Here is a 57,671-nt window from a genome sequence, read left to right on the forward strand (position 1 = left end):
CTCGCCGTGGCCGCACTCGTCGCTGCCGTCGTCGCGGGCGTCGGCGCGCCGCTCGCGGTCCAGCTGCTCGCCTTCACCGCCACCGCGGCCGCGACGCTCCTGGTCGTACGGCCGGTCGCGCGCCGCCACCTGACCCAGCCCCCGCTGCTGCGCGACGGCAGCGAGGCCCTCGTCGGCCGCACGGGCATCGTCACGCAGGAGGTCACCGCGATGCACGGACTGGTCCGGCTGTCCGGTGAGGAGTGGTCGGCACGGGCGTACGACGCGAGCGCCGTGATCCCTCCAGGTGCGAGCGTCGACGTGATCGAGATCGACGGGGCGACCGCGATCGTCCACAGATGGGAGTCCTGATGGAGCTGGCGGTACCGATCATCGTGGCGGCGCTCGTCGTCGCCTTCGCCGTGCTGTCGACCGTGCGGGTCGTGCCGCAGGCCCGGCGCTACAACGTCGAGCGGTTCGGGCGTTACCGGACGACGCTGCAGCCCGGCCTCAACTTCATCGTCCCCGTCGCCGACAGGGTGAACAACAAGCTCGACGTGCGCGAGCAGGTCATGTCCTCGCGCCCGCAGCCCGTGATCACCGAGGACAACCTCGTGGTCAACATCGACACCGTCCTCTACTACCAGATCACCGACCCGCGGGCGGCGGCGTACGAGGTCGCGAACTACCTCCAGGCGATCGACCAGCTGACGGTGACCACGCTGCGCAACGTCATCGGGTCGATGGACCTCGAGCGCACGCTGACCTCCCGCGAGGAGATCAACACGCAGCTGCGCAACGTCCTCGACGACGCGACCGGCAAGTGGGGCATCCGCGTCAACCGCGTCGAGATCAAGGCGATCGACCCTCCCTCCACCATCAAGGAGGCGATGGAGAAGCAGATGCGTGCCGAGCGCGACAAGCGCGCCGTGATCCTGCACGCCGAGGGTGAGCGACAGGCGAAGATCCTCACCGCGGAGGGCACGCGGCAGCAGGAGATCCTCGTCGCCCAGGGCGACCGGCAGGCGGCGATCCTGCGCGCCGACGGCGAGGCGACGGCACTCGAGCGGGTCTTCCAGGCAGTGCACCGCAACGACGCCGACCCGAAGGTGCTCGCGTACAAGTACCTGGAGATGCTGCCGCAGCTCGCCGGCGGCGAGCACAGCACGTTCTGGGTGATCCCGGGCGAGCTCACCCAGGCGGTACGCGCGGTGACCGAGGCCTTCGGCGGTCCGTCTCACCCTGCTACCGCGACGACGGACGAGCACGCCGCGCCGGACGGTCTCCCGTCCGCGGGCACCGACTCGGCGGCGGCCGTCGAGCAGGCGGCCCAGCAGGCGCAGGACGCCGTGGCCCACGCGCGGGCCGAGGTCGCTGCGGCCGAGCGCATCAACGAGTAGTCCGGGTTTTCTCGTCCCACCACTTGCTCTCGGCGCGCAGCGGGAGTGTGATCGACCCAAGAGAAACGACGACGAGGTCGATCGGGGTGGGCGTCGATGGGCGCGAAAGGGACCGACGAAGGCCGCAGACGTGGCACGGGTGCACCACCACTCGCGGTGAGCGCCCCGGACAAGATCCGCAACATCGCCGTCGTCGGACCGTCGGGGTCGGGCAAGACGACGCTCGTCGAGACTCTGCTCGCTGCCTCCGGCACGATCTCGCGCGCAGGCTCGGTGGAGGCCGGTACCACCGTCGGCGACCACGACCCTGCCGCCGTGCGCCAGCACCGTACCGTCGGCCTGTCGGTCGCACCGCTCGTCCACGACGGCACGAAGGTCAACCTCCTCGACACCCCCGGCTACGCCGACTTCGTCGGGGAGCTCCGCGCGGGCCTGCGCGCCGCGGACTCCGCGCTCTTCGTGGTGTCCGCGACCGAGGAGGTCGACGTGGCGACCCGCGCGGTGTGGGAGGAGTGCGCGACGCTCGGCATCCCCCGCGCCCTCGTCGTCGCCCGCATCGACCACCAGCGAGCGAACGTCGCCGCCGCGGTGGCAGGGCTGCGCGACGCGCTCGGCGAGGGCGTGCACCCCGTGTACGAGCACGCCGGTGACGCGCTGATCGGACTCATCAGCCTCCGGCGCTCCGAGTACGCCGACGGAGAACGCAGGCTCGTCGACCCCGACGACACCGAGCTCGAACGCGTGCGCCCCGACCGGGACGCGCTCATCGAGGCCGTGATCGCCGAGAGCGAGGACGAGGCGCTCATGGACCGCTACCTCGCCGGCGAGCCGGTCGAGCCCGGCGTCCTCATCCGCGACCTCGAGACCGCCGTCACGCGGGGGACGCTCTACCCGGTCTTCCTCGTCTCCTCCCTCACCGGCGTCGGTGTCCTCGAGCTCCTGGACGCGCTCCCGGGCGCCTTTCCGTCGCCGAAGGAGCGCCCGCTCCCGCCGGCGACCGACCCGCGCGGTCGGGACCACGCCGTGCTCGCCGCCGATCCGGACGGGCCGCTCGCGGCCGAGGTCGTCCACACCGAGGTCGACGCGTACGTCGGCCGCGTCTCGTTGCTGCGCATGTTCTCCGGGACGCTACGACCGGACGACACCGTGCACGTGTCCGGTCACGGCATGGCCGACCGCGGGCACGAGGACCACGACGTCGACGAACGCGTGGCGCACGTGTACGCGCCGCTCGGCGCCGCGCTGACCGAGATGCCGTACGCGGTCGCCGGTGACATCTGCGCGGTCACGAAGGTGGGCTCGGCCGAGACCGGCGACACGCTCTCCTCCCCCGACGACCCGTTGCTCATCCATCCGTGGCCGATGCCCGAGCCGATGCTGCCGCTCGCGGTGGTGGCCAAGACCCGACGCGACGAGGACACGTTGTCGCGCAATCTTGCACGGCTGGCCGCGGCGGACCCGACGCTGCGCCTCGAGCGCAACGCCGAGACCGGTCAGCTCGTGCTGTGGTGCATGGGCGAGTCTCACGCCGACGTCGTGCTCTCGCGGCTGCGCGAAGGCGGGGCCGACGTCGAGACCGAGCCCGTACGGGTGGCGCTGCGCGAGACGTTCGCCGGACCTGCGAAGGGGCTGGGCCGGCACGTCAAGCAGTCGGGTGGGCACGGCCAGTACGCCGTCTGCGAGATCGAGGTCGAGCCGCTCCCGCGCGGGACCGGGTTCGAGTTCGTCGACAAGGTCGTCGGGGGTGCGGTTCCTCGCCAGTTCATCCCGAGCGTCGAGAAGGGCGTGCGTACCCAGCTGTCCCGCGGTCTCGCCGAGGGGTGCCCCGTGGTGGACGTGCGCGTGACGCTCACCGGCGGGAAGGCGCACAGCGTCGACTCCTCCGACGCCGCGTTCCAGACGGCGGGCGCGATGGCGCTCAACGATGCCGCCTCGCACACGCAGGTGATCCTGCTCGAGCCGGTCGACCAGGTCGCCGTCGACGTCCCCGACGAGCACCTCGGTGCCATCCTCGAGGACCTGTCCTCACGACGCGGCCGGGTCCAGGCGACCGAGGTGGGGGCGGAGCCGGGGCACAGCGTCGTCCTCGCGACCGTCCCGGCGACGGAGCTCGTGAGCTACTCGGCGGACCTCCGGTCGCTGACGTCGGGAGCGGCCTCGTTCACCCGCAGGTTCGCGCAGTACGAGGTGCTGCCGAACGGCGCTCGGGCGGGATCGCGCCTAACCTGACGGTTCCCGAGGTCTCCAGGAGGAACCGTGGCGAAGAACGCGAAACCCAGCAAGGTCGAGGTCCAGGTCCGCAAGCGGGTCGGTGACCTGGAGAAGGCGCTCGACGACGCCACCGGCCGGCTCAAGAAGGCACGCAAGGATGCCGACCGGGCGCGCACCGATGCGGAGAAGGCGATCCGCAAGGCGACGAAGTCCGCCCAGCGTCAGATCGCCGAGAGCGCGGAGGCAGCGCGCGCCGAGATCGACCGCCTGCGCGGCTCGCTGCGTGACGGCGGCGGAGGCGATTCGAGCACGACCACCGCGGCGGCGAAGAAGACGGCAACGAGGAAGACGACCGCACGCAAGTCGCCGGCCAGGAAGACGACGGGCAGCCGGGCGACCGCCACGAAGACGACGGGCAGCCGGGCGACCGCCACGAAGACGACGGCCGCGAGCGGCGGCTCGTACGCCTCCATGACGGTCGCCGAGCTGCGCAAGGCGGCCCAGACGAAGGGCGTGAAGGGCTACTCCCGCATGTCCAAGTCCGAGCTGGTCTCGCGACTGGGCGGGTAGACCTCGAGCTCGGCCAGCTGAAGGCGGTGGAAACCGGCTCCCGCCTCGTCCGGCGACGGGCGTCCGAGGGTGTGGGTATGCAGCCGTACGTACCGGCCGTTGCCCTCGACGTCGTAGCCGAGCGGGCGGCTGCCGTCGGTGGCCTGCCCGACGAGCGAGCGGACCGTACGCCACGTCGTGCCGTCGTCGGAGACCTGGAGGTCGAAGTCCAGCGGGAAGTTCGCGCCGCTCGTGCCTCGTCCGTCGCCGGGGACCTCCGTGCGCGGGTAGACCCACACGGACCCGAGGTCGCGCGCCGCGCCGAGGTCGACGACCACCCACTCCTCTGACGCGGGCACCGTGCTCCACGGGTCGCTCGTGTAGCCCTTCGACGACGGCGTGCTCTCGCGCACCCCGTCGGTCAGCGCGGCCGCAGACCAGCCGCAGCAGCTGAGCGTACGGCGCGCCGTGACCGGCTTGCCCGCCGCCAGATTGCCCGCCTGGGCGGGGACCTGCGGCGCGCGGTCCAGCACGACCTGGTCGACCTGGAAGCGACCGGCCCAGCCTCCGGCGTTGCTCCCCCGGAAGGCGATCTCGATGCCAGTGAGGGTGGTCGCCGACCACGAGCGCAGGTCCACCTCGACCTTGTTCCAGCGGTCCGGGGTGATCTGCACGGTCGACTCGTACGGGTCGGCTCCCTCGCCGGTCAGCCGCACCCGGACCTCGGACGTCGTCCCTCCCCCGCCGTAGGCGTTCACGTAGGCCAGCAGGCTCGTCGCGTCGCCGACGGCGATCGGCGACGACGGCGACACCTCGACCGCACGCCACGCGTTCGCGGGCCGCCCCGCGACGGGGCTCGCCTCGAGGGCGCCTGTCCCGAGGCGCGGTCCGCCAGGGCCGTTCGCGAACGAGCGGACCGACTCGACGGTCGCGGTGCCCTCCCCCGCCGTCCAGCCGTCGAGCCCGTCCTCGAAGTTGAAGAGGAGGCCCATCCCTGCCGGGAGGCATGCCTCGCCCGACGGGTCGGCGGAGCATCCCGGCCCTCGCAGGAACGCCTCACCCCGCACCCGCCCGACGAACGCGTCGTCGGCGTACACGTCGAGCACGACGCGACCCGTCGCGCTCGCACCGTCGGAGGCGGTGAGCGCGAGCTGAGCGGTCGCACTCCCGTCAGCAGGCACCGTGACGACCCTGTCGTCGGAGAGCGTCCAGCCCTCCGGCACCGTGACCGGCCGCAGCTCGACACTGCTCGCACGGGTCGGGCTCAGGTTGCGCAGCGGCAGGCTCAGCGTCGCTGCCTCTCGCTGGCTCACGACGCGCGGCGCCACCGTCAGGGCGCCGACCTCGACCGGCGCCTCCACCACGGCCTCGACGGTGAACGGGTGGTCGACATCGATCTGCTTGACCGTGTACGACGCCGTCCCGGGCAGCACGACGGGACCCAGCTCCTGCTGCTTAGCGACCGTCACCTCGACCCGCGCCGTGGCGCTCGATCCGGCACCGATGCGGGCCGGCAGCGGGGACGCGGTGGTCACGGTCCACCCGGCGGGCGGCTCGAAGGAGAGACCGTCGGTGCTCAAGGCCGTGCGTCCGGCGTTCTCGACACGGACCTCGACCGTGGTCTTCTCCCCCGGCAGCAGCCGACCGGCAGGGGTCGCCGTGACCGTGACGCCGTTCGCACGCGACACCTCGGGAGCGAGGAGGCGCGCCACGCGGTCGACCAGCGGCCGGAGCTCGGCGTACCCTTCCTCGCTGAGGGCGCCACGCCGGTTTTCCTGCGCGACGGCGGCCGCAAACAGGTTCGTGAGGCGCAGCGCCACCGCGGTCGCCTCGTCGGCGGCGGTGGTCTGGCCCTTCATCCGCAGCGCAGACGCGACCCGCACCGACGCGTCGGCCGCCGTCGCCGCCGCGCGCAGGCGTGCGCGTCCAGCAGCCGACAGCTCGCCTTCTCGGGCGAGCCGGTCGACCTCCTCGCGGACCGCCTGGAGCCCGTCCTCGGCGCGGCGCAGCGCACCGGCCGTCCGATCGACGCTCAGCTCGTAGGCGCCCGAACCGATCGTGACCACGGCGTCCTTGCCGGACGCCTTCACCGCGCGGACCCCGGGACGGTCGGCGGCGTACCCGCGCTCGCGCCCGGTCCCCTCGACCACGTCCTCGACGCCCGCACCCGGGACGCGGACCTCGGCGGTCGCGCCGACGGGCACGGTGACGCGCTGCACCAGCGCACCGTCGCGGTGGAACCAGTGGGTCGACGCCTCGCCCCGGGGAGTGCGGATCGTCGCGCGCGCCTCGTCGAGCGCGTCGTGCAGCTCGGGGTCCACCCGGAGCGTCTCGTACCCAGTCGAGTCCGCGGTCTGACCGATGCCCGCCACCCGGTCGTACAGCCAGGCGTCGATCGAGGTGAACATCGGGTGGTTCAGCGAGGAAGCGCCTCGCCAGTCCTCCCAGATCGTTCCCGGACCGTTGGCGAGCATGTAGCCCCAGCCGGGGTACTCCTCGTTGCGGACGACGTCGAGCACGAGGTCGGACCGGCCGTACGCGGCGAGGGCCTCCGGGATGTACTTGATACCCGGGAGGCCACCGGTGAAGTGGCCGTCCTTCGCCTCGACCTGCGACACGAGCGTGGCGAGCACGTCCTTCTCGCGGCCGTCGGGGACTACCCCGAGCAGGAGCGGGAAGGCGTTCGAGAACTGGCTCGGGCCGTACGTCGCGTCGACCTCGTCGAAGTAGCGGGCGTTGACGGCGTCGCGCACCTGTGCCGCCCGCGCACGGAAGCGCGCGGCGTCCTCGTCGTGGCCGGTCTGCGTCGCCATCGTCGTCATCTCACGCAGCACCCAGAAGTAGAAGACGCTGCGGAAGAGCGTTCCCTCGGTGCTCTCGACCCCGAGCCAGTCCTGCCCCCACTGCTGGGTCGGACGAGTGACCAGGCCGCCGGACGTCGTCGTCTCCACGTACGCGATCCAGCGCGCCATCGAGTCGTAGTGCCTGGCGACGACGCTCCCGTCGCCGTACATCCGCTGCAGGTAGCCGGGGATCAGCACCGTGGCCGCTGCCCAGGCCGGGTCCGACCGGTTCTGCCACCCCGCCGTCGGCTCGACCGGCACGATGTCGGGCACCTGGCCGTCCGCTCGCTGCGCGTCCGCCATGTCGGTCACGAACTTCTCGTAGAACGCCTGCATGTCGAGGTTGTTCACCAGCGCCTCGGCGGCGATGTGCGCGTCGGCCATCCAGCCACGCTTCTCGCGGGTCGGTGTGTCCTCGGGAACGCCGTGCAGACCGTTGACCTGGGTCTGGACGTTGGCCTCGTGGAGCCGGTCGAGCAGGTCGTCGGAGCTGTCGAACGTCCCGGTCCGCGCCACGTCGTTGTGGACCTCCTGGGCGACGAGCGTCGTCGCGGACGGCGCCTCGGCGAGTCCGGTGACCTCGACCCATCGGAAGCCGGCGTAGACGAACCGCGGCTCCCAGTCGACGTCGCCGTCACGTGCAGCGGTGTAGCGGTTGGTCTGCGCGGCGCCGATCACGGCGTTGTCGACACGACCGTTGGTGAGGCGCTCACCGTGCTTCACCGACACCGTGGCACCGGCAGGCAACGAGGCGCGCAGCCGCGTCCAGCCGGACATGTTGGTGCCGAAGTCGAAGACGTGCACGCCGTCCGCGGGGCTCGTGACCTTGACCGCCTCGTGGCTGCGCGTCACCCGCATCGGCTCGTGCGGTGCGGAGGTGAGCGTCCCGAGGCCACCCGAGGCGACCATCGCCGGGGTCCACGCCGACGCGTCGTACTCCGGGGTGTCCCAGCCCGCGACCTCCCGGCGGGCGTCGTAGGTCTCGCCGTTGAACCGGTTCGCACGGACGACCGGGCCCGCATGGGAGACCCAGGTCCCGTCGGTGCGCAGCGTGGTCGTCTCGCCGTCAGCCGTGGTGAGACGCAGGAGCGCGAGCACGTCGGAGTCCTCCCCGATCTGGAGTCCGAGCACATTGCGGCCGTCGTCGACGAGATCGGTCACGTCGTACGTCCGGTAGTGCGCCCGGACACGCGTGTCGGTCGGCTCCGCCTGGAGGCGGTCGTCGCCGACGCGCTCACCGTTCAGCGTCGCCTCGTAGATGCCGCGGGCGAGCCCGAAGTTCTGCTCGCAGCAGATGCCCTGACCGTCGGGTCCCCGCTCGAAGTTCCCGCGGCCGGCGACGTACAGACGGGCGCGGGTGACGGCGCCGCGTACGTCGGTCGTCCCGCGCAGGTAGCTCCCGCCAGCGGCCTTCGACGCTGGGGAGATCCAACGGGTGTCCCCCCAGTCGCCGGCGTCGAGGAGACCCGTCTCGAAGCGCGCGGGTGCGCTCCAGGCGGCCACGCGGTCACGCCCGTCCCAGACCCGTACGCGCCAGTGGTAGGTCGTCTCGCTCGCCAGGTCGGGCCCGCCGTACGCGATCGCGAAGCTCCTGCGCGAGGCCACACGTCCGGTGTCCCAGACGTCGGCCTCCCCCGCCGCGAGCCGTGCGGCGGAGCTCGCGATCTCGACCTCGTAGGCGGACTGCGTCTGGTCGCGCGCGTCGGACTCGAGGATCCACGAGAGCCTCGGCTGTGCGGCGTCGACGCCGAGCGGAGAGGTGTGGTTCTCGACCTCCAGACCGCCGACGGTCACCGGCGACCTGGTGTCGTTCGTGGCCGGCACCGCGGTGGAAGGGGCAGGGAGCCCGACGCCGGTGAGGGCGAGGACGAATGCGCCGGCGACGACGACCGCCTGCCTGGCTCTCGAGGGGAAAGCAGATCTGGTCGCGCTCACGGCGGCTCCCGGTTCCTCGGCGTTGAATCGATTCAACTCTGGTCGCCGAACCTATGAGCCACGTCACACTGTGGTCAAGGTGCCTGGCCGGTTCCGGCCAGGCACCGACCCCGATGTGGGCACTTTCCCACCGAATCCAGAAGGGATTGCGTGGAGAAGCGACCACATCGGGGATGGGGCGGGACCGTCAGGGCGTCAGGACGCGCGTCTCACGTGCGACCGTGCCCGGGACGAGCTCGTTGCGCTTCGGCAGCCAGTCCCAGCCCTTCGCCCAGGTCGGCTGCGGCAGCGCGAGGCCCGGCAGCGCGAAGCTCGACTTCGCCAGGTCGAGCGTGTACGTCGACGCGCTCGTGTCGACGTTGCGCACGCGGCCGTTGGCCGCACCCACCACGACGACGCCGAGGCGGTGACCCTTCTTGACGATCGCGTCGTCCGGGTCGAGCGTGACCGTGACGTCGTGCGTTCCCGCACCGTCGAGGCGTGCCCAGCCGCGGCCGAGGATCTGCAGCGGCGTCGTCCCCACGTTGCGCGCCATCGTGAAGTAGCACGCGTCGTCGGCCGGGGTGGACTCGCCGACGCACGTCTCGGTCGTCGTCGTGGACGCGCCGTCACCGGTGGTGAGCACGCGGTCCGCCTCGCCGTAGTCGACGAGCATGACGCCGACCTGGCCGGTCGGGACCTCCGTCGTCACGCGCAGCCTCGCGACCATCGAGCCGCTCATCCGTGCGTCGGCGAGCAGCGGGCTGGTCGCGTACAGGAGCCGGTTGGCGTTGGTGCCCTCGGCGACCGCCGCGTTCTCACGCTGGCTCGGCGAGTTGACCCAGCTCTGCGTGGCCTTGGCCGGCATGAGACGCAGGCTGCCGTCCGCCTGCGGACGAAGCGTCGTCGCCGCGGGACGGACCGGCCACGTGCGGGACTCGACCCAGTGGTTGGGCGTGGTCTCGACGCGCACGGCAGGCTCGCGCAGGATCCCGTTCTTGATGTCCATCAGCTCGTGGTCGAACCAGCGGTGCAGCGTACGTACCCAGTCGTCGCGGTCGATGTCGAACGGGTCGATGTGCCCGACGCGGCTGAGCCACATCTTGCGGGTGACACCGGCCTTGCCGAGCGCCTCCCACCAGGTCGAGAAGTGCCGCGTCTTGACGTTGGTGTCCTGCAGGCCGTGGAAGATGAAGACGCTCGCCTTGACCTTCTTGGCGTTGAGCTCGACCGAGTCACGGTAGTTGCGCTCGTCCCAGAAGGCGTTGTGCTCGCCAGTCTCGTCGGCGTCCTCGTCGTTCATCCGCTGCAGCGTCGCCGAGCAGTCCTGCGGCATGGTGCGGTTCGCGGCGACGCGGCTGGCCAGACCGCTGGAGTAGTTCCAGCTGTACGGCAGGCCCTGCGAGCGGCTGTAGTCGTACCAGGAGCTGATCGAGCCGATCGGTACGATCGTCTCGAGGCCCTTCACGCCGGTGGCAGCGACGCCGTTGGCGATCGTGCCGTCGTAGCTCTTGCCGATCATGCCTGTCTTGCCGTTGCTCCAGTCGGCCTTCACCGGGTTGCCGTCGGCGTCGACGGCCTCGGCGTTGCCGTTGAGCCACTCGACCACGGCCTTGATCGAGCCGACGTCGGACTTGCCGCCGGTGTCGACGCAGCCGGCCGAGCGCGAGGTCCCCGCGACGTCAGCCGCGATGTACGCGTATCCGCGGGGGACGAAGTAGTTGTCGTAGAAGAGCGGGAACTTCTCCAGGTTGCCGTCGGCGTCGAACCTCTTGCACTCCGCCTCGTTCCCGCGGCACAGGCTCGTGTAGTACGGGCTGGCGTCCATGACGACCGGGACGTCGACGCCGCGCGCGTCGAGCTCGCGCGGGCGCACGATGTCCGCCGCGATCTTGTCCTTCTCGCCGTCGCCGTCGAAGTCGGGTGCGAGCACCCAGACGGTCTCGCGGATGGCGTCCGCGTAGCTGTAGACGGGGGCGGAGACACCGCCCTGGAGGACGTACGGCTTGGCCGCCGGCGCCGCGGACGCAGTGGTCACGGTGCCGGCGGCCAGGGCCGTGCCGGTGAGGGTCAGAGTGAGGAGCAGGGCAACCCCGCCACGGGGTCTGCGCGCGCGCCGCGCCACGTTCGTGAGGTGCATGGGACGCAGTGTGGCGTGCAGGGTCCCCCTCCGCACTCTGCTTGCGATGAAATGTCCGTCATGTGGTCAGGCGTCGACCGTCGCCTCGCCGTACGGGAGCACGCGTACCGGGCCCACCAGCCCCGTGCGCACGCGGGCAGCCCCGCCGAACACCTCGGGCTGCGCCGTGCGCATGCGGTTGAACAGCGTGGTCGCGACCTCGACCTCCACGTGGTTCACGCCCGCGCGCAGCAGGTGCCCGACGTCGACGCGGGTGTCGGTCGGCGACGCGACGACCGCGCGCCCGTTCACCTTGACGGCGTAGGTCCCGAGGACCGCGCCGAGGTCGAGGTACGCCCCTACCGTCCGGTCCCACGTACGCGGCAGGGTGACCGTCGTCGTGTAGCGCCCGATGCCGGAGGCGTCCTCCAGACCCGGCACCTCGGTCCACGGCACGAGGGTCTCGAGGCGGTGGACCGAGCGCACGGTGTCGGTGGTCGTCGGCGTACGCCCGGGCCGCCAGTCCTCGACGACCAGCGTCCACGACGTCAGCTCCACCGGGTCCGGCACGGCGGCGACTCGCGCGGTCCTCGTCCGGCCGTTGCTCAGCGCGACGCTGTACGCACCGGCCGCCGACGCCCGTACGACCAGGGAGCGTGCCTCGAGGCGTGCGTCGGCGGCGTCGGTCGAGACGACGTGCGCGGTCTTGGCGCTGCGCTTGTCGGCCCAGCCACGTGACGCCAGCGCGACCACCGTGGTCGAGCCCGGCGTGAGGCGGACACGGACGGTGAAGGTGCGCCCCTCCTGGCGGTACACCGCGACGCGGCGCACCTCGCCCGTCCACGCGTCGAGCACGTACGGCACGAGGTCGCCACCGCGCGTCGCGGTGAGCGACACCTCCTGCTCGACGAGGCTGAGCGGCCGGTTCTCCGCGTGCCGTGCGTTGGCGAGCAGGAACAGGTCGGCGTCGCCCGTACGACGGTGCTGGTGCACGACCGTCGAGCGCTCGTGGCTCACCTGGCGCTCGACCCCGAGGTCGGCCAGCGCCGTCGGGATGTCGGCGGCCACCGCCGCGTTGCGGACGTTGGGCTGGGCGAAGGCGGTGCGGACGGCCTCGGCGACGACGGCGTCGTCGGCTGCCGTCCCCCTGCCGTCCGCGGTCGGCGTGCTCCAGTCGCCGAGGAAGACGATCGGGAAGCCCCGCTTCGCGAGGTCGGCGATCTTCTTCGCCGCCTCGACGGTCAGCGTCGTACGGCGCCCGCGGAAGGCGTCGCCCTCGACCACCATCGCCTTGTACGCCGGGCCGTCGGGTGCCAGGCGCCCGTCGCGCAGCGTCACGGAGTCGTCGGCGAGGACGGCCGAGGAGATGAAGGTGTGGCTCCACCCGAGCGGGATGCCGTCGTTCGTGGCCCACTGTGCACCGATGCCGGTTGCCGCCCACCCCTTCTGACGGAAGTAGACGAGGTCGGTCCGGTTGCGGCCCTGCTGCAGCACCCACTGCGTACGGCGGAGGTAGTCGGCGATCGCGGGGACGTGCTTCCAGCTCGGCTGGCGCGGTCCCCACGCCTCGGAGTAGCCCGGCGCTCCCCCGTACGGGGAGAACGCCGCGAAGCCGGGCCACGCCGCGCCGGGCGCCTCGGCGTACGGGTAGCCGTGCAGGACCGCCTGGTTGACGCCGGCGGCGTAGATGCTGTTGAGCGTGGTGAGCACGCGGTCCCACGTCACGTTGTACGCCGCGCCGTTGTACGCCGCCGCCTCGCACGACAGGATCGTCCGTCCCGCGAGGTCGCGACCGCCGGCCATGACGCGGTAGTCGTCGAGGTTCTTGAACCCCAGCGACTCCGTCTCGGGCTGGTCGAGGAGCCCCGAGTGCGCGAGCGTGTCGGTCTCGAGCCCGTACGCCTGGATGCGCAGCTCGAGCCCGAGGTCGTGCGCCCAGTCGCGCAGCGGGATCAGGTGGTGGTCGCGGTAGAGGTCGCTGAACGTCATCGCGAGGTCGTCGCGCACCCGCGTCGTCAGGTCGGGGTCGTAGGTGTAGAGGTACTTCTCCTTCACCTCGACGATCACGGGCAGGAACGGTGCGAGGTCGTAGCCGTTGCGGGCGCGGAACGCCTCCAGCATCCCCGGCGTCCAGATCGTGGCACCGGTCTCGATCTCGAGGGAGTCCTCGAAGAACGTGGCGCCGGCGCGCTTGATGAGACGCCGCAGCTCCCGGTCGAGGATGTTCTCCTCCCAGAAGTCGGTCACCGCCTTGGTGCCCTTCGCACTGAAGTGGTCGACGACGAACGCCTCAGGGCTGGTGTGCGGGCCGGCCTCGGGGAGCTGTCCCGATCCGCGCTCCCAGTACGAGAAGAGGAGCCACGTGCCCTCGGCCGGCGCCGTCCAGCGGATGCGGCCGTCGCGCACCTCGGCAGTGAGGTCGACCAGCGACGAGGCGTCGAGCGTGCTCTCCCGGGTCGAGGGGGTGACGAGACGGACGGCCTGGACCGCGAGGAGCGTCGTCTTCTGCACGTGCTCCTCGGCGGCGACGACCGGTGCCGGCACCTCGCCGTCGTACGTCTGGCCGGCCTCGACGGTGGCCAGGCCGTGGGCGAGCTCCTTGATCGCCGCGTCGTCGTCGGGCGTGACGCCGGGGACGGCGGCCGGCCACGACGGGCCCGCCGTCAGGTCGAGCGTGACGCCGTCGCGGTCGGCCTGGCGGAACGCGGCCTTGACGGCGGTGGTCCAGGCCGGGGTGCCCCAGCCGTGCCCCTCCGGGTCGAGCGCCCCACCGTCGCGGATGCTGTGGTGGACGTCGGCGATCTCCATGCCGCCGAAACCGGCACGGGCGATCTCGCGCACCTCGCGCTGGACCTGGCCCGGATCGACCAGGCCGTGCGGCCACCACCACCGGAAGCGCGCCCCGTACCGGCTCGCGGGGTCGGCGAAGGTCTGCTCGACGCCCCGCCATCCCGCGCCCGCGGCCGCCGCGGGGGTCAGTGCTCCGGGCCCCCACGCCAAGCCGGCGCCGGCCACGGCCGAGGCCGCGATGAAGGTCCGGCGGCTGAGGGAGGACTCGCTAGGTCGATCTGGCACATCTGCTCCTCGATCGGGAATGAAACGTTTCACCTGCTGGTGTCCGCAGCGTATGACGCACGCCACACCGGCAGCCACCTCGTGGCCGGAACCGGCCAAACCCTCTGGGCCTGCGACCCGGCACACTGAGGCGATGAGCGGACTCACCGACACCGACCTCCACCACCTGCGCCGCTGCGTCGAGCTTGCGGGTCTCGCCCTCGCCGAGGGCGACGAACCCTTCGGGTCGGTCCTCGTCGGCGGCGACGGACAGGTCCTCTTCGAGGACCACAACCGCGTGAAGGGCGGCGACGCGACGCGTCACCCGGAGCTCGCGATCGCGCAGTGGGCCGCCGCACAGCTCTCCCCCGGCGCACGTGCGGCCGCCACCGTCTACACGTCGGGCGAGCACTGCGCGATGTGCGCCGCCGCCCACGGCTGGGCCGAGCTCGGCCGCATCGTGTACGTCGTGGCGGGCGCCCGGCTCGCGGAGCTCCGCGAGCAGTGGGGCCTCGCGCCGTCGCCCGTGGCTGCGCTGCCGATCACCGCCGTCGCCCCGCGCGTACCGGTCGAAGGGCCGGTCCCGCAGCTCGCGGGCGAGGTCGAGGCGATGTACGAGCGGTGCTTCGGCCCGCAGTGAGGGCGATTTACGCGTCGAAGCGCGCCGGCGACACGAGGAGGCCGGAGAGGTCGGCGCCCTCCGCCAGCTCGGCCGAGGGCTCACCGCGGCGCAGCAGGCGCGCACCCGCGCTGCCGCCCAGCTCGGCCGCACCGTTGCTCACCCGCAGCCACGCACCCTCGCGCATGGCGAGGACGGGCACGTCGTTCTCCTCGAGGAACTGACGCAGCCGCTCCTCGCGCGTCTCCCCCATGTGCGTGCTGGCCGGGTCGGCGTCGAGGAAGTGCGCGTTGATCTGGAACGGGACGAGGCCGAGCGCGGCGAAGCCGTCCGGCTCGACGATCGGCATGTCGTTGGTCGTACGGATGGTCGGGCACGCGAGGTTCGTGCCGGCGCTCGAGCCCACGTACGGCAGCCGGTCGCGGACGCGCTCGCGGATCACCGGCAGGAGGCCGGTCCGCTGCAGCGTCGCCAGCAGACGGAACGTGTTGCCGCCACCGACGAACACCGCGTCCGCAGCATCGAGCACACCCCTCGGGTCGCGGGCGGTGTGGACGCCCACGACCGACATGCCGAGCGGGTTGAGGGCCTCGGCGACCTTCGCCGCGTACGCATCGTGGTCGGCGAGTGCGTACGGGACGAAGGCGACCGTCGCACCCTCCGGCACGTGGGCGACGATCGCCTGCCGCGCGTACGCCAGGTAGGGCTGACCGTGCAGGGTCGAGCTCGACAGCAGCAACAGGTGCACGCCCCGATTATCCGTGGCGGCCGCGCCCGTCGACCGGCCAGGCGTCGATTACCGACTGATGAATTCTTGTTGCCGCGCAGTTATTTCGGCTTCAACGACCTGGTGGCACGCTCTGCCAGCGTGACAGCGTCACGCTGTCTCTCGGATCGGAGCACTCGTTTGTCGATCACCGCACCACCCTCACCGTCCTCGTCGGACTCGGCGGACCCGGCGGGCCTCAGCCGTCGCTCGCTCCTCGGCCGCTCGGCCGTCGTCGCCGGCGGTGTCGCCGTGGCGACCGTCGCCGGCACCGCCGCATCCGCGCAGGCGGCGCCGGCAGCCTCGCCTCGCGACCGCGTCCTCGACGGTCTCCCGCGTCTTTCGGACATCCCCCGCCGCAAGCGGGTCGTCGACTACGAGATCGCGGAGATGATCGTGCTGCTGCGGGCAGGACGCCTCACGTCGACGGAGATCACGAAGGCGTACCTCGCCCGCATCGACGCCCTCAACGGCCCCTTCGAGACCTACGGCGACAACGGCGGCTACAACGCCTTCGTGCGTGTCGACCGCAAGGGCGCGCTGGCGCAGGCCGCGGCGGCCGACAAGCGTCTCCGCACGGCTCGTCGGTCCGAGGAGCTGCCCCTGCTGCTCGGCATCCCGTTCGGCATCAAGGACTCGGTCGGCGTCGCCGGGCTCGAGGCGAAGAACGGCACGCACGCCTACACGGGCAACGTCGCGCACCGGGACTCCACCGTCGTCGCCAAGCTGCGCGCGGCGGGCGCGGTGATCCTCGGGCACACGATCGCCTCGGCGTTCTCGGGCTCCATCTCTGGCACGTTCGCCGGCAACGCCTGGAACAAGGACTACATCCCCGGCGGCTCGAGCCAGGGATCGGGAGTCGCTCCGGTGGCACGCCTGGCGGCCGCCGCGATCGGCGAGGAGACCGGCGGGTCGATCATCATGCCGGCGGCGGCCAACGGCGCCAGCGGCATCAAGCCGTCGCTCGGCGCCAGCTCGACCGCCGGCGTGATGCCGCTCTCCCCCGGGTACGACGTGCTCGGACCGATCGCGCGCAGCGTCCGCGACGCCGCGCTCATCTTCTCGGTGATGGTCGGCCCGGACGGCGAGAACGACCCGCTGACCCTCGCGGCTCCGATCCCGTTCCCCGACATCCCGACGGCACCGCGGCGCGGTCGGCGGCCGCTCGCGGGGACGACGATCGGCATCCCCCAGACCGACTGGATGTCGGGTGGCGGGACCGGGGCGGCTCCTGCGAGCACCTACGATCCCGACTACCTGGCCGCGTTCGAGCGGTTCACTTCCCAGCTCCGCTCGCTGGGCGCCAAGGTGGTCGAGTTCGAGGGTCTCGACGTGACGAAGCCCGAGAACGATCCGTACTTCCGCACCAGCGAGCGCCTCCCGCTGCCCGACGGCACGGTCGTGTCGCCGGCGTCGGCGGTGCTCAGCCCGAACCGGTACGAGATCCGTTACTGGGAGGCCGTCAAGCAGTTCGCGGCGGCGTACCCCGACAACGAGGCGGCGCTGCGCCGTCAGTTCGGCGACTTCGACACGGCGACGGCGAACGCGGGCAAGATCCCGGCGTCGGTGCGCGACGAGGGCGAGCGCCGTCGGCGGATCCTGCAGGCGAACTACCAGCGCGCGCTCGACGAGGCGGGGGTCGACTTCATGCTCGTGCTCCCCATCGGCGCACAGGTCGGACCGCGGTTCGGTGGGACGCAGCTGCGCAACTACCGGACGTTCTACCAGCTGCCGAACGCGCTCGCGTGGCCGATGGTCACCTTCCCGATCGGCTACGACAGCACGCTCGGTCTGCCCGTGAACGCGGCGTTCTGGGGTCCGCGGTTCAGCGAGCCGGAGATCATCCAGGCCGCGCTCGACTTCCAGAGCGTGTTCCCGGAGTACCACGGCAAGGCGCCGGCCGACCCGGACGTCTCCGCCCCCATGGCTCGGCGCAGCGTCCCGCAGGTCGAGGCCGTCCCGCCGGAGCTGTCGAACGACCCGCTGGTCGCTGAGGAGGCCTGGTCGTGAGCGAACCGTTCCTGACTGTCGCGTGGGGGCCCCTCGTCAACGCCGGGTTCCCGCTGGGTGAGGCCGCGTCGCCGCCGCAGCCCTTCCTGACCGTCGGCTGGGAGCCGAAGCTGGGCACCAGCCACTACGCGTACGAGATCGCGGAGTAGCTCCCGCACGCTCCGCCCGTCGGCCGATTCCCTCCCGGCCGACGGGCGGACCTCGACGCCACGACAAGCGAGAGCACCGCGACCCTCCGCCGGCGCCACACTGGCTCCGACCGTCAGGAGGAGTCACCATGCGTACGAGAACTGCTGTCGTCATCACCGCCACCACCGTCGTCCTCGGGGTCGTCGGTACGAGCGCCGCCGTGGCCACCGACACCGTCAGGGTGAGCGCCGGCGCGAGCGGCGTGAAGGTGTGCCTGACCAAGAAGAACGTGGTTGTCGGCGCCTCCAAGAAGAGCCGTTGCCCGAAGGGTTCGAAGAAGAAGGCCGTCGCCGTCCGGGGTCCGCGCGGCCTCCGCGGGGCGACCGGCGCCCAGGGTCCGGCCGGGTCCGCCACCGCGTACGGCGTCGTCTCCGCCGACGGCACGCTCGTCACCGGCTCACCCAACGTCGTGTCGGCACGGCGCACGGGTACCGGCGCGGCGTACTGCGTGACGTTCCGCCGCCCGCTCCCCGAGGACCGGCTGGCGTCCGCGCTCGCGACGAGCAACGACGTCGCAGCCGTCGCGATCAACCCTGACCGCCGGACCGCCCGCGTCGCGTGCAGTCCCGGCGAGCTGGTGGTGTGGACCTTCAAGAACGGGGAACCGGGGGTCGCGAGGGATGCGGGCTTCCAGTTTCTTGTCCCGTGACGCACCGGCTGACCCGTATGACCGGATTCACATCGGCGACCCGCGTCATGCCGAGTGCGCGCGAACGTTGTAGAAGTGGAGATGCGGTGCTCGGTCCGACGAGCCCGCTGGCGGACGACGAAGGAGCACCACCGTGTACGGCATCGACCTCAGCGTGGCTGGATCGGCAGTGCGGCGGACGCTCGACGGGCGGCGTCCCAGCCCGAACCACGTCTTCGTCGTCGCTGACGTCGAGGTGAGCAACCGCGGAGACAGCGCCGTTGCCCTCTCGTCGGTGCCGGCCGTCTTCGTCGCCGCCGACGGCACCCCGCACGAGCCCACCGTCCCTGCGCTGTGGCCGGAGGACGAGGTCGTCGTGGGACCGCGCGCGACCAAGGTGGTCCAGGTCCTCTTCGACGTCGCGCGGACGAAGGCCGCCGGCGGAGCGGTGCGGATCGTGCGCGGTGACGGCCCGACCGGCCGCCGCCTGCACCTCGCCTCCTGACCGGGGCCCGGAATACCTCGTCCTGCCCGCCGGTTGGCTGGACTCATGACCACCATCGGATTCATCGGTTCAGGCCACATCGGAGGCCAGCTGGCCCGCGTGGCGATCGCCCAGGGCTACGACGTCGTCCTCAGCAACTCGCGGGGACCCGAGACGCTCACCGCGCTCGTCGAGGAGCTGGGCCCGCGCGCTCGCGCGGCCACCGCGGAGGAAGCGGCCGAGGCCGCGGACCTCGCCGTGGTGTCGACGCCTCTCGCGGCGATCCCGACCGTCCCCGTCGAGCCGCTCGCGGGCAAGGTCGTGATCGACACCAACAACTACTACCCGCAGCGCGACGGGCAGATCGCCGCGCTGGACGACGAGTCGACGACGGTCTCCGAGCTTCTCCAGCAGCACCTGCCGAGCTCGAAGGTCGTCAAGGCGTTCAACCACATCATGTGGTCGGACATCCTCGACCACGCCAAGCCGCAGGGGTCCGACGGCCGTCGCGCGCTGGCGATCGCCGGTGACGACGCGGAGGCGAAGGCGACCGTGGCGGAGTTCATCGATCGCGCCGGCTTCGACGTCGTCGACCTCGGTCCGCTCTCCGAGGGATGGCGCACGCAGCGTGACACGCCCGCGTACGTCGCGTCGTTCGACGCCGAGGAGCTCAAGCAGAAGGCCGCGGAGGCCAAGCGCTACCGCGACATGTGACGCTGACCGTCACGCCAGCGCCTGGAACACCTCGTACACCATGACGGCGGGCCACACGAGGCCCTGAAGGATCGCGAGGACGTACTCCCAGAAGCCGTCCGCCTGCTGCCAGAACCACACCCAGGCACCGAAGATCCCGAGCGGGTAGATGACGCTGCTCGCGCCGGTCGCCGTCTTGGCCATGCCTCATTGTGCCCGTGGCCCGACCCGGATGCAGCCCGCGTGCCTCAGGGATTGACGAGGACGCGGCTCAGCTCGGGAAGGGCCGCGAGCTCGCGGTCGAGGATCGCGCGCGCGTGCGTCACGGAGTCCACCAGCGGGTGCAGCGCGAGCGCCTTGACGGCTGCCGAGCGTGACCCGGAGACCGCGGCCTCGATCGTCGTACGCTCGACGTCCTTCACCGTGGTGACGAGACCGCGCTCGTGCGGGAGCAGCTGCGACACGGCGAGCGGCCGTGGGCCGTCGGCGCCGACCCGGCACGGGACCTCGACGATCGCGTCCGCGTCGACGGCGTCGAGGGTGCCCTCGTTGGGGACGTTGAGGACGAGCTCCGCACCCTGGTCCCCCGAGATCGCCGCCATCAGCGCGAGCGCCACGCGGTCGTAGCCTCCGCCGTCGAGGTCTTCGTCGTCGCGCTCGCCGGCGTCGGCGCTCGCACGCCCCTCGGCCATGTACGTCTCCTCGCGGTCGAGCCGCGTGCGCTCCCACTGCGCGAACGCGTCGGCGTCGCCGGCGTAGAAGCGCTCCTGCTGCGCGAGCAGGTACTCGCCCCGCGTCTGCCCGGCCTGCTCGATCGAGGCGACGGCGTCGGCGGTGTAGTACCAGTACCAGAGGTACTCGTTGGGGACGGTGCCGAGCGACCGGAGCCACTGCGGTCCGAAGAGCCGCCCCTCCTCGATCTGACGAAGGCGGTCGGGGTCGGCAAGCAGGCCCGGCAGCACGTCCTCGCCGTCGACCGTCGCGCGGTGGAGCCACCCGAGATGGTTGAGCCCGGCGTAGTCGAAGGCGATCCGCTCGCGTGCGATCCCCAAGGCGCGCGCGACGCGCTTGAAGAGACCGACCGGGGAGTCGCAGATGCCGATCACCCGGCGGCCCAGCACCGTCGCCATCGCCTCGGTGACCATGCCGGCCGGGTTGGTGAAGTTGATGACGTACGCCTCCGGCGCCGCACGGCGGACCGTCTCCGCGAGCGCGAGCGCCACCGGGATCGTGCGCAGGCCGTAGCAGACGCCGCCGGCCCCGGTGGTCTCTTGGCCGAGCACGCCGAGGTCGAGGGCGGAGCGCTCGTCGCAGACCCGGCCTGCGAGCCCGCCGACGCGCATCGCCGAGAAGACGAAGTCCGCACCCGCGACCGCGTCGGTGAGGTCGGTCGTCAACCGCACGCGCGGCGGCCTCGGCAGCGCGGGCGCGATCTCCTCGAGGACGGTGGCGATGCGCTGGAGCCGCACGGCGCTGGTGTCGTGGAGGACGAGCTCCTCGACCCTGGTGCCGCCCTCGCCCGACGCGAGCGCACGGAAGACGAGCGGGACCCGGAAACCTCCGCCGCCGACGATGGTGAGTCTCACGTGACCTCCTGGGTGTCGTAGGCGGCAGGGACGATCGGGGCGAGCTGGACCTCGACGGCGGACGCCGCCAGCGTCCGCGCGGTCTCGTCGTCGACGCCCTGGTCGGTGACGAGCACGTCGTACTGGTCGGGTCCGCACACGCGGGCGTAGCCGCCGCCGGGGAGCTTGGTGTGGTCGGCGAGGAGCACGACCCGGTCGGCGACCTGCAGCATCGCCTTCTTGACCGGCACCTCGACGGCGGTCGTGTCGAACACCGACCCGTCGCGCCGGACCCCGCTGGTGCCGAGGAAGAGCAGGTCGGCCTGCACCTGGGCGATCGCCTGCTCGGTCAGGAACCCGACCATCGAGTGGTAGTTCGTGCGCACCAGACCGCCGAGGAGCATCAGGTCGACGACGGGATCGTCACGCAGCTCGTCGTAGACGGCGAGGCTGGAGGTGATGACGGTGACGCGGCGCCCGCGCAGGGCGCGCGCGAGGAGGCTGGTGGTCGTCCCGATGTCGAGCACCACGACCGCGTCGTCGGGGACGAGGGTCGCGGCCTGCTCGGCGATCGCCCGCTTCTCGAGCGGGTTCTGCGTGGCGACGCGCTCGAAGGGCGCCTCGCGGTCGAGCGCCGGCGCGGCGCCTCCTCGCAACCGCCGCAGCCGACCGGCGCTCTCCAGGGCGGAGAGGTCTCTCCGGATCGTCGCGTCGCTCACGTCGAGCACGCGGGCGAGCGTGGCGACGTCGACCGGACCGCTCGTGTCGAGCAGGTCGAGCAGTCGCTCGTGACGAAGGTTGGCGCGCACAGGGCGACCATAACAGTCAGTTCTGCGCATGAACACGCATCGGAGCGCACCTCTTGCGCGTTCCTGCGCAGTTGAGCGAGACTCACGGAATGGTTCCCGAAGCCGCAGCCGACGAGGACGTGACGTACGACTTCTTCGTGACCGGGCCCGTGTTCCTCGACATCATCTTCACCGGGCTCCAGGAGGCGCCGGTCGGCGGCCGCGAGGTCATGACGTCCGGTATGGGCTCCAGCCCGGGAGGCGTTGCGACCCTTGCGGTCGCCGCCTCCCGTCTCGGCCTCAAGACGTCGCTGGCGGCGGCGTTCGGCGACGACATGTACGGCGACTACCTGTGGGCGACGCTGGAGGACGACGAGTCGATCGACCTGTCGCGCTCCCACCGCTGGGAGCACTGGCACTCCCCCGTCACCGTGTCGCTCGCGTACGACATGGACCGCGCGATGATCACGCACGCGCACAAGGCTCCTCGAGCCGAGATCACCGCCCCCGACATCACGCCGGCGGCCCGCGCCGCGTTCGCCGACGTGGCCGACGAGCGGCCGGCCTGGGTCGACACCGCCGCCGAGCGGGGCACGCTGGTCTTCGCCGACGTCGGCTGGGACCCGACCGGACGATGGGACTCCACGCAGCTGCGCGAGCGGCTCGACGGTTGCTACGCGTTCGTGCCCAACGCCCTGGAGGCGATGACCTACACCGGCACCGACTCGCCGGGGGCCGCGCTCGAGCGCATCCGCGACTGGGTCCCTCTCGCCGTCGTCACCGCCGGCAGCTCCGGGTCGTACGCCGCCGACGCGCAGACCGGCGAGACCGCCTGGGTGCCGGCGCTCAACGTGCCGGCGCTGGACCCGACCGGGGCCGGCGACGTGTTCCTCGCGGGACTGGTCGCGGCGACGCTGCGCGAGTGGCCGCTGATCCAGCGGCTACGCTTCGCCAACCTGTGCGCCGCGCTCTCCGTCCGCGACTTCGGCGGCGCGCTGGCCGCGCCCGGCTGGGGCGCGATCTGCGAGTGGTGGGAGGGCGTCGAGCCGGACACGTGGTTGTCGCGCGACTACGCCTTCCTCGAGGACGTCCTCGCGACCGTCGAGCACCGCACGTACGGGCGCGCGGTCGCCACCATCGGCTTCGTGGGCGACACCCACGACCACCCGAGCCACAACCCTCCCCCGCCTCCCACCCGAGATTTCCGCATCGCCCCGCGGGGCGAGTGACCACAGGAGCCGTCCATGACCGTTCGTGCCGTCAAGAAGCCGGTGCTCGCCGTCGCCGTCGCAGCGGTGAGCGCGGTGCTCGCGCTGTCCGCCTGTACGCCCGGGGGCGGAGGGGGTGACGACGGCGAGGACGCCAAGCCGGAGGACATCTCCACCGACGTCGCCTCGATGGGCGACATCACGCTCGACGTCTGGGACCAGGAGGTCCGCGGCGGCCAGGCCAAGCAGATCGAGGCGCTCAACGCGGCCTTCGAGGCCAAGTACCCGAACGTGACGATCAAGCGCACGTCGAAGTCGTTCGACGACCTCCAGAAGACGGTCCGCCTCGCGATCACCAACGACGACCCGCCGGACGTCGTCCAGGTCAACAACGGCCGTGCGGACATGGGGCAGTTCGTCGCCGCCGGGCTGCTGCGGTCGCTCGACGGGTACGCGGAGGTCTACGGCTGGGACGAGCGCTTCCCCGAGTCCGTGCGCAGCACCGCCTCGTACAGCGACGACGGCAAGACGTTCGGCGAGGGCACCTTGTACGGGATGGCGCAGGTCGGCGAGATGGTCGGGCTCTGGTACGACAAGCAGAAGCTCGGCTCGCTCGGGATCGAGCCTCCTCAGACGCTCGAGGAGATGGAGTCGGCGATGAAGGCCGCCAAGGCGGCCGGTGAGCTGCCGGTGCAGCTCGGCAACGCCGAGGCCTGGCCCGCGATCCACGACTTCGGCGTCGCGATGAACCAGTACGTGCCGCGTGACGACACCCGCGCTCTCGGCTACGGCCGCAAGGGCGCCTCCTGGACGTCCGACGAGAACGTGCAGGGCGCCGACCTCTTCAAGTCCTGGGTCGACGAGGGCTACCTCACGCCCGACTTCAACGCCGTCCCGAACGACACCGCGTGGCGCGACTTCGCGAAGGGGCAAGGCGTGTTCATGATCGGCGGCACGTGGTACCAGGCCGACCTGGAGGCGGCGATGGGCGACGACCTCGGCTTCGCCCTCCCGCCTGTGGGGCCGGTGGGCGAGCCGGCGGTGACCGGCGGGACGGGCCTCCCGTTCGCGATCACGGAGGCGAGCGAGCACGCCGACGCCGCCGCCGCGTACCTCGACTTCCTCACCAACGCCGACGCGATGAAGGTGATCCAGGAGAACGGCGGGCTGCCGGTCATCGACGGTGACGCGGCGAGCGCCACAGGGGTCGGCAAGGAGGTCATCACCGCCTGGAACAAGGTCACCGAGGAGGACGCCCTCGTGCCGTACCTCGACTGGGCGACCCCAGACATGAGCGACCTGCTCGGTCAGCAGCTGCAGAAGCTCAGCGCCGGCACGATCGACACGGCCGCGTTCCTCGACACGCTCGAGAAGAGCTACACGGACTTCACGGACCAGAACGAGTGACGAGCGAGGAGACGGTCGCCGTCCCGACCGGAGACCGGGTGCGCGACACCCGCTCCGGCCGGGGCGCGCGTCGCCGCCCCGGGCCGCCCGGCGAGCCGCGGCGCGTCGCGTACCTCTATCTCCTGCCGGGGTTCGTCGTCCTGACGCTCTTCCTCCTCGCCCCGCTGGTGTACGCGGCGTGGTTGTCGCTGTTCGCCTGGGACGGGCTGTCCCCGGGCACGTGGGTGGGCCTGCAGAACTACGTCGACGTGCTCACGGACCCCACCCTGCGCGCACCGTTCGGGCACGCGCTCGTGCTGGTGGTGTTCTTCTCCTTCATCCCGGTCGTGCTGGGGCTGTTCGCGGCCTCTCTCCTCACCCGCTCGACGGTCCGCGGGAGGGGGATCTTCCAGGCGGTGGTGTTCGTCCCCCAGGTGATCGCGCTGACCGTCGTCGCCGTGGCGTGGAAGCGCATCCTCGCCCCCGACGGTCCGCTCAACGACGCCCTGCGCGCGATCGGGCTCGACGGGATCGCGCGCGGCTGGCTGGGCGACCCGAGCACGGCGCTGGTCGCGATCGGGCTCGTCGGCACATGGCTCGGCACCGGCCTGTGCACCGTGCTCTTCCTCGCCGGCCTGTCCCGGGTCGACCGCGCGATCTACGACGCCGCCCGGCTCGACGGCGCCGGGTTCTTCCGGGAGACCCTCGCGGTGAGCCTGCCGTCGTTGCGCAACGAGCTCGCCGTCGCCCTGACCTTGACGATGGTGGCGGCCCTGCGGACGTTCGACCTCGTCTACCTGATGACCTCGGGCGGCCCGGGCGGCGCCACGGCCGTCCCGGCGTACGAGGTCTACATGAAGTCGATGCGCCAGGGTGACGTCGGCACCGGCGTCACGATCGCGCTGCTGCTGGCGGCGTTCATCATGGTGCTGACGGTCCTCGTGAACCGGATCCCGGAGCGGGAGGACCGATGAGGACCTCACCGCTCGAGCGCAGCGTCACGATCGTCGTCCTCGCCGTCGGCTCGCTGGTCGCCCTCTTCCCGATCGCCATGATCGTGGCATCGGCGTTCGTCTCCGACAACCCCAACGAGACCGGCATCGTGTGGAGCAATCTCTCCACGGCCTGGGACGAGGGGCACTTCTCGACGTACATGCGCTCCAGCGTCGTCGTGACGCTGTGCGTGGTCGTGCTCGCGACGGCGTTGTCGTGCCTGCTCGGCTACGCGTTCGGGACCATGCGCTTCCGCGGCTCGTCCGTGCTGTTCTACGTCCTGCTGCTCGGGCTGATGATCCCGAACGAGGCGATCGTCGTCCCGCTCTACTACCAGCTGCGCGAGCTCGACCAGATCAACACCTACCAGGCGCTGATCTTCCCGCAGGTCGCCCAGTCGCTGGCGTTCGGCACGTTCTGGATGCGCGCCTACTTCCGCGGGACGTCGCGCGAGCTCGTCGAGGCGGCGCGGCTCGACGGCGCCGGGCACTTCCGCACCTTCTGGTCCGTGCTGCTGCCGATGGGTCGCCCGGCGGTCGTGACGATGGTCGTCCTCTTCTCGATGTGGACCTGGAACGAGTTCCTGCTGCCACTGGTGATGATCCCCAGCAACGAGGAGCTCCGCACGGCACCCCTCGGCCTGACGTTCTTCAGCGGCCAGTACACCGGCTCGCCCTCGTTGCTCGCGGCCGCCGCGCTCATCGTGGCGCTGCCGATGCTGCTGCTCTTCCTCGTGGCCCAGCGCCACTTCATCCGTGGCATGACCGAAGGGGCGGTGAAGGGCTGACCCACGCGGTGGACCGTCGATCGACATGAGACAGAAGGGGGACCCAATGACGCAACACACGACACGCTCCTCGACCTTCGGCGGCTCCGCGCCGCCCTCACGACGGCGCTGGATGGCCGCACCCGCGATGGCCGCAGGCGCCCTGCTGGTCGCCGGACTCGTCGCCGCCCCCGCCGCCCCCGCCGCCACGGCGGCTTCGGCGAAGCCCGGGAAGGCCAAGACCACGAAGGCGGTCGACCTCGACGTCCTCTTCGTCGGTGCGCACCCCGACGACGAGTCCGGGCGCCTCTCGACGTTCGGGCAGTGGGGCGAGCAGTACGGCAGCCGCGTGGGCGTCGTCACGATCACCCGCGGCGAAGGCGGTGGCAACGCCGTCGGCCCCGAGGAGGGACCGGCGCTCGGGCTGATCCGCGAGCGCGAGGAGCGCGCCGCCGTCGGGGTCGCGGGAGTCCGCGACGTGTTCAACCTCGACAAAGTCGACTTCTACTACTCGGTGAGCGCTCCCCTGCACCAGCTGGCATGGGACTCCGAGGACACGCTCGAGCGGCTGGTCCGTGTCGTGCGCCAGACGCGTCCCGACGTGGTGGTGACCATGACGCCGGCGCCGACGCCCGGCAACCACGGGGGCCACCAGGAGGCGGCGCGGCTCGCCGCGGAGGCGTACGCGGTCGCCGGCGACCCCTCGCGTTTCCGGTCACAGATCACCCGCGAAGGGCTGCGCCCGTACGCGCCGGACAAGCTCTTCCTGAACTCCGCCCGCGGGAGCGGGCAGCCCGGGTCCGCCTGCCCGCGCACCTTCACCCCGACCGACCCCACCGATGACGTGTACGGAGTCTGGGCGGGAGCGCGCTCCGCCAGCGGCAAGACCTGGGCGCTCGTCGAGCGGGAAGCGCAGCGCCGGTACGCCTCGCAGGGCTGGGCGGGCTTCCCCGATCCCAGCACCGATCCCGAGGCGATCGCGTGCGACTCCTTCACCCAGGTCGCCTCGCGAGTGCCGTTCACCCGCGGGGACCAGTCGGCTGCGGCCGCGTCACCGGCGACGATGCTCCAGGGCGCGACGCTGCGGTCGCGCGGAGGACTCCCGCTCGGGACCGGTCTCGAGCTGACCGGTCGTACGGTCGACCTCGTCCCCGGCCAGTCGGTCACGCTGCAGGCCCGTCTCACGGCGCCCCGGCACACCCGGCTGACGCGGGCGACCGGAGCCGTCGCGCTCCCCGAGGGCTGGCGAGGCACGCGCACGGTGTCGTTCGGCACGGTCCCGCGCGGCACCACCGTCACCCGGAAGGTGACCGTGACCGCGCCGGACGACGCGACCGCCAACACCCGTGCGCTCGTCGGCCTCGACGTCCGCGCGGCCGGCCGGCGCGGCTACACCAACCAGAAGCTGTCGGTGACGCCCGCCGTGTCCGGCACGCAGGAGCTGCTCCCGCAGGTCGCGGAGTTCGAGGAGTGGGCCCCGACGGTCGGCCTTCCCCAGCTGCGCGGCCTCGTCGCACCGGTGCTGACCCTGCCCAGCGGCGGCACGCGTGCGGTCGGGATCGACGTCACGAACCACAGCGACACGGCACAGTCCGGCGAGGTCACCGTCGACCTGCCCGACGGGTTCACGGCAACGGACGCCACGCTGGCGTACGAGGATCTCGCACCGGATGCCACGCAGCGCCTGGCCTTCGAGGTGACGAACACCGACGACACGCTGCCGACCTCGAACGAAGGCGGTGTCGGAGGCGACTACGCGTACACGATCACGACGACGAGCACGGCGGGCTCGGCGACCTCGACGGCGGCGCTCGAGCTGGTGCCGACCACGCAGGTCGGCGAGACGGCAGCGCCGACCCTCGACGGGACGGTCGGTGAGGGCGAGTACGCAGCCACGCTCGACCTGTCGCGGCGCTGGGAGGGCGAGGCCTGCACGTCGCCGGCCGACTGCAGCGCCACGGGGTACGTCACGCGTGCCGGCGACGCGCTCTACGTCGCCGCGAAGGTGACCGACGACGTCAAGAGCGCGGTGCTCGAGCCGTCGGACTGCAAGCGGCACTGGCGCGTCGACTCGCTCGAGGTCGCCCTCGACCCCGCGGGCACGTCGGAGAACACCTCCACCACCTTCAAGGTCGGGGCGCTGCCCTTCACCACGTCCGGGCAGTCGTGCGCCGCACGCGACGCCGACAACACCCAGGGGCCGATCGGCGCGTTCCCGATGTCCGGCGAGGGCGGCTCGGACGAGACGACACTCGACCCGGACAACGTCGCGCCAGGGTTCGAGATGGCCTCGTCCGTGTCGTCGCCGTACACCGGCTACGTCATCGAGATGAAGGTCCCGCTCGCCGCGCTGCCGGCGACGGTCGACCCCGACCGGCTGGGCTTCAACATGTTCGTCTACGACTCCGACACCCAGGACAAGGCGGGCCAGACGCGGCTCGGCTGGTCTACGTGGGGTGGGGTCCAGGGCGATCCGTACCGTTGGGGACGCCTCGAGCTCGGGGGCGGTGCGCCCCCCGAGGTCGACACCGTGGCGCCGCGGCTGGACTTCCCCGCGCTGGACAGCCTCGACTCGCCGCAGTCGATCGCGCAGGCCGTACGGTCCGGGGTCGGGCTGTCGGGACTCCCCACGCTCGCGCCACGCACGACCGCGCGGGTGATCCGGGCGACCGTGCGCGGGGACACGGTGATCGCGACCGTCGACGTCAACCAGCGTGGCACGGCCCACCTGTTCGCGGTCACGGGCGCTGACGGACGGACCCTCGGGTCGGCCGAGGCCTCGCTCCGACCGGGTCGGCAGCAGGTACGGATCCCGGTGACGTCGAGGCCGTCGACGGTCCTCCTCGGGTTCGACCCCGACCGCGTGAGCGGCACGGCGAGCTCGTCCGGGCGGGTGCGGTGACGCCTCCGCACCCGCCCGCCGCCCGCCACCTGGTCCGCGACTCCGCGGACCAGGTGGCGGCCACGGCCGCAGACCTGATCCTCGAGGTGCTCGACGGCGTGAGCGCCCTCGGCCTCGCCACCGGCTCCTCCCCCCTCGGGGCGTACGACGAGATCGTCCGCCGGGTGCGCAGCGGCGAGGTGAGGCTCCCCGTCGCCCAGCGCGGCTACCTGCTCGACGAGTACCTCGGACTCGCCGCAGGCGACCCGAACTCGTACGCGTCGGTCATCCGGCGGGAGGTCGCCGACGCCCTCCGCCTGGACGTCCGCGGTCCGGACGGGCAGGCGGCCGACCCGCACGCGGAGGCCGAGCGGTACGGGCGCGAGGTGGTCGAGGCGTCCGTGGCCGTGCAGGTGCTCGGCATCGGACGCAACGGTCACCTCGGGTTCAACGAGCCGGGCTCCGACCTCGACTCCCGCACCCGCGTCGTCCGCCTCGCCGAGACCACCCGCCGCGACAACGCCCGGTTCTTCGGCTCCCCCACCGACGTCCCGACGCACGCCATCACTCAAGGTCTGGCGACGATCATGCGCGCGCGACGACTCGTCGTCATCGCCCTCGGCGCCCGCAAGGCCGACGCCGTCGCGGCGGCGCTGAGGGGGCCCGTCGACCCGGCGTGCCCAGCGTCGATCGTCCAACGCCACCCCGACGCGTACGTGGTGACCGACCGGGAGGCGGCCGGCGCCGTACGCTGAACGCGTGCCGGAGCGGTCCACGATCCTCTCGCGGCGGCGGCTGCTCGGTGTCGACGCCGCTCGGGCGGTCGCGCTGATCGGCATGATCGCGACCCACGTCGAGCCTCGTGTGGGGCCGGGGGGCGAGGCGTCCGTCGCGCACGTACTCGCGGCGGGTCGGGCCTCTGCGCTGTTCGCGCTCCTCGCCGGCGTCGGCATCGCCCTCGCCAGCGGCGCGACCACACCCCCGCGCGGACGCGGATGGGCGGGAGCCGCGGCAGCGACGGCGGCCCGCGCGGCGGTGATCTTCGCGGTCGGCCTGATCCTGGGCGTCTTCGACTCCGGGCTGGCCGTGATCCTCTGCTACTACGGCGTCCTCTTCGTCGTCGCGCTGCCGTTCCTCCCGCTGCGTGCGGGCCCGCTCATCGGGCTCGGCCTGGGATGGGCGGTGGTCGGTCCGGTCCTCAGCCAGTGGCTCCGTCAGGGGGGCGACGTCTCTCTCGACGCCGGCGTCCCGAACGCGGCGATCCTCCTCACCGATCCCGGCGGCACCGCGTCGAGCCTGCTGCTCACCGGCTACTACCCGGTCCTCACCTGGACGGCGTACCTGCTTGTCGGCATGGGCGTCGGACGCCTCCCTCTCCGGCGCGCCGCCGTGGCCGCATGGATGACCGCCGGGGGGATCGCGCTCGCCGTGGTCGCGTACGCGGGCTCGGCGTGGTGGCTCGCGGCCGGCGGCCTCGCCGAGCTCCAGGGGGCCGGTACCGGCGGACACCTCACCTCGGGTCCGGTCGGCGACGACGTCCTGCACGTCGGGTTCTTCGGGACGACCCCCACGACGTCGTGGGGATGGCTCGGCATCGCCTCGCCGCACTCCGGTGCGCCGCCCGACCTCCTGCACACCCTCGGCTGCGCGCTCGCGGTGCTGGGCCTGATGCTTCTGCTCGAGCACGCCGTCGGTCAGGCGCTGTGGCCGGTCGCCGCGATCGGCAGCATGACGTTCACGCTCTACTCCCTGCACGTGGTCCTGGTCGCGACGGTGCTCCCGGTGACGATCGACCACCCCTTCCTCGTGCACGCGGCTCTCGCGGCGGCGATCGCGCTCCCGTGGCGGCGCTACGTCGGCCGAGGACCGCTCGAAGCCGTGGCCACGGTCGTCGCCCAGGGCGCCCGACGAAGGGTCGTCCGACTGCCGCGTACGATCGCCGGGTGAGTGCCAGCACCTTCAGGATCGGCGACGGACAACCGGTCGCGTACGAGACCGCCAAGCACCTCTGGGCCAAGAGCGCCCGCGAGGTCCTGATCGAGAAGGCGCGCGAGTACGGCGGCGACCTCACCGACGAGGAGCTCGCCGCCGAGGTGCAGCGCAGGACGGCCGTGAAGACCCGCGTGCGCACCGCCACCTGGATCGACGAGGTCCTGGCGGAGGTCGTGGCGGCGGCCCACGCGCAGGGCGAGCCGCTCCTCGCGGCGCTGTGCGTGCGCGAGGACGGGCGGGTGCTCGACGGCTACCCGCAGACGGTCGCGCGCGTCACGGGTACGCCGGTCGACGACGCCGAGCGTCACGCGGCCGAGCAGCGCCTGGCCTGCTACCAGCGGTTCGGCGCGGTCCTCCCGGCCGGCGGCGGGCGGCCGGCGCCCTCGCCGCGGGTCCGGGCGCGTGCGTCGGCCCCGACCCGCCGCGAGCCCGCCGTGAAGAAGGTCGAGCGGCCCGTCGTCGTCTGTCCGCAGTGCTTCATGGCGGTGCCGGCGACGGGCGTCTGCGACTCCTGCGGCTGACCGGGCGCGCGCTACACCAGCGACGTGTTCGCCCGCACCTCGTACAGGCGGAGGAACGCCTCCAGAAGCTGGACGGCCGCGAGGTAGGGGTACTGGATGCCGCTCGGCGCGCTCGGCGTACCCGCCTCGAGCGCGGGCGCGCCACCCTCGACCCACGGCTGGCCGTGGGCGAAGCCCGAGCTGAGCTGCCAGGGACGGCGCACCCCGAGCGCAGGGTGCGGGAGGCACAGCTCCGCGTACGCGACGGCGTCGGTGATCGTGTAGCCGCGGCGCACCCGTTCGGTCGCGAGCTGGCGTCGGTGCGCGACGTTGTCGAGCTCGGCCAGGCGGGCGTCCGCCGACGCGGTGCTCGCGACGTCGAGGTGCCCGGTGGCCGTCGCCGCGTCCATGATGTCCTGCGCGTGCCAGCGCAGCGTGTGCTCGATGCGGTCGTCACGTCGGTCCGGCCCGAGGACCCAATACGCCGTCGCCAGGTTCTCCAGGGCGCCGCGGGCGAGGGACCAGGTCGCGGCGTTGTGCGGCACCTGCTGGTCGATGACGAGCACCTTCGCGGCATGAAGATGGTCGATCCCGGCGGTCAACGTCATCCGGAGGACGTTGCTCGTCGAGAACGGACGGCTCGCGATGTCGTCAGCGGCCAGCGACGAACCGCTTGCGACCGGGAAGTGGTCAGGGGTGCTGCACCGCTTCACCAGACGTTCGATCAGGGCGGGGCCGGACGGGGTGGCGGCGGCTTTGCGCTTGGGCATGCAGAAGTTCCTTGGTCGGGGGATTGTCGCATAGTGCCAGGCCTTGTTCCTGGTATGCCAACCGCCCCGTGCAGCGCCTCCCGAAGTGCCGTGCCCTTCCGGCTCACCGCCCGCGTGGCTTGCCCTGATCGCCCTTCCGGTAGTCGCAGACGCCGCCGGGGAAGATCTGCTTCAGGCGTGCCCGCTCCGCGGCCGACGGACGCCAGGAGCCGTACAGACCCTTGGCGATCGCCGCGTCGACCGGCTGCAGCGCGCACTTCCAGATGCCGCCCTCGTAAGGCCCACCGGCGACGCGCCGCGAGGTGGAGTAGATGGGGAACCGCTGCGTGCACGCGCCCGCCGCGCGCGAGTCGAGGACGCCGTCCCACACCCTCCGGCCCGACGCGATCAGCGATCCGTCGGTCGCGAAGCACGAGTCGACCGCCGCTGCGGGCTTGTTGCCGGCGACACCGCGCCTCGGGTTGGCGGCGATGTTGCGCATCCACTCGTCCATCACGGCGAACGCCATCGGCGTCTGGTCGAACTGCTGGCTCGGCCGCGCGTCGGTGAACCAGACGACCTGGTTGGAAGCGTCGCCGTCCGCGTTCAGCATCCGCTGCCGTGCAGCGAACGACTGGTGGACGTTGTGCATGTCGAGCTCGTCCTCGAGGTACGGACGCCAGTCGATCACGGGGATGTCGATGTCGCCCTGGAACTGCATGCCGGACGTGTACGCCGCGCGCATCGCGGCGCGGTCGCCCTCGCGCCGTGGCGCCGGGGTGGTCCCGCCGTCCGGGCTGAGCTGCATGTTGCGGGAGCTCCACGGGTCGAAGTTCTGCGGGGAGAACGACCCGGCGAACGGGAAGCCCTCCTCGACCATCTCCGCCGAGTCCTTCCAGCTGCCGACCTTCGCGTTGAGGTCGAGGAACTCCGCGGGCGTGACCACGCCGTCGGTCAGCGCCTCGAGCCCGTACTGCACACCCACGTTGTCCCACGGCACGCGCGCGTAACCGCTCTCGTCGGTGCCGTAGACGTTGACGAGGTCCGCCCAGTGGGTCCACTCCACGCCGTCGACGCCCTGGGCGAGCTTGTCGAGGTCCTCGACGTCGGTGAAGGTCGGGTTCATCGCGAGCGGAGTCAGCCCGAACCAGCCCGGCTTGCACTCCATGAGAGCGGGGGCGGGCGAAGCGGGGTCACGCGTCATCACCTGGTAGCCGAGCGCCTGGTAGGCGGCGTACAGCTGGTTCCACTGGGCCGTCTCGCCCGCGGAGAGGTTCTTCGGGAAGCTCGTCCCGTTGAGACCGATGACGGCCTGACGGACCTCGGGGTCCTTCCACTTGGGGTTCGCCCGGTCGGTCGCGTCGAAGTAGTGCTCGAGCAGCTCGCAGTCACCGACGTGGATCACCTGCGTGACCATGTCCGGGTAGGAGTACTGCGCGATCGCGGCGTCGATGAGGCCCGGGTGGTTCTGCGCATACACGTACTGCTGGATCGCGCCTCCCGACCCGCCGACCGCGACTGTGTAGTCGGGCACGCCGTGCGTCTCGACCGTGTGCTCCTTGAGCATCAGCGCGGTCTCGCCGCCGACCTGGAGGTTGTAGTGCGTGCTCGTACGGGTGCCGCTGGACCACATCACCCCGTACCCGAGCTTGAGCAGGTCGGCGGGCAGCATCGCGCTCTCGCTCGTCGTGCCCTGGGTGTGCCCGATGGCGACGCCGCCCTGGAAGCTGAAGACGAGACGCCTGTTCCAGAGGGAGTCGTCAGGGCGGGTCGGGTCGGCCTCCCCCACCGGCGCGAGCATCGCGACGCTGTAGATGAAGCGGTTGATGGTCCCGCGCTCCCACCGGACGATGAACGGCACCGTCTTGCCGTCCATCGTGGTGGTCGTCGCGGTGTCGGCCGGCGGGTTCGAGGGGTCGTCGAGCCAGTGGAAGCGGTTGTCGGTGGTCGAGCGGTAGACGTAGCCGAAGCGCGTCTCGGCGGCGCAGTTGCCGCTCCAGCCGACGATGTCGGCGTCGGCCGTCGGATAGCCGCGACCGTCCTGCGGGTAGTCACCGTCGGCGTCCTCCGCGGCGACCGGGATGCCGAACCGGTCCTGGTTGTCGACGAGTGGCTGACCGAGGATCGGACGGCCGTCGAAGCGACCGCGCGCGGTGGTGCACACGAACGGCTGCTGCTGCGGGCCGGAGAAGATCGGACCGCTGACCGGGTGGTTGACGAGCGTGACGCTCTTGCTCGCGGCGCGTCCCTTTCGGGGGGAGACGCGGAGCCGGTTCTTGCCCTCGTCCAGCCCTTCGACCAGGCCGACGAGCGTACGGTCGGTGGACGCGTCGAACGCCGCCGTCACGTCGTCGCCGTCGAGCGTGATGCGGATGTCGCGCGTACGGACCGTCCGCGGCACCGACACCTCGACGAGCGCGTCACCGCCCGTCACCTGGTCCGGCGCACCGGAGAGCACCGTGATCTGGAACTGGTTGCCGCCGTGCGCGCTCGCGCTCTCCGCGGCGACCAGGCCTACGGCGGCCACGGCCACACTGGCGGCGACCGCGACCACGCGGCGTACGACGAAGCCCGACATCTCTGCCCCTCCTCCGGCGACGTCGTCGTCGCCCGCTGGCGGTCACAGTAGTGTGACTCACGTCACCCGTCGAGACGCTTGTACGCCACCCGAGGAACTTGGCCGGTCGAGCAGGAGACCCCGCTGGCCGAGCCCACGTATCGAGAGCCCTCGGGCCACTCGGCGCCACTTCGCACCACTCAGCGACGCTTCGAGGCGTCGCTGAGTGTGTCGAAGCGGCGCTGATCGGTCTCGATACGCCCTCGCCTAGCGGCTCGGACTACTCGACCAACCACTCCCCCCGGCTGGTCGAGTAGGGCGGAGCGCCAGCGGAGCCCGTATCGAGACCCAACCAACCCTCCGCTGGTCGAGTAGGGCGGAGCGCCAGCGGAGCCCGTATCGAGACCCCGGGTCTCGATACGTCCTCACCTAGCGGCTCGGACTGCTCGACCAACCAAGGGCGGCGGCTCGGGCTGCTCGACCGGCCGTGCTCAGCGCAGGTCGGCGAAGAAGGCGCGGACGTCCTCGACGAGCTCGTTCGGCGTCTCCCACGCAGCGAAGTGGCCGCCGTGGTCCTCGACGTCGACCCACCGGGTGATCGCGTGGTCGCGCTCCGCGAAGCGGCGGATGCCGACGTCACCGGCGAAGACGATCACCCCGGTCGGCACGCCGGTCACCGGCAGCGGCTCTCCCCAGCTCTGAGCGCTCGCGTAGCCGACGTACGCCGACGACGCGGCGGTGTCGGTGAGCCAGTAGAGCATCACGTTCGTGAGCATCCGGTCCGTCCCGAGGATCTCGTGCGGGAGCTGCTCGCGCGGGAAGGTCCACTCGCGGAGCTTGTCGGCGATCCACGCGAGCTGCCCCACGGGAGAGTCGGCGAGACCCGCCCCGAGCGCCGCCGGGCGAGTCGACTGGATCGCGATGTAGCCGAACTGCTCCTGCATGAACTCAGCCGTACGGCGCACGCGGTCGCGTTCCAGATCGGTCAGGCTGGCGAGCTCCTCCTCGCCGAGCTCGCGCACCGCGACGCCGACGTTGCCGTTGAGGTGCACCCCGACGACGGTGCTGCCGGCCGTGCCGTCGCTGCCCGTCGCGCGCGCCACCGCAGGCGCTACCGCCGCGCCGATGTCACCGCCCTGGACCCCGTACCGGTCGTAGCCGAGCCGACGCATCAGCTCGGCCCACGCACGCGCGATCCGCGGAACGTCCCAGCCGGCCTCGTGGACCGGACCCGAGAACCCGAACCCCGGGAGCGTCGGGATCACGACGTGGAACGCCTCCGTCGCCCTGCCCCCGTACGACCTGGGGTCGGTCAGCGGTCCGATCACGTCGAGGAACTCCACGAAGGAGCCCGGCCACCCATGCGTGAGCACCAGCGGCAGCGCGTCCTCGTGAGCGGAACGGACGTGCAGGAAGTGGATCTGCTGGCCGTCGATCTCGGTGAGGAACTGCGGGTACGCGTTGAGCGCGGCCTCCTGGGCACGCCAGTCGTAGGAGTCGCGCCAGTAGTCGACGACCTCGCGCAGGTACGCGGTCGGGACGCCGGTGTCCCAGCCGTCTCCCGGCAGCGGCGTGGAGAACCGCGTCCGTGCGAGACGTTGTGCGAGGTCGTCGAGCCGATCCTGCGGGATGTCGATGCGGAACGGTGCCAGAGTCGTCTGCTCAGTTGTCGTCTCCATCGGTCGACCGTACGAAGGCTTCCGGTCAGGGCGTGTCCGGATGCATCGGCCCCGGTGCAGGGGTCGAACGGTGGAAGCCCCTAAGGGGCTGGAGACCGAGGAACCAGGCTCTCCCCCGATGCAGACCGCGACGCTGACGGAAGAAGGTGAAACCATGCCCAGAGCCTCCACGCTTCGTCTCGCGGCGATCGCCGCACCTGTCCTCCTCTTCCTGTACGGCGTCCTGCGCCTGATCGACGGCGCCGACGGCGACCACGGCCCCGGCCTCGCCTGGGACGTCGGCCACGTCCTCTTCCTCGCCAGCTTCGCGTTCTTCGCGATCCTCGTCGTGGCCCTGCGCGGCGAGATCGTTCACCTCGGTGGTTCACGTGCGGTAGCGAACGCAGCCGCGACCGCGGGCATCCTCGGCGTGGCGTGCTTCGCGTGGGTGATCCTCGGCGACCTCCTCCCCTCCTTCAAGGAGGCCGCGCCACTTCCGGACCCGCTTCAAGCGGCCGGCCCTCTCCTCTTCCAGCTCGGACTGGTCACGCTGCTGGTGATGGCCGTACGCCCTCTGCGCAGGTTGCCGATCGTCTCGCCGGTGCTGGCGCTCGGCGGGTTCCTGCTCCTCGGGTTCGACCTCGACCTCCTCCCCGTGGGTGCGGCGCTCGTCCTCGCAGGCATCGCCCCGCTCGCGCTCAGATCCCGCAGGTAGGTGCCGACCAGAAGCGCGTTCCCGGGTTCGCGACGTGGATGTGGTCGTCGTGGTCGGGGTAGCCCGGACCGAGGATCTGGTTGAAGCCGTGGTTGCGCGCCTGCTTCGCGATCGTGCAGAACCCCTGCGTCCCGGCGCCGAGGTCGGCCGCGTCGCCGTAGAGGTGCCTGCTGTTCGACGCGCCACCGACGGCGCTGTTGCACGAGGTGCTGCGGAACCCGCTGTTGACGACGAGCGGGCGGTCGCCCAAGGCGTGGCGCAGCGCCTGCAGCTTCCACATCGTGACGAGGGCGTTGGCCTTCGCGGTGGCAGCCGAGACCGCGCCTCCGGACCAGGTGCTGTTGCAGCGGTTGAGCTCGGCATAGCTGAAGTTGACCGGGGTGCAGTCGTCGTCCTGGAGGGCGTAGATCTTCGAGAACGTGGCTGGCCCGGCGTTGCCGTCGGCGGTGAGCCCGTAGGCCTGCTGGAAGCGGGTCACGGCTGCCTTGGTGGCGGGGCCGTAGCTCCCGTCGAGCGCCAGCACGCCTCCGTACCCGGGGTAGCCGGACACGCGGATCTGGAGCTGACGGACGTCTTCGCCCGTCGCCCCCTGGGACAGCGCGCGCGACCAGGTGTAGCAGGCGTCGGCCGACGCGGGGGACGCCGTGCCCACCACCCCGACGACGCTGGTGGCGATGAGCAGGGAGAGTGCCGCGATGACGCGACGGATCCTTCGGTCCACGGGATGCCTCCGGGGGTCGCTCGACAAGTGATGCCGGAGATCATCCCGAGACTCGCGAGAGCCGGCAACCCGAGATCCGCGCCGTATCTCGGGTTGCCGGGGCGTCACGCCGGTCGGAAGGAGTCGTGCGCCTCCACCACCGCGTGCTTGACCATCACGTGCTGGGTCACGGTGTACTCGAGGACGGCCTCGTGGCTCATGTCCTTGCCGAACCCGCTCCCCTTCACCCCGCCGTGCGGTGCCTCCGAGGCGATCGGCAGGTGGTCGTTGACCCACGTCACGCCGGCCTCGAGGGAGTGCGTGACGCGCAGGGCACGGGACACGTCGGAGGTCCACACCGAGGACGCGAGCCCGTACGCGCTGTGGTTGGCGAGCGCGACCGCCTGCTCCTCGGTGTCGAACGGGAGCGCGACGAGGACCGGTCCGAAGACCTCGTCCTGGACGAGCTCGGAGTCCTGCGCGGCGCCGGTCACCAGCGTCGGCGGGTAGTACGCCCCCGGACCCTCCGGCACCTCTCCCCCGCACACGACCTTGGCGCCCGCGGCGACGGCACGCTCGACGAACCCGTGCACGCGGTCGCGGTGCTCGCGCGAGACGAGCGGGCCGATGTCGGTGGAGGGGTCCCGCGGGTCGCCGACCCGGATCGCCGCCATCCGCTCGGCCACCGCCTCGACCACGGCGTCGTACGCCGAGCGCTCGACATAGAGACGCGTGGCGGCCGTGCAGTCCTGCCCCGAGTTGTACGTCGCGGCCATCGCGAGTCCCTGCGCCACGGCGGCGACGTCCGCATCGGCGAAGACCAGCGCGGGCGCCTTGCCGCCCAGCTCGAGGTGGACGCGCTTCGTCTGCGCGGCGGCCGCACCCATGACGGCCCGGCCCGCCCGGCTTGACCCGGTGATCGAGACCATCGCGACGTCCGGGTGCGCGACGAGCGCCTCGCCGATGTCGGCGCCGCCGGTGACGACGTTGAGCACTCCCGCCGGCAGGCCGGCCTCCGCTGCGAGCTTGCCGAGCAGCAGCGTGCTGCGCGGTGTCGTGGGCGCCGGCTTGAGCACCATCGTGTTGCCGGCCGCGAGCGCCGGGCCGAGCTTCCAGATCGCCATCACGAGCGGGAAGTTCCACGGCGCGACGGCGCCGACGACGCCGACCGGGCGCCGGATCAGCATCGAGGTGTAGCCGTCGCTCAGGACGCCGGCGCCGCTGCCCTCGAGGGAGCGCCCGGCCCCCGCGAAGAAGCGCAGGTTGTCGGCCGCGAAGGGCAGCTCGCCGTCGGCGAAGACCGCGGTGGGCTTGCCGGAGTCGCCGACCTCGCACGCGGTGAGCGCCTCCGCGTTCGCCTCCAGGAGGTCCGCGAGGCGCAGCAGCACGCGTGCCCGCTCACCGGCTGTCTTGCGCGACCAGGTGCTGAACGCCGCGCGCGCGGCGGCGACGGCCACGCCGACGTCGGCGGCCGAGGCCTGGGCGAAGCGGGCGGTCGTCTCGCCCGTCGCAGGGTCCACGAGCGTCACCTCGGCACCGGTCCCCTCGAGGGCGCTCCCGTCGATGAACGTTCCGGTCACGTGCTCCATGTTCTCCTCCATCAGCTGTTGAACCCCACACCGAACCGGTCGAGCACCCGCAGCATCGCCGGACGCCTGCCGGTCGCGTCCTCGCGTGCGAGCTGGTGCCGCATCACCTGGACGATCGGGTAGCGCAGCGGCTCGGGCGGGAACGGGATCGGCCGGTCGGTGACCGCGGCGAGTCGCGTGCGCTCCGTACGACGCCGGGCCAGCAGGTCGAGGGCGACCTGCGCTCCGAAGCGCGACGAGGCGACGCCCAGCCCGGTGTAGCCCACGGCGTAGGCCACCCGACCCGCGTACGCCGTGCCGAAGACCGGCGTGAAGCGCGTCGACGTGTCGATGATGCCGGCCCAGCGGTGGGTGATGCCGAGGCCGTCGAGCGCCGGGAACGTCTCGTACAGGTGGTCGACGAGCAGCGCGTGCGACGCGTCGCGCTGCGCGAGCCCGGCGTCGGTGCGCGCCCCGTAGTAGTAGATCGCGTCGTAGCCCCCGAAGAGGATCCGGTCGTCGGGCGTACGACGGTAGTAGTGGAACTGGTTGCCGGCGTCGGTCAGGCCCTGGTTCTCCGTCCACCCGATCGCGGACAGCTGGGCGGCCGACAGCGGCTCGGTGACGATCACGTGGTCCCAGACCGGGATCGTGTACGCGCGGATCCGGCGCAGCAGCGGCGGGAACGCGTTCGTCGCGACCACCACCTGCCGCGCGTGGACGGCGCCGCCCTCGACGGTCACCGCGACCCCCTCGCCCCGGCGGCTCATGCCGGTGACGACGGAGCGCTCGTGGATGCGGACACCACGACGGCGTGCGGCCCCGGTCAGGCCGTGCAGCAGGAGGACGGGGTCGACGAGACCGCCGCCGCTGCGTACACGCATCCCGGCCAGGTACGTGGGCGAGTCGACGTCGCGACGGACTTCCTCGGCCGACAGGAGCGTCACGTCCTCGCCGTGCGCGCGGTGGGTCTCGTACGACGCGGCGAGCGCCTCGACCTCGTGCGGACGGGTCGCGACGACCGTCTTGCCGCACAGCCGTAGGTCGGCGTCGATGCCCTCCCGGGCGACGAAGTCCGCGATCTCCGCGACGTTGTCCCTGCCCAGCCGCACCAGGTCGTCGAGCTCGTCGGGCCACATGGCCGTGCCGTGGGCGAGGCCGTGGGTGAGCGAGTCGGACACGAACCCGCCGTTGCGTCCGGACGCGCCGGCGCCGATCCGTCCGGCCTCGAGGACGACCACGTCGCGCGACGGATCCTCGTCCTTCGCGAGGATCGCCGTCCAGAGGCCGGTCAGGCCACCGCCGACGACGACGAGGTCGGCGCGCGCGGCGCCGACGAGGGGCTCGGCGTCGCCCACCGGGGGCGTGCGGTCGGTCCAGTACGGGCGGGGGCGCGCGTCGGCGAGGATCCGGGCGTAGCGCGTCACAGACTCCCTCCGACCACGACGGCCGACTCGGCGTTCCACGTGAGCGAGACCGCGGCCCCGCGCTCGACGGTCGAGACGCCGCTGACCGCGCACAGCACGGGCTCGGCGTGGTCGGGCACCTCCACCGCCACGGTCGACACGCCTCCGTAGAACTGCGTCTCGACGACGCGTCCGTCGAGGAGGCCGTGCCCGGCTTCGACGAGGCGGGTCTCCTCGGGGCGGACGACGAGGTGGGCCTCGCCGCTCACGTCACCGACGACCTGTCCGGGGAGCAGCCCGACGGCGTCCACGTGGAGCCCTCCGTCGACGACGCGGCCGGCGAACCGGTTGCTGTCCCCGATGAAGTCGGCGACGAAGAGGTTCGCCGGGCGGCGGTAGGTCTCGACCGGCGTCGCCACCTGCTGCACGCGGCCGTGCGCGAGGACCGCGAGCCGGTCGGCCATCGACATGGCTTCCTCCTGGTCGTGGGTCACGACGACGAAGGTGATGCCGACCTCCTGCTGGAGGCGCTTGAGCTCCAGCTGCATCTGCGTGCGGACCTTGCGGTCGAGCGCGGACAGCGGCTCGTCGAGCAGCAGCAGCTTGGGGCGCTTCACCACGGCGCGCGCGAGCGCCACCCGCTGGCGCTGGCCGCCGGAGAGCTGGTGGGGCTTGCGCTTGGCGGTCGCCGTCAGCCCGACGGTCTCGAGGACCTCGCCGACCCGACGGCGGATCTCGTCCTTGCCGAGCTTCTCCTGCTCCAGCCCGTACGCGACGTTCGCCTCGACCGTCATGTGCGGGAAGAGCGCGTACGACTGGAACATCAGGTTCAGCGGTCGCTTGTGCGGCGGGAGGCCGACGAGGTCCTGGCCACCGAGGAGCATCGTCCCGCTGTCGGGGCGCTCGAAGCCGGCGATCGCCCGCAGCAGCGTCGTCTTGCCGCACCCGGACGGGCCGAGCAGCGCGAAGAACTCGTTCTCGGCGATCGTGAGGCTGACGTCGTCGAGCGCCGTGACGTCACCGAAGCGACGCGACAGGTTGCGGATCTCGACCAGAGGCTTCCTCGTGTCCGGCGGCTGGTGCGCACCGGGTCCCTCCGCGCGCGGCGCGGTCACGTGGGTGTCACTCATCGGGGGTCTCCGTACGTCGGCTCAGGCGGGCGGACGCGATCACGACCGTGAGGCTCACGAGGAGCAGCACGGTGGCGAGCGCGTTGATCTCAGGGGTCACGCCGAACTTGACCATCGAGTAGATCGAGATCGGCAGCGTCGGCGTGGTGGGGCCGTTGGTGAAGAACGCGATGACGAACTCGTCGAGCGAGAGCGTGAACGTGAGCAGCGCACCGGCGACGACGGCGGGCGCGATCGTCGGCAGCGTCACGCGGCGGAACGTCGTGAACGCGCCCGCACCGAGGTCGCGCGAGGCCTCCTCGAGCGCCGGGTCGGCCTGGACCAGCCGGGCACGCACCACGGCGACGACGAAGGCCATCCCGAACACCGCGTGCGCGAGCATCACCGAGAACAGGCCGAGGGTCATCGAGATCAGCGAGTAGAACGCGAGCAGGCCGATCGCGAGGACGAGGTCGGGCATGATCGCCGACGACATCGCGTACGCGTCGAGGGCCGACGAGCGGGTGTAGCGGGCGAGACCGACGGCCAGGGTGGTGCCCAGGACGACGGCGATGAGGGTCGCCCCGGTCGCGACGACGAGGCTGTTGCCCAGCGCCGAGAGCAGGGCGGAGTTGCCGGCCAGCTCGCCGTACCAGCGGAGGCTGAAGCCGTCCATCGTGAAGGCCGAGCGTCCGCCGTTGAACGACATGACGACCAGCACCGCGATCGGCAGGTAGAGGAAGAGCATGCACAGCGCCAGCGGCAGGCGCAGCCATCCCAGGGACCTCATGCGGGCCCTCCCGTCGAGAAGCGTCGGCTCACGCGCGACTGCACGAAGAACAGCACGACCAGCACAACGATGAGGACGAGCGCGAGCGTCGCGCCGAACGGCCAGTCGCGGGCCTTGAGGAACTGGTCGCGTACGACGTTGCCGACCATCACCGACTTGCCTCCGCCGAGAAGCTCGGGGATGACGAAGTTGCCGAGGCTCGGGACGAACACGAAGATGCAGCCGGTCAGCGCACCGGGGAGCGTCAGCTTCCACGTGATGTCGCGGAAGACCCGCCAGCGGCTCGCGCCCAGGTTGGTGGCCGCCTCGCGGAGCTCGGGGTCGAGCTTCGAGATCGACGCGTACAGCGGCAGGATCATCAGCGGGAGGTAGGCGTAGACGAGGCCGACGACCACGGCTCCGCGGGTGTAGAGCAGCGTGATCGGGTCCTCGATGACGCCGAGCCGCTCCAGGCCGCGGTTGACGATGCCCTCGGAGCTCAGCAGCACGATCCAGGCGTACGTACGCACCAGGAAGTTGGTCCAGAACGGGATGACGACCAGCACGAGCGCGACGTTGCGCCAGCGCGTCGGCAGCTGGGCGATCGCGTACGCGACCGGGTAGCCGATGAGCAGCGCCAGCAGCGTCGCCGTACCCGCGATGAGGAGCGAGTCGACGAGCACGGTGCGGTAGGTCGGGCCCAGCGCGCGACTGAAGTTCTCCCACGTGAACTCGTAGACGACCCCGCCGAAGCGGCCGCGCTGGAAGAAGACGTAGCTGAGCACGAGCAGGACCGGCACGGCCATGAAGGCCGTGACGTAACCGAGCCCGGGAACGAGAAGGGCGACACGCTCCCACCGGGAGGAGCGCTCGACGACGCTCCTCCCGGTGGGCGTGCTGCTGATCAGGTCGGTCACTTGCTCGACGTGATCTCGGTGACGAGCTGGGTGTACATCGTCGCGGCCTCGCCGAGGTCGGTCAGGCCCTCACCCTCGAGGAGCTCCTCCGCGGTGACCTGCAGCGGCGGGTACTGCTCCTTGAGCTCGGCCGGCAGCATGTCCATCGCCTTCTGGTTCGGGACGTTGTAGAGGATGTTCTCCGCCGCCCACGCGCCGTTCTCCGGCTCCAGCAGGTAGTTGATGAAGGCGTGCGCGGCCTCCTTGTTCTTCGAGCTCTTGAGGACCACCATCGTGTCGACCCAGAGGTCGCTGCCCTCCTCGGGCACGGTGAAGGTGATGTCCTTGTTCTCGGCGGTGCCGTAGTTGCACCAGCCGTCCCAGGCCTCGACCATCACGGCCTCGCCGGAGATCAGCCGCTCGTAGAAGGTCGTGTCGTCGTAGGCGAGCAGGTTCATCTTCGCCGCGACGAGCTTGTCCTTGACCTTCGCCATCTCGTCCTCGTCGGTCGTGTTCGCCGAGAAGCCGAGGGCCTTCTGCGCCGGCAGCATGAGCCAGCGGTCGGTGGCCATCATCGTGACCTTGCCCTTGTGCTCGGGGGCCGGCTCCAGCAGGTCGTTCCAGCTGGTCGGAGCCTCCTTCACGAGGTCGGAGCGGTAGCAGATGCCGGTCGTGCCCCAGGTGTAGGGGACGGAGTACTCGTTGCCCTCGTCGTACGCGAGCTTGGTCGCAGGCTCGGCGAGGTTCTCGAGGTTCGGGATCAGGTCGGCGTGGATGGGCTCGACGAGGCCCTGCTCGGCCAGCGCCTGCGCGAAGGGGCCGGAGACGAACGCGACGTCGATGCCTGAGTCGGACCCGGCGGTCAGCTTCGCCATGACCTCTTCGTTCGTGGCGTGGTTGGTCACCTTCATGGAGGCGCCGGTCGCCTCCTCGAACTTCGCCGCGACGTCCTCGGGCATGTAGTCCGCCCAGTTGGACACGACGATCGACTGCTTGCTGAGGTCGGCGTCCGGATCGAGTTCAGCGGCCGCGGAGTCGTCTCCGTCCGACCCGCCGCACGCGGCGAGTGCAGCGACGAGAGCGACGCCTGCTGCGGCTGCCAGCGCGCGACGGCTGTGGTGCGCGATTGCCTTCATGATGGCTCCAGGTTCTCAGTGGCCCCGCCTGGTGCGGGTGGGGACACATTTGCATCTCTATTGAGGGCCTGACAAGGGTTGCAATGCAATAGAAACAGACGAAACAGATTCTTCACTGAAGAAGTCTTCAAATTTCTGCCGGGTAGTGGCAGGCTGTCACAATCACTCGCACCACGAGACGCAAGAGGGAGCCCGATGGCGAAGACCCAGGGCCAGAAGGACCGCCGCGCCGCACTGATCCGTGCGACGCAGCAGGCGGTCATCGAGCACGGCGCGGACGTCAAGCTGACCGAGATCGCGAAGCAGGCCGGGCTCACGTCCGGTGCGGTGCTCTACCACTATCCGGACGTGCAGTCGCTCATCCTCGAGGCGAACCGCGCCGGCACCGAGCGGTTCTACGACGAGCGCATGCGGATGCTCGCGGCGGTCGAGGACCCCGCCGAGAAGCTGGTCCGTACGATCCGCTCCGGCCTGCCCAGCGACGCCGACGACGACGCCGTCCGCCTCTTCTGCGAGCTCGGCGGCGCCGCACGACGCCACCCGGTCTACGGCGCCCTGCTGACCTCCCTCTACGACCGCCAGGTCGCGATGTACCAGGTGATCCTCGAGACCGGCGCTGCCCGTGGCGCCTTCGACCTGCGTACGGACTCCCTGACGATCGGGCGCAACCTCGTCGCCCTCGAGGACGCGTACGGCTACCGCATGATGGCCGGTCACCCGACGATCGACCACGAGGTCGCCTGCGAGCTCCTCCTCGACTACGCCCGCCTCTGCACCGGCAACCCGCTCCTCATCAAGACGTCTCGTGACGACGAAGGGACCCCCACCGATGACTGACCGCCCCTTGACCATCCTGTTCATGCCCGAGTCGGCGTACGGCCCGACGAACCAGTGCGTCGGCCTCGGCGACATCCTCCTGAAGCGTGGCCACAAGGTCGTCTTTGCTGCGGAGGCGTCGTGGAAGGGCAAGCTCGAGCCGCTCGGCTTCGTCGAGGCGCTGGTGGACCTGGCCGAGCCGGCGGCACCGGCCGAGGGAGCGGAGGCAGAGGAGGAGGACGCCGGCAAGTTCTGGACGGACTTCATCGCCGAGACCGCGCCGGAGTTCCGCAAGCCCACCATCGACCAGCTCGAGTCGTTCGTCGCCCCGACGTACCAGGCGCTCATCGACGGCGCGATGTACTGCGAGCCGCAGCTGCGCGCGATCATCGCCGAGCACCAGCCGGACGTGATCGTCGAGGACAACGTCGTCACGTTCCCCGCCCTGATGACCTCGGGCGCCCCGTTCGTCCGCATCGTCTCCTGCAACCCCCTCGAGGTGCGCGGCAGCGACGATCTGCCGCCGCTGTTCGCGGGCTACCCGATCGCCGACCGCGAGGGCTGGGACGAGTACGGCAAGCGCTTCGAGGAGACCCACCGCGAGATGTGGGAGTCCTTCAACGCGTGGGTCCAGGAGCAAGGCGCACCGGCGCTCCCCGACCTCGAGTTCCTCCACACCTCGGAGGCGCTGAACCTGTACGTCTTCCCCGAGGAGGCCGACTACACCGACGTCCGCCCGCTCGACGAGACGTGGGCCCGCATCGACTCCAGCGTGCGGGAGACCGACGAGGAGTACGTCGTGCCGGCGCAGGTCGCCGACCGCCCCGAGGACTCCGCGCTCATCTACCTGTCGCTGGGCTCGCTCGGCGGCGCGGACCTCGAACTCATGCAGCGTCTCGTCGACGTCCTCGGGACGACCCGGCACCGCTTCATCGTGAGCAAGGGCCCGCGGGCCGACGAGCTGACCCTGCCCGACACGATGGTCGGCGCGCAGATGGTGCCGCAGACCAAGGTGATCCCGCAGGTCGACCTCGTGATCACGCACGGCGGCAACAACACGACCACCGAGACGCTCCACTTCGGCAAGCCGATGATCGTGCTCCCGCTGTTCTGGGACCAGTACGACAACGCGCAGCGCGTGCACGAGCTGGGCTTCGGCATCCGGCTCGACACGTACGGGTTCGCCGACGCCGAGCTGGTCGAGGCCGTCGACACGCTCCTGGCCGACACCGAGCTGCGTGCACGCCTGGACGCGATGGGCGCCCGGATCCGCGCACGCGACGGACTCCGCAAGGGTGCGGACCTGATCGAGAAGGTCGGACTCGCCCACGTCCGCGGCGCCGAGAGCCCGGCGCTGGCCGACGCGCTCGAGTCCTCGACGCTGGAGTCCTGACATCGACGCGATCGACGTAGGAGTCCTCACCGCGGACCCGCTCGACATCCTCCCCGCGCGCCACGCGGAGGAGGCGAGCCGGGTCCGCGGACCCCTCGCGCTCGTCGCGGCGGCGCCGCTGTCCGCGACGATCACCCTCGCCGTCGTCGAGGACGCTGCCGGCCACCGGTACGCGGCGCCGCTCGTCGTGGACGGAGCCCGCGTCCGGCGCGCGCGTCCGGGCGACGGAGCGGCGCTCGCGCTGGTGAAGGCGCTCGGACGCGGGTCCGACGCGTCGTTCGGCTTCTCGCGCTGGGACGGTCACGCGGTCACCGAGGAGCGGGCGATCGACGTCGACCAGAGCAACGAGTCGGTGATCGTCAGCGGACCCGACGGCGGCGCGGTCGTGAAGTGGGTCGTGCGGGTGAGCCGGGACGGCGACCCCGCGCCCGAGCGCGTCGCGCGGCTGGTCAAGCACGGCTTCGACGCCATGCCGAGGCCGTGGGGCATGGCGCAGTGGTGCGCGGAGCCCGGTCGCCCGCCGGCTCTTCTCGCCATGGTCACGGCACTCGTGCCCGAAGCGCGCGACGGATGGGAGTGGGCGGTCGAGGACGCCCGGGCGTACGCGTCCGGCGCGGCGACGCTCGACGACTCGGCCACGACACCCGGAGCCACGCTCGGCAGGATCGTGGCGACCATGCACCTCGGTCTCGCGGACGAGGACACCCCGCTGGCCGACAGCGAGCGCGCGGCCGCCTGGAAGGCCGACGCGCTCGAGACCTTGGACGACGCGCTCACGCTGATGGACGGCGACGAGCTGGCCCGCCTCACGCGCCACGCCGACGCGCTCCGGGCCGAGCTCAGCGCCCTCGGCGACGCGGCCGGGACACCTCTCGTGCCGGTGCACGGCGACCTCCACGTAGGCCAGGTCCTGCGCGGGGCCGACGGCTCCTACCGCGTCACCGACTTCGATGGGAACCCCGTCGCCTCCCCCGCCGAGCGCCTCGCGCCGCAACCGGCCGCCGTCGACGTCGCCGGCATGGCCCAGAGCCTCGACCACGTCGCGTACGTGGTGCTGCACCGCACCCCCGGCGTCGACGCCGAGGCGGTCGAGCGCTGGCGTACGACGGTGGTCGACGCCTTCCTCTCCGCCTACCGTGAGACGCTGGCGGACGCCGGACGCGCCGAGCTGCTCGACGAGCGGCTGATGACGCCGTTCCGGACGCGGCAGGTGTGCCGCGAGTACGTGTACGCAGGGCGGCACCTCCCGCACTGGCGCTACGTGCCCGACCGCGCCGTACGGGCACGCTTCGAAGACCCTGCTGATCCCGTTGTGACGAAGGATGGTCCTGCCTGATGAACCCCGACGCGTTCGCCGCCGACCTCGCGGAGAAGCCCGCGCGCCTGGCCGAGCTCGCCGACGCCCTCGAGAGCGACGACCCGTGGTCGCCGCTCGGTCTCGAGGCGGCCACCGCCGACCTCGTCTTCCTGGGGATGGGCTCGTCGCACTACGCGTCCAGCGTGGCGGCCGCCCGGTTGCGCGCGCAGGGCGTGCGCGCGGTGGCAGAGCTCGCCAGCAGCGACCTGCTCCCCCGCACCGGTCCCGGCACGACCGTCGTCGCGGTGTCGGCCTCCGGTGGGTCGCGCGAGACCCTCGACGCGCTCGACCGGCTCGGTGACTCCGGGGCGCGGGTCGTGGGGATGACGAACACCGACGCGTCCGCGCTGGCCGAGCGGGCCGACGTCGTCGTGCCCATGCTCGCCGGCAAGGAGCAGGGCGGCGTCGCGTGCCGCTCGTTCCAGCACACGCTCGCGCTGCTCCTCACGCTCGAGGCCGGCCTGACGGGTCGACCGCGGCCGAGCGCCCTGGTGCGCGCGGCGGCCGACGCCTCTGCCGACCTGCTCGAGCGCGAGTCGGCGTGGCTTCCCGCGGTGACGGAGGCGGCGCTCGGCCCGGACGGCACCCACCTGGCCGCGCCGGCCAGGCGGTTCAGCTCGGCCCAGCAGTCGGCACTCATGCTCCGCGAAGGTCCGCGCCTGGCCGCGATCGGCTGCGAGACCGGGGACTGGGCGCACGTCGACGTCTACCTCACCAAGAACACCGACTATCGTCTCGTCCTCTTCGGCGGCTCGCGCTGGACCGACGGCGTCCGGGAGTGGACAGACCCACGGGGCACCACGATCGTGTCGGTCGGCGAGGAGCTGCCGACGGCTGCGGTGACCGTGCGCTACCGCGGTGACGAGGACGACGACGTCCGGCTGCTGAGCGAGACCCTCGTGATGGAGCTCGCCGCCGCGCGACGGTGGCAGGCGCAGGCCTGACTCGCCGCCGAGCGCGTCCCGGCACGACGAGGCGCCCCGACCGGTACGCCGGCAGGGCGCCTCGTCGCCTCCCTGGGATCTAGTGCGGCTGGTCCGCGATCGCGAACTGGACGTTGCCCTCCGGCGTCACCTGCGCGTCGAGGATCTTGTCGGCCAGCACCTGCGAGGCGGCGTCCTCGAGGTAGACCTTCGCGTCGCCGGACTCGACGAGCGTGTCTCCCGGCTCTCCGGCCAGGACCGCGGTGATGGCGAAGCCCTCCGGGTTCGGTCCGCTGATGCGCAGACCCCCGTTCTCGGACGGGACCTGGCTGTTGACCAGAGTCGTGACGATGTCGCTGGCGTTCTCGGTGAGGGTGAGCACGAGCTCTCCTTCCGTGGCGGTCAGATCTCTCCACCCTCCGTCGCGAGGCGCGCCCGTTCAAGGCTGCCCGAGGACACCGACCGATCCCCCGGTTTTGCCACGAGCGGCGTCGGGCGCAGGCTAACGTGTCAAAACTGGCGCAAATCGGACGCTCGGAGGTTCCCATGAGCACCCTGCGGACGCGCGTAGGCGCCGCCACCGCGGTGGGCGGACTGGTCCTGACCGGACTCGCCGCCGCCACGACGACGACCGCCTCGGCCGACACGACCCGTACGACCGCCGACGCCCAGCAGACGGCGTCGGCGACGGCGAAGCGGGTGCCGACCCGCTTCACGAACTGCACCAAGCTCCGGAAGAAGTGGCCCCATGGTGTCGGCCGCAGGAACGCCCGCGACAAGACCACGGGCGAGCCGGTGACCACCTTCAAGCGCTCGAACCGCATCTACAAGCGGGCCATGAGGTACAACCGCGACCTGGACCGCGACAGGGACAAGATCGCCTGCGAGAAGCGCTGACGGGCCTGTGGGGTCGGGTCCGGGGCGCTACTCCGGGTGCGCCAGCCTCGTGCGCGACAGGAACGCGTCGGGGCTACGCGACTCGAGGAGCTCGACGAGGACGCCGTCACGGCTCGTGCCGTAGCAGACGGCCGCGATGCCACCGCTGGACTCGGTGACGTCGTGGTGCCACCGCGTCCCCTCGAGCGTGGCCCGCACACCGTCGATGCCGTCGACGTCCAGACAGAGGTGGTTGACGCCGAGGTCGACAGGCCGCGCGGGCGAGCCGGACGCACCGCCGAGCACCTCGACGGCGACCGGGCCCGGCACCGGCGGCAGCGCGTGCGCGTCGGCGTCACCCACCCGTACGAGAACTCCGACGAGCCCGCTCGGGCCGTCGGTCGCGACCAGCGTCACGGGCGTCCCGTCCGGACAGGTCACGCACCGCTCCCCCGCCGCCGTGCCTCCGACGGCGAGGGCACGCGCGCGCGTGGCGTCGGGGTCCGGCGAGGCCCAGACGAGCCCTTTCACGCCCGGTGCCTGTGGCTCGCGCACCGCCGGTGTCGGCGACGCGAACGCGAAGAGCTCCATGAACGCCGCGTCGGTGCGCAGCAGAACGACCTCGGCCGCCGTGCCCTCGGTCGCCAGCGACTCGTCGGCGGGCGCCGTCCCGACCGGCCACCCGAAGGCGCCGTGCTCGGCCGCTCCGAGGCCGTCGACCCAGAACCGGCGCGCGGCCTCGAGATCGGCGACGCTGACGCCCACATGGTTGAGGGCGACCACGCGCCCGGCATTGTCCATGGGCGGGAATCTATCGCCCCGCGCGACCGGCTCCGTCGACCAAGGCATCGAGCGCGAAGGCGAAGCGAGCCTCGGGGTCTGCCGCTCCCCCGGTGACGGCTGCGCTCAGCAGGGGGAAGCGGTCGGGATCGATCGTCAGGTCACCGACCGAGGCCGACGGGTCCTCCTGCGTCGCCACCTGCCCGATGACCAGAGCAGTCGTCGCGTGGAGGAGCCGCAGACCGGTGACGGGATCGAGCCCGGCGCGCCCGAGCGCCTCGAGAACGCCTTCCATCGCCTCCGACGTCGCCTCCGTCAACGCCGGACGCGTCGCGAGGAGCGGGGTGACCGACGGGTGAGCGAGGAGCGCCTCCCGCAGGTCGTACGCGTAGGTCTTGACCATGGTCTGCCATCGATCGGCGTCCGGCGGCACCCGCACCGCCTCCAGGACGACCCGCTCGACGATGCCGTCGAGCAGCGCCTGCTTGCTGGGCACGTAGTGGTAGAGCGTCATCGCCTCGACACCCAGCTCCGCCGCGAGCCGTCGCATCGTCAGTGCACCGGCGCCGTCGCGCGCCACCATGGCCATCGCCGTGTCGAGCACACGTCCGGCGTCGAGCCCGGCCCGCTCTCCCCGCCGCCGTCGCGCGCCCACGTTTCCTCCGTTGATTCTTCTTACGGTGTATGAATAGGATGCCACAGTCTTACAGCGTATGAATGACAACGAATGGGGGAAGCTCATGTCCACCTCTCTCCGCGACGCCCGACGAGCACCGGCGAGACGCCACCGGCAGGTCCGCGACGCTGCGTTCCTCGGGCTCGCGCTCCAGGTCCTCGTGACGGCCCTCCCGGTGCTCGACCTCGCGTTCTTCGGCACCCTCGACGCCCACGTCCGGGAGGCCTACCCGGCGTGGCCGGACTCAGAGGTCGCCGCCGACCGGAACGCGATCGCGTGGGGACTCGTGATCATCGGCGTGCTCGGGACGGCCGGGTGGCTCCTGACCGCACTGGTCGCGTCACGCGGTCGCGCCGTACGGGCCGTGGTGACGACCCTGTTCGTCACGGGCACGTGCGTCACGCTCTACGCAGCAACGCTGAGCGGCGACGCGTACGACCTGGTCGTGCCGCTGTGGCTGGGCATCCCCACGGTCGCGCTCCCGCTGCTCGCCGGCGTCACGGCCACCCTCGCCGCGTGGTGGCCCGCCGACTGACGCGGCCGCGGGGGGGGGGGGGGGGGGGGGGGGGGGGGGGGGGGGGGGGGGGGGGGGGGGGGGGGGGGGGGGGGGGGGCGGGGCGGGGGGGGGGGGGGGGGGGCGCGGGGGGCGCCCCGCCCGCGCCGGGGCCCCGCGCCCCCCCCCCCCCCCCGCCCCCCCCCCCCCCGCCGCTCGTCAGTGCGGGTGGAGCGAGTCGTACGCGTCGCAGGCGTGGGCGTACGCCTCGGCGACGACCCGCGGGTCGTGCCACCAGTACGGACGCGTCACGGCACGGTCGGCACGCTCGCTCACCCTCGTCGCCGGCCGCGGTGCGCCCGGCGCCTTGGGAGCCTTCGCGCGGGTGGTGAACGGGCGCATCAGCTCGTCGCGGGTGTGGGCCCTGCCTCCGACCATCGTCAGCTCCACGCGAGCCGCTGCATCGATGTCGCGCAGCGGGTTGCCGCGGACGCCGATCAGGTCGGCGACCTTGCCCGGCTCCAACGTGCCGACGTCGTCGGCGACACCGAGGTAGCGCGCGGGGTTGACGATCGCGGCCCGCAGCGCGTCGTACGGGGACCACCCGTAGCCGACCATCTCCTGGAGGTTGGCGTGGACGCCGAGACCAGGACTGTCGAGCGGCGCGTCGGTGCCGACGAGCACGAGGCCACCGGCGTCGGCGATCCGCTTCATCGTCTGCACCTCGCGGCACGGAGCCGTCGCGCACCCCGGGTCGCTGGGGTCGGTGACGTTGTCGGCGACCGAGTCGAGGATCGCCGACCGCTTCCACGACGGCCAGAGCGGCAGCCGCGGGTCGGAGGCGATCTCGTCCCTGGAGAGGAAGTCCGAGGTGAACAGCGTCGTGGTGACGTTGCGCCGCCCCTTGCCGTACATCGTCGGGACGTCCTCGTAGCTCCGGCCCGTCGCGGTGATGGTCCGGGCGAACCCGAGCCGCTGGGTCGCGGCCAGGTGCGTCGTCCCGTCCTGCCCGATCAGGGCGCCTGGAGACAGGTAGTGCGACTCCGAGCGCAGGCCCAGGCGGTGGGCGAAGTCGACCACCGTCTTCATCCGGTCCGCCGGCAGCCGGACGTACGTCTTCAGGAAGTCGTAGTCGAGCGCCTTGACGCGGGTGAGCTCGCGGGCGACGTCCTCGTCGCTCTTCGTCGGCCGCATGAAGTTGTAGTACACGCGCGAGCCGTCGATCGGCTCTCCCGTCGCGTAGAACCGCGGACCGACCCGTGCACCGGAGTCGAGCGCCTCGCGGTCCTCGATCGCGCGGTACACCTGGTCCCCGACCGACAGCGTCGACGTGATGCCGTACGCGAGGTTGATCCTGCCCTGCCGGTCACCGAAGAAGCGGGACTCGTACTCCTGGTGGACGTGGGAGTCCATGAGGCCGGGCATGATCGTCAGGTCTGAGGCGTCGACCACCTGCGCGCCGCGGTGCTGCCGGCGGTCGTGCCGGGCGATGCTGCGGATCCGGTTGTCGACGACGGTGATGTCGACGTCGCGTCGGAGCTGCTTCTGCTCACCGTCCCAGAAGGCACCCGCGTGGACGATCGTTCGGCCGCGGGCGACCTCGGGGCGGAACGACAGCGGGACGGACAGCGTACGGGCGCGGCCGGTACGGGCGTCGGCGAGCCGCAGCTTGCCGTTGCTCAGGTAGAGCAGCCGGCGCGAGTCGCCGCTCCACGACGGCGCGTCCGCGACCTCCCCGTTGACCTGACGCGGAGGGCCGGTGGGCGTCCCGTCGGCCGCGACGGGCATCACACGCAGCGTCGACTGGACCACGAAGGCCATGCGCGTGCCGTCCGGCGACCAGACGGGACCGTCGTCGCCGCGGGTCGAGAGCGAGTCGTGCGCGTCGCCCGGCGGGTGGAACGTCTGCTCACCGGTCGCGACGTCGACGGTGAGGATCTGGCTGGTCCCCTCGCGGAAGCGCTGCGAGTACTGCTTCACCGCGGCGAACGCGAGCGTCTTGCCGTCCGCCGACCACGACGGCCGCCCGGGCCCGAACAGCGACGGAACCAGCTCGCGTACGGAGCCGGACGCCACGTCCAGCACGTACGTCGCGCCGCGCTGGTCCTGGAAGGCGACCTGCGTGCCGTCCGGCGAGAAGACGCCGGAGACCTCGGCGGAGTCCAGCGCGGTGAGCCTGCGCTCGCTGCCGGAGCGGAGGTCACGCAGGTAGAGGTCCTCGGTCCCCGCCTTGTCGGAGGAGTAGAGGAGCTTGCGCCCGTCGGGCGAGAACGTCGGGTTGACCTCGTGGAAGGCGTCGTCGGTCAGCTGCCGCGGTCGTCCGCCGATCGGCATCAGCCACAGGTCGTTGAGCGCGACGAACACGACCGACCGGCCGTCCGGCGAGAGCTGGGGGGTGAGCACGCCCTTGACCTGGCTCCTGGCGCGGGAGTCGAAGTCGTGCTCCTTGAGGCGGTAGTCGGCACCCCGGAGGCGCACCGTCGCCGAGAACGGGATCTCCTCGGCCTCTCCCCCGTCGGTCGAGACCTGGCGGATCTTGCCGTCGGCGGAGTAGAGCAGCGTGTCGTCGTCCACCCACTCGGGGGTGAAGAGGAAGACGTCCGACCCCTCGGTGACCGGTTCGCCGTCCACCATCAGGTCCGACCGGGTGCCCTGCTGCTCGACGTACGCGACCCGTTCGCCGTCGGGCGCCATCGCGGGCGCCTGCAACGTCACCCCGGCGGCCGGAGCCGGCACGAGGACCTCCGTCGTGCCGTCGCGACCGGCAGCCGCGATCGTCGCGTCGGCCACGTGGACGACACGCTCGCCGTCCGGTGACCACGAGGGCGTGTGCTCCTGGCCCGGCCCGGAGGTCCAGCGCGTGAGCTCCCCGGTCGCGATCTCGAGCGACCAGATGTCGTACGTGCCGCCGCGGTCGGACGAGAACGCGACGTGCTCACCGTCGGGCGACCACCGCGGCTCGCGGTCGTCGTACCCACCGGTCGTCAGCTGTGTCGGGTTGCTGCCGTCGGCGTCGGCGGACCAGACGTGGAACCGGCCGTCACGGTAGGACTGGAAGACGAGCCGCCCGTCCGGGCCCACGTCGGGCCGTGCGGTCTCGAGGAGCGGGTCGGTGAGCCGCTCGGCCTTTCCGCCTCCCTCCGGGACGCGGTAGAGCATCCCGTGGAGATCCATCACCAGGCTGCCGTCCGGCGCGGCGGCGACGGCGAGGTTGGTCCCCTCGTCGAGGGTGACGTTGGTCGTCTGGGGCAAGGGTGGTCTGGTCGGGTCGGCTTGGGCACTCAGAGCAGGTGCCGCGCCCAGCGCCAGTACGGCGCCTGCGACGGCCAGCGTGCGTCGCGCCGTTGCTCGATTGCCCCCTCCCCTCGCTCGCTGGTGCATCCGTAACTCCCCCTTGGGCTGGTTGAGTGAGACAACGGCATGCTCTCCAGCGCGCTAGCAGACCGCTCTGCGCTGCGAGGGTGAATGAGACGGGCGGTGCACTCCCTGAGGCGAGCGGTCGCTCTGACGTGACGAGCGGTACCGCCTATCGAGGCTCCTTGCCGGCGCCGCGAAGGAGCCGGTGCGCGGCCTCAGCGAGGTAAGCCGCGAACTCCTGAGGCTCCTCGACCGTGAACTCCAGGTCGGCGAGCACGAGGACCGTCGCCAGCCACTCGTACGAGTCGACGTGCGCCTCGTACCGGCACGTGTCCGCGTCGACGGGTTCGAGAGACCCGTCGACGCGGTAGAGACGCGCGGCCGCCTCACGGGCCGACGCGTGCAAGGTCAGGACCACACGACGCGTGGGTGCCGGGCGGACGCGATCCTGCAGGTAGCCTGCGAGATCCTCTGCGGGCGGCGTACGGGGTCGGAACGTCGACTCCAGCGGGCGCGGGTCGACCAGGCGGTCGAGCCTGAAGCTGCGCCAGTCGCCACGACCGAGGTCCCACGCGAACAGGTACCAGCGTCCTCGTACGTGGAGGAGCCGTGCGGGCTCGACCTCCCTGCGTGAGGTGGCCTGGCGCGCCGTGTAGTCGAACGCGAGACGCCGCTGCGCCCTGATCACCGACGCGAGAGTCTGGAAGACCGCCGGGTCGGCGCGCTGCTGCTCGGTACGTCCGACCTCGACGGCGGCCAGGATCTCGTCGGCGCGGCGCCGCAGCGGGGCAGGCAGGATGCGCCGGAGCTTCGCGACCGCGCGCTCGGCGGCCTCCGCGTGCGCGTCGTCGCGCGTGCTTCCGGTGGCGGCGAGCCGCAGCCCGAGAACGGTGACGACCGCCTCGTCGTCCTCGAGCATGAGCGGCGGCAGTGCGCCCCCGGCGCGGAGGCGGTAGTGGCCTCCGGGGCCGCGGGTGCTCTCCACCGGGTAGCCCATCTGACGCAGGTGGTCGATGTCCCGACGGAGGGTTCGCCCGTGGGTCTCCATCGCGGCGGCGAGCTCGTCGGCCGGCCAGCGGCGACCGGACTGCAGGAGGGAGAGGAGCCGCAGCATGCGCTCGCGGGGAGCCGCCATCGTCCCTCCTCAGTTGTGGACACGATCTGTCCACAACTGAGCCTAGCGTGGAGACATGGCGAACCACCGCGGTCACTGGATCACCGTCGAAGGCGCACGGACGCACAATCTTCGTGACGTGTCGCTGCGCGTCCCCAAGCACCGCCTCACGGTGTTCACGGGTGTCTCGGGATCGGGCAAGTCCTCGCTGGCGTTCGACACGATCGCCGCCGAGGCGCAGCGACTCGTGACCGAGACCTACCCCGTGTTCGTCCGCAACCGGCTCCCTCAGCACTCCCCTGCCGACGTGGACCGGATCGACGGGCTCGTCTTCACGACGGTCGTCGACCAGCGTCGGTTCACCCCGAACGCCCGCTCGACGGTGGGCACGGCCAGCGACATCGCCCCCTTGCTGCGCATGCTGTTCTCGCGGATCGGGAGCCCGTCGGCGGGCTACTCCCCCGCGTACTCGTTCAACGACCCGAGCGGGATGTGCCCCCGTTGCGAGGGCCTGGGGGTCGTGGACGACATCGACCTCGACGAGCTGGTGGACCGTACGCGGAGCCTGCGCGAGGGCGCGATCCGGTTCCCCACGTTCGCGCCCGGCACCTACCGGTGGAAGCGCCTCGTCCATTCCGGTCTCGTCGATCCCGACACGCCCTTGTCGAGGGTCTCGCCGGCTCAGTGGGACGCGCTGATCCACGGCGAGGGCCTGCGCCTGAGCGACCCCGACCCGGAGTATCCCGACTCCGGCATCTTCGACGGAGTCGTGCCGCGCCTGCGCAAGACCTACCTGCGCAAGGCAACGTCACGGGTCACCGACGACGAGCAGGCGGCGCTCGACCGTGTGGTGACGCGTGCGCGCTGCGCGGCGTGCGACGGCACGCGGCTCAACGACGCGGCGCGGGCGAGCCTGGTCGACGGGCGTTCGATCGCCGACTGGTCGCGCCTGCCGGTCGCCGAGCTGCGGGCCGTCGTCCGCAAGGTCACCGATCTGTCCGTCGCCCCGCTCACCCGCGCGATCAACGAACGCCTCGACGCGCTCGACGCCGTCGGCCTCGGCTACCTCAGCCTGTCGCGCGACTC

At 71.7% G+C, this 57,671-nt stretch carries 48 protein-coding genes (2 of these 48 only partly in view); 26 read left to right on the plus strand and 22 right to left on the minus strand.

The window, feature by feature from the left end:
• The 4 genes from NYZ95_RS18510 to NYZ95_RS20515 form a co-directional block, all read left to right on the plus strand.
• A protein-coding gene (locus NYZ95_RS18510; protein ID WP_262852816.1) for an NfeD family protein crosses the window boundary here: on the plus strand, positions 1–351 show its 3' portion. Its footprint begins 81 nt before the window's first position; the window shows 351 of its 432 coding nt (coding positions 82–432); its start codon lies beyond the left edge, outside the window; it ends in the stop codon at positions 349–351.
• Positions 339–1,379, plus strand: coding sequence for an SPFH domain-containing protein (locus NYZ95_RS18515; RefSeq protein WP_262852817.1), 1,041 nt, complete (start codon positions 339–341; stop codon positions 1,377–1,379). The genes NYZ95_RS18510 and NYZ95_RS18515 overlap by 13 nt, the downstream gene beginning before the upstream one ends.
• A 156-nt stretch (positions 1,380–1,535) precedes the next feature.
• Positions 1,536–3,608 carry an elongation factor G-like protein EF-G2 gene (locus NYZ95_RS18520; RefSeq protein WP_262852818.1) on the plus strand — a complete coding sequence of 691 codons (2,073 nt, stop codon included), beginning with the start codon at positions 1,536–1,538 and terminating at the stop codon, positions 3,606–3,608.
• Between the two features lie 27 nt (positions 3,609–3,635).
• Positions 3,636–4,160, plus strand: a complete 525-nt coding sequence (locus NYZ95_RS20515) for a Rho termination factor N-terminal domain-containing protein (RefSeq protein WP_262852819.1) — start codon at positions 3,636–3,638, stop codon at positions 4,158–4,160.
• Here NYZ95_RS20515 and NYZ95_RS18530 read toward each other — a convergent pair.
• The 3 genes from NYZ95_RS18530 to NYZ95_RS18540 all read right to left on the minus strand — a co-directional run bounded on the left by NYZ95_RS18530 (position 4,112) and on the right by NYZ95_RS18540 (position 14,090).
• Positions 4,112–8,917, minus strand: coding sequence for a family 78 glycoside hydrolase catalytic domain (locus NYZ95_RS18530; RefSeq protein ID WP_262852820.1), 4,806 nt, complete (start codon positions 8,915–8,917; stop codon positions 4,112–4,114). The genes NYZ95_RS20515 and NYZ95_RS18530 overlap by 49 nt on opposite strands.
• Before the next feature lie 187 nt (positions 8,918–9,104).
• Positions 9,105–11,036: a CocE/NonD family hydrolase gene (locus tag NYZ95_RS18535; RefSeq protein ID WP_262852821.1), complete on the minus strand. Its 1,932-nt coding sequence runs from the start codon at positions 11,034–11,036 to the stop codon at positions 9,105–9,107.
• A 66-nt stretch (positions 11,037–11,102) separates the two neighbouring features.
• Positions 11,103–14,090 carry a glycosyl hydrolase gene (locus tag NYZ95_RS18540; protein ID WP_262852822.1) on the minus strand — a complete coding sequence of 996 codons (2,988 nt, stop codon included), beginning with the start codon at positions 14,088–14,090 and terminating at the stop codon, positions 11,103–11,105.
• Positions 14,091–14,223: 133 nt separating this feature from the next.
• On the opposite strand from NYZ95_RS18540, the gene NYZ95_RS18545 reads away from it, so the two are divergent.
• Positions 14,224–14,709 carry a nucleoside deaminase gene (locus NYZ95_RS18545; protein ID WP_262852823.1) on the plus strand — a complete coding sequence of 162 codons (486 nt, stop codon included), beginning with the start codon at positions 14,224–14,226 and terminating at the stop codon, positions 14,707–14,709.
• A 7-nt stretch (positions 14,710–14,716) separates the two neighbouring features.
• Here the strand turns inward: NYZ95_RS18545 and pepE are convergent, their stop codons facing one another.
• A complete protein-coding gene (pepE, locus tag NYZ95_RS18550; RefSeq protein WP_262852824.1) occupies positions 14,717–15,436 on the minus strand; it encodes a dipeptidase PepE in 720 nt (239 codons plus the stop codon).
• 159 nt (positions 15,437–15,595) lie between these two features.
• Here pepE and NYZ95_RS18555 point away from each other — a divergent pair, with 159 nt between their 5' ends.
• The 5 genes from NYZ95_RS18555 (at position 15,596) to NYZ95_RS18575 (ending at position 19,479) form a co-directional block, all read left to right on the plus strand.
• Positions 15,596–17,464, plus strand: coding sequence for an amidase (locus NYZ95_RS18555; protein ID WP_262852825.1), 1,869 nt, complete (start codon positions 15,596–15,598; stop codon positions 17,462–17,464).
• Complete coding sequence (locus tag NYZ95_RS18560) at positions 17,461–17,613, plus strand: hypothetical protein (protein ID WP_262852826.1); 153 nt, start codon at positions 17,461–17,463, stop codon at positions 17,611–17,613. Before NYZ95_RS18555 ends, NYZ95_RS18560 begins: the two co-directional genes overlap by 4 nt.
• A gap of 128 nt (positions 17,614–17,741) precedes the next feature.
• Positions 17,742–18,302: a hypothetical protein gene (locus NYZ95_RS18565; protein WP_262852827.1), complete on the plus strand. Its 561-nt coding sequence runs from the start codon at positions 17,742–17,744 to the stop codon at positions 18,300–18,302.
• Between the two features lie 133 nt (positions 18,303–18,435).
• Entirely contained in the window at positions 18,436–18,786 is a 351-nt protein-coding gene (locus tag NYZ95_RS18570) for a hypothetical protein (RefSeq protein WP_262852828.1), read from the plus strand.
• 45 nt (positions 18,787–18,831) lie between these two features.
• A complete protein-coding gene (locus NYZ95_RS18575; protein WP_262852829.1) occupies positions 18,832–19,479 on the plus strand; it encodes an NADPH-dependent F420 reductase in 648 nt (215 codons plus the stop codon).
• Between the two features lie 9 nt (positions 19,480–19,488).
• On the opposite strand, the gene NYZ95_RS18580 is transcribed toward NYZ95_RS18575, so the two are convergent.
• The 3 genes from NYZ95_RS18580 to NYZ95_RS18590 are packed head-to-tail and all read right to left on the minus strand — an operon-like array spanning position 19,489 to position 21,832.
• Positions 19,489–19,662 carry a hypothetical protein gene (locus NYZ95_RS18580; RefSeq protein WP_262852830.1) on the minus strand — a complete coding sequence of 58 codons (174 nt, stop codon included), beginning with the start codon at positions 19,660–19,662 and terminating at the stop codon, positions 19,489–19,491.
• Positions 19,663–19,706: 44 nt separating this feature from the next.
• The gene (locus NYZ95_RS18585) at positions 19,707–21,044 is read right to left on the minus strand and encodes a 6-phospho-beta-glucosidase (protein ID WP_262852831.1); all 1,338 of its coding nucleotides are present in this window, start codon (positions 21,042–21,044) and stop codon (positions 19,707–19,709) included.
• Complete coding sequence (locus tag NYZ95_RS18590; protein WP_262852832.1) at positions 21,041–21,832, minus strand: DeoR/GlpR family DNA-binding transcription regulator; 792 nt, start codon at positions 21,830–21,832, stop codon at positions 21,041–21,043. The genes NYZ95_RS18585 and NYZ95_RS18590 overlap by 4 nt, the downstream gene beginning before the upstream one ends.
• Positions 21,833–21,921: 89 nt before the next feature.
• On the opposite strand from NYZ95_RS18590, the gene NYZ95_RS18595 reads away from it, so the two are divergent.
• From NYZ95_RS18595 to NYZ95_RS18630, 8 genes are read left to right on the plus strand one after another with little or no spacing between them, the layout of a single operon-like run.
• The gene (locus NYZ95_RS18595) at positions 21,922–23,040 is read left to right on the plus strand and encodes a carbohydrate kinase family protein (RefSeq protein WP_262852833.1); all 1,119 of its coding nucleotides are present in this window, start codon (positions 21,922–21,924) and stop codon (positions 23,038–23,040) included.
• A gap of 15 nt (positions 23,041–23,055) precedes the next feature.
• The gene (locus NYZ95_RS18600) at positions 23,056–24,426 is read left to right on the plus strand and encodes an ABC transporter substrate-binding protein (protein ID WP_262852834.1); all 1,371 of its coding nucleotides are present in this window, start codon (positions 23,056–23,058) and stop codon (positions 24,424–24,426) included.
• Positions 24,423–25,379: a carbohydrate ABC transporter permease gene (locus NYZ95_RS18605; RefSeq protein ID WP_262852835.1), complete on the plus strand. Its 957-nt coding sequence runs from the start codon at positions 24,423–24,425 to the stop codon at positions 25,377–25,379. Before NYZ95_RS18600 ends, NYZ95_RS18605 begins: the two co-directional genes overlap by 4 nt.
• Positions 25,376–26,185, plus strand: coding sequence for a carbohydrate ABC transporter permease (locus NYZ95_RS18610; protein ID WP_262852836.1), 810 nt, complete (start codon positions 25,376–25,378; stop codon positions 26,183–26,185). The genes NYZ95_RS18605 and NYZ95_RS18610 overlap by 4 nt, the downstream gene beginning before the upstream one ends.
• A gap of 46 nt (positions 26,186–26,231) precedes the next feature.
• On the plus strand, positions 26,232–29,066 hold the full coding sequence (locus NYZ95_RS18615) for a sugar-binding protein (RefSeq protein ID WP_262852837.1): 2,835 nt from the start codon (positions 26,232–26,234) through the stop codon (positions 29,064–29,066).
• Positions 29,063–29,800, plus strand: a complete 738-nt coding sequence (locus NYZ95_RS18620; RefSeq protein WP_262852838.1) for a glucosamine-6-phosphate deaminase — start codon at positions 29,063–29,065, stop codon at positions 29,798–29,800. The genes NYZ95_RS18615 and NYZ95_RS18620 overlap by 4 nt, the downstream gene beginning before the upstream one ends.
• Positions 29,801–29,804: 4 nt before the next feature.
• The gene (locus tag NYZ95_RS18625; RefSeq protein WP_262852839.1) at positions 29,805–30,992 is read left to right on the plus strand and encodes a heparan-alpha-glucosaminide N-acetyltransferase domain-containing protein; all 1,188 of its coding nucleotides are present in this window, start codon (positions 29,805–29,807) and stop codon (positions 30,990–30,992) included.
• On the plus strand, positions 30,989–31,558 hold the full coding sequence (locus tag NYZ95_RS18630; RefSeq protein ID WP_262852840.1) for a hypothetical protein: 570 nt from the start codon (positions 30,989–30,991) through the stop codon (positions 31,556–31,558). The genes NYZ95_RS18625 and NYZ95_RS18630 overlap by 4 nt, the downstream gene beginning before the upstream one ends.
• A gap of 11 nt (positions 31,559–31,569) precedes the next feature.
• Here NYZ95_RS18630 and NYZ95_RS18635 read toward each other — a convergent pair whose 3' ends face one another.
• From NYZ95_RS18635 to NYZ95_RS18645, 3 genes are all read right to left on the minus strand, one after another.
• Complete coding sequence (locus NYZ95_RS18635) at positions 31,570–32,307, minus strand: hypothetical protein (protein WP_262852841.1); 738 nt, start codon at positions 32,305–32,307, stop codon at positions 31,570–31,572.
• Between the two features lie 103 nt (positions 32,308–32,410).
• The gene (locus NYZ95_RS18640; RefSeq protein WP_262852842.1) at positions 32,411–34,864 is read right to left on the minus strand and encodes a DUF6351 family protein; all 2,454 of its coding nucleotides are present in this window, start codon (positions 34,862–34,864) and stop codon (positions 32,411–32,413) included.
• Positions 34,865–35,334: 470 nt separating this feature from the next.
• Positions 35,335–36,522, minus strand: a complete 1,188-nt coding sequence (locus tag NYZ95_RS18645) for an epoxide hydrolase family protein (RefSeq protein WP_262852843.1) — start codon at positions 36,520–36,522, stop codon at positions 35,335–35,337.
• Positions 36,523–36,676: 154 nt separating this feature from the next.
• On the opposite strand from NYZ95_RS18645, the gene NYZ95_RS18650 reads away from it, so the two are divergent.
• Positions 36,677–37,216, plus strand: coding sequence for a hypothetical protein (locus NYZ95_RS18650; RefSeq protein ID WP_262852844.1), 540 nt, complete (start codon positions 36,677–36,679; stop codon positions 37,214–37,216).
• Here NYZ95_RS18650 and NYZ95_RS18655 read toward each other — a convergent pair.
• The 7 genes from NYZ95_RS18655 to NYZ95_RS18685 form a co-directional block, all read right to left on the minus strand.
• Positions 37,200–37,937, minus strand: coding sequence for a D-Ala-D-Ala carboxypeptidase family metallohydrolase (locus tag NYZ95_RS18655; RefSeq protein ID WP_262852845.1), 738 nt, complete (start codon positions 37,935–37,937; stop codon positions 37,200–37,202). The two genes, NYZ95_RS18650 and NYZ95_RS18655, sit on opposite strands and share 17 nt — an antisense overlap.
• A 104-nt stretch (positions 37,938–38,041) precedes the next feature.
• Entirely contained in the window at positions 38,042–39,505 is a 1,464-nt protein-coding gene (locus NYZ95_RS18660; RefSeq protein ID WP_262852846.1) for an aminobutyraldehyde dehydrogenase, read from the minus strand.
• Between the two features lie 11 nt (positions 39,506–39,516).
• Positions 39,517–40,911: an NAD(P)/FAD-dependent oxidoreductase gene (locus NYZ95_RS18665; protein ID WP_262852847.1), complete on the minus strand. Its 1,395-nt coding sequence runs from the start codon at positions 40,909–40,911 to the stop codon at positions 39,517–39,519.
• A complete protein-coding gene (locus NYZ95_RS18670; RefSeq protein ID WP_262852848.1) occupies positions 40,908–42,020 on the minus strand; it encodes an ABC transporter ATP-binding protein in 1,113 nt (370 codons plus the stop codon). Before NYZ95_RS18670 ends, NYZ95_RS18665 begins: the two co-directional genes overlap by 4 nt.
• Positions 42,013–42,789: an ABC transporter permease gene (locus NYZ95_RS18675; RefSeq protein ID WP_262852849.1), complete on the minus strand. Its 777-nt coding sequence runs from the start codon at positions 42,787–42,789 to the stop codon at positions 42,013–42,015. The genes NYZ95_RS18670 and NYZ95_RS18675 overlap by 8 nt, the downstream gene beginning before the upstream one ends.
• The gene (locus NYZ95_RS18680; protein ID WP_262852850.1) at positions 42,786–43,685 is read right to left on the minus strand and encodes an ABC transporter permease; all 900 of its coding nucleotides are present in this window, start codon (positions 43,683–43,685) and stop codon (positions 42,786–42,788) included. The genes NYZ95_RS18675 and NYZ95_RS18680 overlap by 4 nt, the downstream gene beginning before the upstream one ends.
• Positions 43,682–44,800, minus strand: a complete 1,119-nt coding sequence (locus tag NYZ95_RS18685) for a polyamine ABC transporter substrate-binding protein (protein WP_262852851.1) — start codon at positions 44,798–44,800, stop codon at positions 43,682–43,684. Before NYZ95_RS18685 ends, NYZ95_RS18680 begins: the two co-directional genes overlap by 4 nt.
• 195 nt (positions 44,801–44,995) lie before the next feature.
• On the opposite strand from NYZ95_RS18685, the gene NYZ95_RS18690 reads away from it, so the two are divergent.
• The 4 genes from NYZ95_RS18690 (at position 44,996) to NYZ95_RS18705 (ending at position 49,310) form a co-directional block, all read left to right on the plus strand.
• Entirely contained in the window at positions 44,996–45,637 is a 642-nt protein-coding gene (locus tag NYZ95_RS18690; RefSeq protein ID WP_262852852.1) for a TetR/AcrR family transcriptional regulator, read from the plus strand.
• Positions 45,630–47,009, plus strand: coding sequence for a glycosyltransferase (locus NYZ95_RS18695; RefSeq protein ID WP_262852853.1), 1,380 nt, complete (start codon positions 45,630–45,632; stop codon positions 47,007–47,009). Before NYZ95_RS18690 ends, NYZ95_RS18695 begins: the two co-directional genes overlap by 8 nt.
• Before the next feature lie 187 nt (positions 47,010–47,196).
• Positions 47,197–48,345, plus strand: coding sequence for a hypothetical protein (locus NYZ95_RS18700; protein WP_262852854.1), 1,149 nt, complete (start codon positions 47,197–47,199; stop codon positions 48,343–48,345).
• Positions 48,345–49,310, plus strand: a complete 966-nt coding sequence (locus tag NYZ95_RS18705; protein ID WP_262852855.1) for an SIS domain-containing protein — start codon at positions 48,345–48,347, stop codon at positions 49,308–49,310. Before NYZ95_RS18700 ends, NYZ95_RS18705 begins: the two co-directional genes overlap by 1 nt.
• Before the next feature lie 79 nt (positions 49,311–49,389).
• On the opposite strand, the gene NYZ95_RS18710 is transcribed toward NYZ95_RS18705, so the two are convergent.
• The gene (locus NYZ95_RS18710) at positions 49,390–49,671 is read right to left on the minus strand and encodes a Fe-S cluster assembly protein HesB (RefSeq protein WP_262852856.1); all 282 of its coding nucleotides are present in this window, start codon (positions 49,669–49,671) and stop codon (positions 49,390–49,392) included.
• A 164-nt stretch (positions 49,672–49,835) separates the two neighbouring features.
• Between NYZ95_RS18710 and NYZ95_RS18715 the strand changes: the two genes are divergently transcribed.
• Positions 49,836–50,186, plus strand: coding sequence for an excalibur calcium-binding domain-containing protein (locus NYZ95_RS18715; RefSeq protein WP_262852857.1), 351 nt, complete (start codon positions 49,836–49,838; stop codon positions 50,184–50,186).
• Between the two features lie 27 nt (positions 50,187–50,213).
• On the opposite strand, the gene NYZ95_RS18720 is transcribed toward NYZ95_RS18715, so the two are convergent.
• On the minus strand, positions 50,214–50,966 hold the full coding sequence (locus NYZ95_RS18720; protein WP_262852858.1) for a VOC family protein: 753 nt from the start codon (positions 50,964–50,966) through the stop codon (positions 50,214–50,216).
• A 10-nt stretch (positions 50,967–50,976) separates the two neighbouring features.
• Complete coding sequence (locus NYZ95_RS18725; RefSeq protein WP_262852859.1) at positions 50,977–51,600, minus strand: TetR/AcrR family transcriptional regulator C-terminal domain-containing protein; 624 nt, start codon at positions 51,598–51,600, stop codon at positions 50,977–50,979.
• A gap of 85 nt (positions 51,601–51,685) precedes the next feature.
• Here NYZ95_RS18725 and NYZ95_RS18730 point away from each other — a divergent pair, with 85 nt between their 5' ends.
• The gene (locus NYZ95_RS18730) at positions 51,686–52,156 is read left to right on the plus strand and encodes a hypothetical protein (RefSeq protein WP_262852860.1); all 471 of its coding nucleotides are present in this window, start codon (positions 51,686–51,688) and stop codon (positions 52,154–52,156) included.
• A gap of 177 nt (positions 52,157–52,333) precedes the next feature.
• Here the strand turns inward: NYZ95_RS18730 and NYZ95_RS18735 are convergent, their stop codons facing one another.
• Complete coding sequence (locus NYZ95_RS18735) at positions 52,334–55,366, minus strand: amidohydrolase family protein (protein WP_262852861.1); 3,033 nt, start codon at positions 55,364–55,366, stop codon at positions 52,334–52,336.
• 274 nt (positions 55,367–55,640) lie between these two features.
• On the minus strand, positions 55,641–56,606 hold the full coding sequence (locus tag NYZ95_RS18740; protein ID WP_262852862.1) for a helix-turn-helix transcriptional regulator: 966 nt from the start codon (positions 56,604–56,606) through the stop codon (positions 55,641–55,643).
• A 55-nt stretch (positions 56,607–56,661) separates the two neighbouring features.
• Between NYZ95_RS18740 and NYZ95_RS18745 the strand changes: the two genes are divergently transcribed.
• A protein-coding gene (locus tag NYZ95_RS18745; protein WP_262852863.1) for an excinuclease ABC subunit UvrA crosses the window boundary here: on the plus strand, positions 56,662–57,671 show its 5' end (the start). 1,276 nt of this gene lie beyond the right edge of the window; only the first 1,010 of its 2,286 coding nucleotides appear in the window; its start codon is at positions 56,662–56,664; its stop codon lies off the right edge, out of view.

Source organism: Mumia quercus (genome assembly GCF_025506335.1).
GTDB lineage: Bacteria > Actinomycetota > Actinomycetes > Propionibacteriales > Nocardioidaceae > Mumia > Mumia quercus.

Excerpts from the sequence above, each read along its gene's own strand:
- NYZ95_RS18640 (WP_262852842.1), bottom strand. The coding sequence starts at position 34,864 with ATGTCGGGCTTCGTCGTACGCCGCGTGGTCGCGGTCGCCGCCAGTGTG.
- NYZ95_RS18695 (WP_262852853.1), top strand. The coding sequence starts at position 45,630 with ATGACTGACCGCCCCTTGACCATCCTGTTCATGCCCGAGTCGGCGTAC.
- NYZ95_RS18690 (WP_262852852.1), top strand. The coding sequence starts at position 44,996 with ATGGCGAAGACCCAGGGCCAGAAGGACCGCCGCGCCGCACTGATCCGT.
- NYZ95_RS18720 (WP_262852858.1), bottom strand. The coding sequence starts at position 50,966 with ATGGACAATGCCGGGCGCGTGGTCGCCCTCAACCATGTGGGCGTCAGC.
- NYZ95_RS18675 (WP_262852849.1), bottom strand. The coding sequence starts at position 42,789 with ATGAGGTCCCTGGGATGGCTGCGCCTGCCGCTGGCGCTGTGCATGCTC.
- NYZ95_RS18670 (WP_262852848.1), bottom strand. The coding sequence starts at position 42,020 with ATGAGTGACACCCACGTGACCGCGCCGCGCGCGGAGGGACCCGGTGCG.
- NYZ95_RS18515 (WP_262852817.1), top strand. The coding sequence starts at position 339 with ATGGGAGTCCTGATGGAGCTGGCGGTACCGATCATCGTGGCGGCGCTC.
- NYZ95_RS18740 (WP_262852862.1), bottom strand. The coding sequence starts at position 56,606 with ATGGCGGCTCCCCGCGAGCGCATGCTGCGGCTCCTCTCCCTCCTGCAG.
- NYZ95_RS18535 (WP_262852821.1), bottom strand. The coding sequence starts at position 11,036 with ATGCACCTCACGAACGTGGCGCGGCGCGCGCGCAGACCCCGTGGCGGG.
- NYZ95_RS18635 (WP_262852841.1), bottom strand. The coding sequence starts at position 32,307 with ATGCCCAAGCGCAAAGCCGCCGCCACCCCGTCCGGCCCCGCCCTGATC.
- NYZ95_RS18645 (WP_262852843.1), bottom strand. The coding sequence starts at position 36,522 with ATGGAGACGACAACTGAGCAGACGACTCTGGCACCGTTCCGCATCGAC.
- NYZ95_RS18685 (WP_262852851.1), bottom strand. The coding sequence starts at position 44,800 with ATGAAGGCAATCGCGCACCACAGCCGTCGCGCGCTGGCAGCCGCAGCA.
- NYZ95_RS18715 (WP_262852857.1), top strand. The coding sequence starts at position 49,836 with ATGAGCACCCTGCGGACGCGCGTAGGCGCCGCCACCGCGGTGGGCGGA.
- NYZ95_RS18615 (WP_262852837.1), top strand. The coding sequence starts at position 26,232 with ATGACGCAACACACGACACGCTCCTCGACCTTCGGCGGCTCCGCGCCG.
- NYZ95_RS18705 (WP_262852855.1), top strand. The coding sequence starts at position 48,345 with ATGAACCCCGACGCGTTCGCCGCCGACCTCGCGGAGAAGCCCGCGCGC.
- NYZ95_RS18565 (WP_262852827.1), top strand. The coding sequence starts at position 17,742 with ATGCGTACGAGAACTGCTGTCGTCATCACCGCCACCACCGTCGTCCTC.
- NYZ95_RS18660 (WP_262852846.1), bottom strand. The coding sequence starts at position 39,505 with ATGGAGCACGTGACCGGAACGTTCATCGACGGGAGCGCCCTCGAGGGG.
- NYZ95_RS18600 (WP_262852834.1), top strand. The coding sequence starts at position 23,056 with ATGACCGTTCGTGCCGTCAAGAAGCCGGTGCTCGCCGTCGCCGTCGCA.
- NYZ95_RS18545 (WP_262852823.1), top strand. The coding sequence starts at position 14,224 with ATGAGCGGACTCACCGACACCGACCTCCACCACCTGCGCCGCTGCGTC.
- NYZ95_RS18575 (WP_262852829.1), top strand. The coding sequence starts at position 18,832 with ATGACCACCATCGGATTCATCGGTTCAGGCCACATCGGAGGCCAGCTG.
- NYZ95_RS18580 (WP_262852830.1), bottom strand. The coding sequence starts at position 19,662 with ATGGCCAAGACGGCGACCGGCGCGAGCAGCGTCATCTACCCGCTCGGG.
- NYZ95_RS18650 (WP_262852844.1), top strand. The coding sequence starts at position 36,677 with ATGCCCAGAGCCTCCACGCTTCGTCTCGCGGCGATCGCCGCACCTGTC.
- NYZ95_RS18730 (WP_262852860.1), top strand. The coding sequence starts at position 51,686 with ATGTCCACCTCTCTCCGCGACGCCCGACGAGCACCGGCGAGACGCCAC.
- NYZ95_RS18595 (WP_262852833.1), top strand. The coding sequence starts at position 21,922 with ATGGTTCCCGAAGCCGCAGCCGACGAGGACGTGACGTACGACTTCTTC.
- NYZ95_RS18610 (WP_262852836.1), top strand. The coding sequence starts at position 25,376 with ATGAGGACCTCACCGCTCGAGCGCAGCGTCACGATCGTCGTCCTCGCC.